Source organism: Mesorhizobium sp. B2-4-1, assembly GCF_006442185.1.
In the GTDB taxonomy this organism is placed as follows: Bacteria; Pseudomonadota; Alphaproteobacteria; order Rhizobiales; family Rhizobiaceae; genus Mesorhizobium.
Genome location: NZ_VFVN01000004.1, coordinates 1 through 54,047 on the forward strand (window position 1 = coordinate 1; position 54,047 = coordinate 54,047).

The 54,047-nt window shown below is 63.8% G+C and carries 56 protein-coding genes, 1 tRNA gene and 5 pseudogenes (1 of these 62 running past the window's edge); 29 read left to right on the forward strand and 33 right to left on the reverse strand.

The genetic code is table 11. The features are described from left to right. Window positions 1–264 precede the first annotated feature (264 nt). A pseudogene (locus FJ949_RS30635) lies at window positions 265–451 on the reverse strand (serine/threonine protein kinase); the annotation flags it as partial. Window positions 452–672: 221 nt separating this feature from the next. Here FJ949_RS30635 and FJ949_RS11615 point away from each other — a divergent pair. Continuing rightward, entirely contained in the window at window positions 673–1,197 is a 525-nt protein-coding gene (locus FJ949_RS11615; protein WP_140495889.1) for an EF-hand domain-containing protein, read from the forward strand. Between the two features lie 329 nt (window positions 1,198–1,526). Here the strand turns inward: FJ949_RS11615 and FJ949_RS30640 are convergent. Continuing rightward, a pseudogene (locus FJ949_RS30640) lies at window positions 1,527–1,631 on the reverse strand (DUF488 family protein); the annotation flags it as partial. Window positions 1,632–1,656: 25 nt separating this feature from the next. Here FJ949_RS30640 and FJ949_RS11625 point away from each other — a divergent pair. The 5 genes and pseudogenes from FJ949_RS11625 to FJ949_RS11635 form a co-directional block, all read left to right on the forward strand. After that, a complete protein-coding gene (locus tag FJ949_RS11625; protein WP_140495891.1) occupies window positions 1,657–1,878 on the forward strand; it encodes a DUF2188 domain-containing protein in 222 nt (73 codons plus the stop codon). A gap of 26 nt (window positions 1,879–1,904) precedes the next feature. Then, window positions 1,905–2,066: a multiubiquitin domain-containing protein gene (locus FJ949_RS31065; RefSeq protein WP_246679088.1), complete on the forward strand. Its 162-nt coding sequence runs from the start codon at window positions 1,905–1,907 to the stop codon at window positions 2,064–2,066. Window positions 2,067–2,101: 35 nt separating this feature from the next. Next, the gene (locus FJ949_RS31070; protein WP_347439606.1) at window positions 2,102–2,176 is read left to right on the forward strand and encodes a hypothetical protein; all 75 of its coding nucleotides are present in this window, start codon (window positions 2,102–2,104) and stop codon (window positions 2,174–2,176) included. Further along, window positions 2,151–2,252, forward strand: a pseudogene (locus FJ949_RS31075) (hypothetical protein); the annotation flags it as partial. The gene FJ949_RS31070 and the pseudogene FJ949_RS31075, both read left to right, overlap by 26 nt. Before the next feature lie 3 nt (window positions 2,253–2,255). Then, a pseudogene (locus FJ949_RS11635) lies at window positions 2,256–2,525 on the forward strand (tyrosine-type recombinase/integrase); the annotation flags it as partial. A 20-nt stretch (window positions 2,526–2,545) separates the two neighbouring features. Here FJ949_RS11635 and FJ949_RS11640 read toward each other — a convergent pair. Continuing rightward, window positions 2,546–2,621 (reverse strand) — tRNA-Ile (locus FJ949_RS11640). Between the two features lie 145 nt (window positions 2,622–2,766). Between FJ949_RS11640 and FJ949_RS11645 the strand changes: the two genes are divergently transcribed. Beyond that, the gene (locus FJ949_RS11645) at window positions 2,767–3,477 is read left to right on the forward strand and encodes an SIMPL domain-containing protein (RefSeq protein ID WP_140495892.1); all 711 of its coding nucleotides are present in this window, start codon (window positions 2,767–2,769) and stop codon (window positions 3,475–3,477) included. 279 nt (window positions 3,478–3,756) lie between these two features. On the opposite strand, the gene FJ949_RS11650 is transcribed toward FJ949_RS11645, so the two are convergent. Next, window positions 3,757–4,113 carry a hypothetical protein gene (locus tag FJ949_RS11650; protein ID WP_140495893.1) on the reverse strand — a complete coding sequence of 119 codons (357 nt, stop codon included), beginning with the start codon at window positions 4,111–4,113 and terminating at the stop codon, window positions 3,757–3,759. A gap of 281 nt (window positions 4,114–4,394) precedes the next feature. Next, on the reverse strand, window positions 4,395–4,841 hold the full coding sequence (locus FJ949_RS11655) for a YcgN family cysteine cluster protein (RefSeq protein ID WP_140496402.1): 447 nt from the start codon (window positions 4,839–4,841) through the stop codon (window positions 4,395–4,397). Window positions 4,842–5,038: 197 nt separating this feature from the next. Here FJ949_RS11655 and FJ949_RS11660 point away from each other — a divergent pair, with 197 nt between their 5' ends. Further along, on the forward strand, window positions 5,039–7,246 hold the full coding sequence (locus tag FJ949_RS11660) for an OmpA family protein (RefSeq protein ID WP_140495894.1): 2,208 nt from the start codon (window positions 5,039–5,041) through the stop codon (window positions 7,244–7,246). Window positions 7,247–7,611: 365 nt separating this feature from the next. Here FJ949_RS11660 and FJ949_RS11665 read toward each other — a convergent pair whose 3' ends face one another. From FJ949_RS11665 to FJ949_RS11675, 3 genes are all read right to left on the reverse strand, one after another. After that, a complete protein-coding gene (locus FJ949_RS11665; protein ID WP_140495895.1) occupies window positions 7,612–8,478 on the reverse strand; it encodes an NAD(P)-dependent oxidoreductase in 867 nt (288 codons plus the stop codon). 143 nt (window positions 8,479–8,621) lie between these two features. Beyond that, window positions 8,622–9,302, reverse strand: a complete 681-nt coding sequence (locus FJ949_RS11670) for a helix-turn-helix transcriptional regulator (RefSeq protein ID WP_140495896.1) — start codon at window positions 9,300–9,302, stop codon at window positions 8,622–8,624. A gap of 8 nt (window positions 9,303–9,310) precedes the next feature. Then, window positions 9,311–10,183, reverse strand: coding sequence for a S1C family serine protease (locus FJ949_RS11675; protein ID WP_140495897.1), 873 nt, complete (start codon window positions 10,181–10,183; stop codon window positions 9,311–9,313). A 168-nt stretch (window positions 10,184–10,351) separates the two neighbouring features. Between FJ949_RS11675 and FJ949_RS11680 the strand changes: the two genes are divergently transcribed. After that, window positions 10,352–11,302, forward strand: coding sequence for a trypsin-like peptidase domain-containing protein (locus FJ949_RS11680; protein ID WP_140495898.1), 951 nt, complete (start codon window positions 10,352–10,354; stop codon window positions 11,300–11,302). A 10-nt stretch (window positions 11,303–11,312) separates the two neighbouring features. On the opposite strand, the gene FJ949_RS11685 is transcribed toward FJ949_RS11680, so the two are convergent. After that, a complete protein-coding gene (locus FJ949_RS11685; protein ID WP_140495899.1) occupies window positions 11,313–11,738 on the reverse strand; it encodes a VOC family protein in 426 nt (141 codons plus the stop codon). Window positions 11,739–11,804: 66 nt separating this feature from the next. On the opposite strand from FJ949_RS11685, the gene FJ949_RS11690 reads away from it, so the two are divergent. Further along, window positions 11,805–12,398, forward strand: coding sequence for a TetR/AcrR family transcriptional regulator (locus FJ949_RS11690; RefSeq protein ID WP_140495900.1), 594 nt, complete (start codon window positions 11,805–11,807; stop codon window positions 12,396–12,398). 42 nt (window positions 12,399–12,440) lie between these two features. Here FJ949_RS11690 and FJ949_RS11695 read toward each other — a convergent pair whose 3' ends face one another. After that, entirely contained in the window at window positions 12,441–13,394 is a 954-nt protein-coding gene (locus tag FJ949_RS11695; protein WP_140495901.1) for a LysR family transcriptional regulator, read from the reverse strand. A gap of 108 nt (window positions 13,395–13,502) precedes the next feature. Here FJ949_RS11695 and FJ949_RS11700 point away from each other — a divergent pair, with 108 nt between their 5' ends. Continuing rightward, window positions 13,503–14,138 carry an FMN-dependent NADH-azoreductase gene (locus FJ949_RS11700; protein WP_140495902.1) on the forward strand — a complete coding sequence of 212 codons (636 nt, stop codon included), beginning with the start codon at window positions 13,503–13,505 and terminating at the stop codon, window positions 14,136–14,138. Window positions 14,139–14,193: 55 nt separating this feature from the next. Here FJ949_RS11700 and FJ949_RS11705 read toward each other — a convergent pair whose 3' ends face one another. Next, the gene (locus tag FJ949_RS11705) at window positions 14,194–14,493 is read right to left on the reverse strand and encodes an AzlD family protein (protein WP_140495903.1); all 300 of its coding nucleotides are present in this window, start codon (window positions 14,491–14,493) and stop codon (window positions 14,194–14,196) included. Further along, complete coding sequence (locus tag FJ949_RS11710; protein WP_140495904.1) at window positions 14,490–15,221, reverse strand: AzlC family ABC transporter permease; 732 nt, start codon at window positions 15,219–15,221, stop codon at window positions 14,490–14,492. The genes FJ949_RS11705 and FJ949_RS11710 overlap by 4 nt, the downstream gene beginning before the upstream one ends. A 171-nt stretch (window positions 15,222–15,392) precedes the next feature. On the opposite strand from FJ949_RS11710, the gene FJ949_RS11715 reads away from it, so the two are divergent. Beyond that, complete coding sequence (locus FJ949_RS11715) at window positions 15,393–15,851, forward strand: Lrp/AsnC family transcriptional regulator (protein ID WP_140495905.1); 459 nt, start codon at window positions 15,393–15,395, stop codon at window positions 15,849–15,851. Window positions 15,852–15,998: 147 nt separating this feature from the next. Next, on the forward strand, window positions 15,999–17,201 hold the full coding sequence (locus FJ949_RS11720) for an MFS transporter (protein ID WP_140495906.1): 1,203 nt from the start codon (window positions 15,999–16,001) through the stop codon (window positions 17,199–17,201). Between the two features lie 77 nt (window positions 17,202–17,278). On the opposite strand, the gene FJ949_RS11725 is transcribed toward FJ949_RS11720, so the two are convergent. From FJ949_RS11725 to FJ949_RS11760, 8 genes are all read right to left on the reverse strand, one after another. Continuing rightward, entirely contained in the window at window positions 17,279–17,572 is a 294-nt protein-coding gene (locus FJ949_RS11725; protein WP_140495907.1) for an HlyU family transcriptional regulator, read from the reverse strand. 112 nt (window positions 17,573–17,684) lie between these two features. Then, entirely contained in the window at window positions 17,685–18,359 is a 675-nt protein-coding gene (locus FJ949_RS11730) for a PadR family transcriptional regulator (protein WP_140495908.1), read from the reverse strand. A gap of 168 nt (window positions 18,360–18,527) precedes the next feature. After that, window positions 18,528–18,896 (reverse strand): DCC1-like thiol-disulfide oxidoreductase family protein, encoded by a 369-nt coding sequence (locus tag FJ949_RS11735; RefSeq protein WP_140496404.1) that lies wholly within the window; start codon window positions 18,894–18,896, stop codon window positions 18,528–18,530. A 20-nt stretch (window positions 18,897–18,916) separates the two neighbouring features. Next, the gene (locus tag FJ949_RS11740) at window positions 18,917–19,186 is read right to left on the reverse strand and encodes a DUF333 domain-containing protein (protein WP_140495909.1); all 270 of its coding nucleotides are present in this window, start codon (window positions 19,184–19,186) and stop codon (window positions 18,917–18,919) included. Window positions 19,187–19,292: 106 nt separating this feature from the next. Then, the gene (locus tag FJ949_RS11745; protein WP_140495910.1) at window positions 19,293–19,586 is read right to left on the reverse strand and encodes a GYD domain-containing protein; all 294 of its coding nucleotides are present in this window, start codon (window positions 19,584–19,586) and stop codon (window positions 19,293–19,295) included. 209 nt (window positions 19,587–19,795) lie between these two features. After that, window positions 19,796–21,820 carry an RNA polymerase sigma factor RpoD gene (rpoD, locus tag FJ949_RS11750; protein WP_140495911.1) on the reverse strand — a complete coding sequence of 675 codons (2,025 nt, stop codon included), beginning with the start codon at window positions 21,818–21,820 and terminating at the stop codon, window positions 19,796–19,798. A 521-nt stretch (window positions 21,821–22,341) separates the two neighbouring features. Further along, a complete protein-coding gene (gene dnaG / locus FJ949_RS11755) occupies window positions 22,342–24,276 on the reverse strand; it encodes a DNA primase (protein WP_140495912.1) in 1,935 nt (644 codons plus the stop codon). Window positions 24,277–24,417: 141 nt separating this feature from the next. Further along, window positions 24,418–24,813, reverse strand: coding sequence for an RcnB family protein (locus FJ949_RS11760; protein ID WP_140495913.1), 396 nt, complete (start codon window positions 24,811–24,813; stop codon window positions 24,418–24,420). 247 nt (window positions 24,814–25,060) lie between these two features. On the opposite strand from FJ949_RS11760, the gene FJ949_RS30320 reads away from it, so the two are divergent. The 4 genes from FJ949_RS30320 to FJ949_RS11775 all read left to right on the forward strand — a co-directional run bounded on the left by FJ949_RS30320 (window position 25,061) and on the right by FJ949_RS11775 (window position 28,600). Next, a complete protein-coding gene (locus tag FJ949_RS30320) occupies window positions 25,061–25,207 on the forward strand; it encodes a hypothetical protein (RefSeq protein WP_181165210.1) in 147 nt (48 codons plus the stop codon). Next, a complete protein-coding gene (locus FJ949_RS11765) occupies window positions 25,204–26,865 on the forward strand; it encodes a Na/Pi cotransporter family protein (protein ID WP_140495914.1) in 1,662 nt (553 codons plus the stop codon). The genes FJ949_RS30320 and FJ949_RS11765 overlap by 4 nt, the downstream gene beginning before the upstream one ends. A gap of 218 nt (window positions 26,866–27,083) precedes the next feature. After that, on the forward strand, window positions 27,084–27,293 hold the full coding sequence (locus tag FJ949_RS11770; protein WP_140495915.1) for a DUF2061 domain-containing protein: 210 nt from the start codon (window positions 27,084–27,086) through the stop codon (window positions 27,291–27,293). Window positions 27,294–27,415: 122 nt separating this feature from the next. Beyond that, the gene (locus FJ949_RS11775; protein WP_140495916.1) at window positions 27,416–28,600 is read left to right on the forward strand and encodes an MFS transporter; all 1,185 of its coding nucleotides are present in this window, start codon (window positions 27,416–27,418) and stop codon (window positions 28,598–28,600) included. A gap of 114 nt (window positions 28,601–28,714) precedes the next feature. On the opposite strand, the gene FJ949_RS11780 is transcribed toward FJ949_RS11775, so the two are convergent. Continuing rightward, on the reverse strand, window positions 28,715–29,272 hold the full coding sequence (locus FJ949_RS11780) for a GNAT family N-acetyltransferase (RefSeq protein WP_140495917.1): 558 nt from the start codon (window positions 29,270–29,272) through the stop codon (window positions 28,715–28,717). A gap of 51 nt (window positions 29,273–29,323) precedes the next feature. Next, entirely contained in the window at window positions 29,324–30,028 is a 705-nt protein-coding gene (locus FJ949_RS11785) for a DNA helicase (protein WP_140495918.1), read from the reverse strand. 289 nt (window positions 30,029–30,317) lie between these two features. On the opposite strand from FJ949_RS11785, the gene FJ949_RS11790 reads away from it, so the two are divergent. Beyond that, window positions 30,318–31,307, forward strand: coding sequence for a hypothetical protein (locus FJ949_RS11790; protein WP_140495919.1), 990 nt, complete (start codon window positions 30,318–30,320; stop codon window positions 31,305–31,307). 46 nt (window positions 31,308–31,353) lie between these two features. On the opposite strand, the gene FJ949_RS11795 is transcribed toward FJ949_RS11790, so the two are convergent. Continuing rightward, window positions 31,354–32,145 carry an alpha/beta fold hydrolase gene (locus FJ949_RS11795; RefSeq protein WP_140495920.1) on the reverse strand — a complete coding sequence of 264 codons (792 nt, stop codon included), beginning with the start codon at window positions 32,143–32,145 and terminating at the stop codon, window positions 31,354–31,356. A 102-nt stretch (window positions 32,146–32,247) separates the two neighbouring features. On the opposite strand from FJ949_RS11795, the gene FJ949_RS11800 reads away from it, so the two are divergent. Next, window positions 32,248–33,174 (forward strand): LysR family transcriptional regulator, encoded by a 927-nt coding sequence (locus tag FJ949_RS11800; RefSeq protein WP_140495921.1) that lies wholly within the window; start codon window positions 32,248–32,250, stop codon window positions 33,172–33,174. 28 nt (window positions 33,175–33,202) lie between these two features. Here FJ949_RS11800 and FJ949_RS11805 read toward each other — a convergent pair whose 3' ends face one another. Beyond that, window positions 33,203–33,652 (reverse strand): GatB/YqeY domain-containing protein, encoded by a 450-nt coding sequence (locus FJ949_RS11805; protein WP_140495922.1) that lies wholly within the window; start codon window positions 33,650–33,652, stop codon window positions 33,203–33,205. Between the two features lie 278 nt (window positions 33,653–33,930). Between FJ949_RS11805 and carA the strand changes: the two genes are divergently transcribed. Then, entirely contained in the window at window positions 33,931–35,142 is a 1,212-nt protein-coding gene (gene carA, locus FJ949_RS11810; RefSeq protein WP_140495923.1) for a glutamine-hydrolyzing carbamoyl-phosphate synthase small subunit, read from the forward strand. Window positions 35,143–35,155: 13 nt separating this feature from the next. Here carA and FJ949_RS11815 read toward each other — a convergent pair. The 3 genes and pseudogenes from FJ949_RS11815 to mntR all read right to left on the reverse strand — a co-directional run bounded on the left by FJ949_RS11815 (window position 35,156) and on the right by mntR (window position 38,149). Continuing rightward, window positions 35,156–36,405, reverse strand: a pseudogene (locus FJ949_RS11815) (TCR/Tet family MFS transporter). A 157-nt stretch (window positions 36,406–36,562) separates the two neighbouring features. Beyond that, window positions 36,563–37,495 carry a neutral zinc metallopeptidase gene (locus tag FJ949_RS11820; RefSeq protein WP_140495924.1) on the reverse strand — a complete coding sequence of 311 codons (933 nt, stop codon included), beginning with the start codon at window positions 37,493–37,495 and terminating at the stop codon, window positions 36,563–36,565. Between the two features lie 204 nt (window positions 37,496–37,699). After that, on the reverse strand, window positions 37,700–38,149 hold the full coding sequence (mntR, locus tag FJ949_RS11825) for a manganese-binding transcriptional regulator MntR (protein ID WP_181165236.1): 450 nt from the start codon (window positions 38,147–38,149) through the stop codon (window positions 37,700–37,702). A gap of 232 nt (window positions 38,150–38,381) precedes the next feature. On the opposite strand from mntR, the gene FJ949_RS11830 reads away from it, so the two are divergent. The 3 genes from FJ949_RS11830 (at window position 38,382) to FJ949_RS11840 (ending at window position 41,388) form a co-directional block, all read left to right on the forward strand. Further along, window positions 38,382–39,746 carry an Nramp family divalent metal transporter gene (locus FJ949_RS11830; RefSeq protein ID WP_140495926.1) on the forward strand — a complete coding sequence of 455 codons (1,365 nt, stop codon included), beginning with the start codon at window positions 38,382–38,384 and terminating at the stop codon, window positions 39,744–39,746. 46 nt (window positions 39,747–39,792) lie between these two features. Next, a complete protein-coding gene (locus tag FJ949_RS11835) occupies window positions 39,793–40,635 on the forward strand; it encodes a protein-L-isoaspartate O-methyltransferase (protein WP_181169820.1) in 843 nt (280 codons plus the stop codon). Between the two features lie 102 nt (window positions 40,636–40,737). Further along, window positions 40,738–41,388: a dihydrofolate reductase family protein gene (locus tag FJ949_RS11840; protein ID WP_140495927.1), complete on the forward strand. Its 651-nt coding sequence runs from the start codon at window positions 40,738–40,740 to the stop codon at window positions 41,386–41,388. Window positions 41,389–41,448: 60 nt separating this feature from the next. Here FJ949_RS11840 and FJ949_RS11845 read toward each other — a convergent pair whose 3' ends face one another. Then, window positions 41,449–42,327 carry a LysR substrate-binding domain-containing protein gene (locus FJ949_RS11845; protein ID WP_281405509.1) on the reverse strand — a complete coding sequence of 293 codons (879 nt, stop codon included), beginning with the start codon at window positions 42,325–42,327 and terminating at the stop codon, window positions 41,449–41,451. A gap of 87 nt (window positions 42,328–42,414) precedes the next feature. Between FJ949_RS11845 and FJ949_RS11850 the strand changes: the two genes are divergently transcribed. Further along, on the forward strand, window positions 42,415–43,014 hold the full coding sequence (locus tag FJ949_RS11850) for a LysE family translocator (RefSeq protein ID WP_140495928.1): 600 nt from the start codon (window positions 42,415–42,417) through the stop codon (window positions 43,012–43,014). A gap of 62 nt (window positions 43,015–43,076) precedes the next feature. Here FJ949_RS11850 and FJ949_RS11855 read toward each other — a convergent pair whose 3' ends face one another. Next, window positions 43,077–43,871 carry an SDR family oxidoreductase gene (locus tag FJ949_RS11855; RefSeq protein WP_140495929.1) on the reverse strand — a complete coding sequence of 265 codons (795 nt, stop codon included), beginning with the start codon at window positions 43,869–43,871 and terminating at the stop codon, window positions 43,077–43,079. A gap of 192 nt (window positions 43,872–44,063) precedes the next feature. On the opposite strand from FJ949_RS11855, the gene FJ949_RS11860 reads away from it, so the two are divergent. Next, window positions 44,064–44,528, forward strand: a complete 465-nt coding sequence (locus FJ949_RS11860; RefSeq protein WP_140495930.1) for a MarR family winged helix-turn-helix transcriptional regulator — start codon at window positions 44,064–44,066, stop codon at window positions 44,526–44,528. A gap of 41 nt (window positions 44,529–44,569) precedes the next feature. Here the strand turns inward: FJ949_RS11860 and FJ949_RS11865 are convergent, their stop codons facing one another. After that, on the reverse strand, window positions 44,570–45,748 hold the full coding sequence (locus FJ949_RS11865) for an MFS transporter (RefSeq protein ID WP_140495931.1): 1,179 nt from the start codon (window positions 45,746–45,748) through the stop codon (window positions 44,570–44,572). A gap of 194 nt (window positions 45,749–45,942) precedes the next feature. Between FJ949_RS11865 and FJ949_RS11870 the strand changes: the two genes are divergently transcribed. The 4 genes from FJ949_RS11870 to carB all read left to right on the forward strand — a co-directional run bounded on the left by FJ949_RS11870 (window position 45,943) and on the right by carB (window position 51,925). Further along, window positions 45,943–46,299, forward strand: coding sequence for a helix-turn-helix transcriptional regulator (locus tag FJ949_RS11870; RefSeq protein WP_140495932.1), 357 nt, complete (start codon window positions 45,943–45,945; stop codon window positions 46,297–46,299). Window positions 46,300–46,370: 71 nt separating this feature from the next. Further along, window positions 46,371–47,129 (forward strand): metallophosphoesterase family protein, encoded by a 759-nt coding sequence (locus tag FJ949_RS11875; RefSeq protein ID WP_140495933.1) that lies wholly within the window; start codon window positions 46,371–46,373, stop codon window positions 47,127–47,129. Window positions 47,130–47,347: 218 nt separating this feature from the next. Next, window positions 47,348–48,181 carry an SH3 domain-containing protein gene (locus tag FJ949_RS11880; protein ID WP_140496410.1) on the forward strand — a complete coding sequence of 278 codons (834 nt, stop codon included), beginning with the start codon at window positions 47,348–47,350 and terminating at the stop codon, window positions 48,179–48,181. Between the two features lie 240 nt (window positions 48,182–48,421). Next, window positions 48,422–51,925 carry a carbamoyl-phosphate synthase large subunit gene (gene carB, locus FJ949_RS11885; protein ID WP_140495934.1) on the forward strand — a complete coding sequence of 1,168 codons (3,504 nt, stop codon included), beginning with the start codon at window positions 48,422–48,424 and terminating at the stop codon, window positions 51,923–51,925. A gap of 292 nt (window positions 51,926–52,217) precedes the next feature. Here the strand turns inward: carB and FJ949_RS11890 are convergent, their stop codons facing one another. The 3 genes from FJ949_RS11890 to FJ949_RS11905 form a co-directional block, all read right to left on the reverse strand. Continuing rightward, window positions 52,218–52,610 (reverse strand): RidA family protein, encoded by a 393-nt coding sequence (locus FJ949_RS11890; RefSeq protein WP_140495935.1) that lies wholly within the window; start codon window positions 52,608–52,610, stop codon window positions 52,218–52,220. Window positions 52,611–52,903: 293 nt separating this feature from the next. Continuing rightward, window positions 52,904–53,368 carry a cupin domain-containing protein gene (locus FJ949_RS11895; protein ID WP_140495936.1) on the reverse strand — a complete coding sequence of 155 codons (465 nt, stop codon included), beginning with the start codon at window positions 53,366–53,368 and terminating at the stop codon, window positions 52,904–52,906. A gap of 294 nt (window positions 53,369–53,662) precedes the next feature. Then, on the reverse strand, window positions 53,663–54,047 hold the 3' portion of the coding sequence (locus FJ949_RS11905; protein WP_140495937.1) for a DUF4142 domain-containing protein. The gene runs 167 nt beyond the window's last position; 385 of the gene's 552 nt are visible here — the last part of the coding sequence; its start codon lies off the right edge, out of view — the gene reads right to left on this strand; it ends in the stop codon at window positions 53,663–53,665.

Below are 54,047 nucleotides of genomic sequence, written 5' to 3' on the forward strand. Positions count from 1 at the left end.
AAGCCAGCAGCACCAGGAATGCTGCCGGCCGAGAGGTCAACGTGCCAATTGAGGTGAGCACGCTCGTGATCGGGCGAGTTGCCATCATCAAGAACTTTCGACTGCAACGCAGGTTCCCGTTGTGCCAAGCTCTACAATGCATGCCGGCGGAGCGCCAAGCAGTGGTGGGAGCGCATGTTCCATTCCAAGCGGCGTTCGATCATCTTTTTTAGGAGCAGCCTGCGAGCATTCTCTATCTCACCATTTCGGCAGCAACGATCACCGTGGTTTGTGTTCCTCGATTGCGCGTTCGATAGCCTTTACGCGTCTCACCCAAGCGAAGGTCGGCAGTCTGGAAATCGTCTGATGGCCGCGCCACTGACAGTCTCCGAAGCCGACAGTTCCTCAACACGGGTTCGGGCGTCCAGCCGTGTGAAGATGCAATCGCTTCCAGTTCGGCGGCGGTTTGCGTCGTCGGCGCCCGCCAAACGGTGAGTACCCCGCAGCCGTGAGCGAGGCGGCCCATCAAATGACCGAAGATGTTGTCGCTCGACATCGCTGCATCGTACTTCAGCTGCCGAACCTCACGATTTGAGCTTCTATTGTGCAGCTTGCATCCGGAACCAAAGTCTGAGGAGCAAGTTTGGCCGTGATGCCGAAGTTTGGCATGGCCATTCAAGGAAGGAAAATCCGATGAAAGTACAATGTGGGACGACGGCAGCTGCCGCTGCTTTGGTCATGTTAAGCTTGCCGGCGCTGGCCCAGACGAGTGGGACACCGGAGCTTAAGCCGCCGCCGCAGCAGTCTGGATCCACACCACTGCCAGGCCCTAACAAACAGACAGAAGACCAGACGCGTGAGATGATGCGGCAGATGATGGACGAGATGTTACAGGACAAGCTGCAGGGAGATCGCGGCCCCGAAGAAAGGCTTCCGCATCGGCAAGATTGGCACCGGGACATAGGGCAAGGGCCGCACGATGGGGACAGGATAGCTCGAAAGCCTGATCGCATGGGGCCTCGCATGATGCACGCGGCCAGGATGAAAATAATGTTTGCGATAATGGACGCCGACGGCGATGGAGCACTTTCGCAGAGCGAGATCCAGGATGTGATCGGGAGGATATTTGACGTCGTCGACGAGAACGGCGATGGCAGGATTGACTTGGAGGAGATTGAATCCTTCTCACATAGTCGCGGAAGTGGAGAGATGCAGTAGCACTTCGAACTTAGGCGCTTTTTTGGACGCTATCCCTAGCACCGGTTGGTAGTATGCCCGGCTGGTCGATCGGACCTCCATACCGATGCGAGCATGCTCGTGCAGTGACCCGAAGCAGGCAAGCGTCTCTCAATTCGTGGAACGTGCCAGAGGCCGAAGTGCCTCGGCGCTTCCAGCAAGGTTTCATGAATTGGCTCAGTTCCGCACCCTGATGGGCGGCTGGTGCAGGCAAAGCACGTATTCAAATGCAGGACTGCACAAAACCCGGCGCAAGCCGAACATCCGCCTCACACACCCGACCTTGCGCGTCTCCGATGCCGCGGCGGCGCGGACTCGCCACGACTGATCAGATAATTCGCGACGATTCTCCTGTGGCAGCGCCACCAAAGCGTTTCCGAGCACATGATGGCGCACCGCTGCTGCCTGCCGACGGACAAACGAACCTTAACGGAGACTTTCATGGGCAAAAATCAGCATGTCGTACCTCGCGACGGTCAGTGGGCGGTGCTCGGCGCCGGCAATAACCGCGCCACTTCGCTTCATCCGACCCAAGCCGGTGCGGTCGCCTCGGCAAGAGACATCGCCATCAACCAGCACAGCGAGGTGGTGATCCATCGCCCCAACGGGCAGATCCGCGACTCGAACTCTTACGGCAACGATCCCTTCCCGCCGCGCGGTTAGCGGCTTCAACACAAGGATATCCTAAAATGCAGACCCAGGAGAACGAAAAGGGCAAGGACAAGACCGTCACCATCATTGTTGACGGCAGCCCCTACGAGGTCCCGAAGAAGGACACCATCACCTACGCCGAGGTGGTGACACTAGCTTATCCCGATTATCCGCAGCACCCGAGATCACCTACTCGGTAACTTACACCCGCGGCGACGGTCACAAGCCGGAAGGCATCCTGGCTCCGGGTGGCAGCGTGAAGGTCAAGGAAGGAATGGTCTTCAGTGTTAATCGAACTGGCCAGTCATAACGACGACATCCGCCGACTGCTTGAAAAGGGCTACGCCCTGAGGATCGACACATTGCACCTCGTGGTCCGGGACGTTCCGTACCTCGCTCTCGCCGGATTGCCGAAGGGCCTTACACTGCACGGTTTGAGGAAGTCACTCGGGGTTTATCTCGCCGAGGCGGAAGCATCCACCAGGCAGATGATGGACGTTCTCGGCCATGACGATATCGACCATGCCGAACTCTATTCCCGGGAAGCGTCGCAGGTGCGTTTGGCTGTGCAGGGCATGGACCGAGTCGTAAGGCTGGTAACGCGCAAACCATTGCTTGGCGAAACCTGTTGGCCAACCTCGTGGCGAGCCACCATTTAACGCACTATAAATAACGATAATGGTGGGCCCGGAGGGACTCGAACCCCCAACCAAGCGGTTATGAGCCGCCGGCTCTAACCATTGAGCTACAGGCCCCACGCGGGCTGGATTAATGTTTTTCGCATCGCGGCACAAGGCTTTCCGGGACCGCTGGTCACAATCGTCCAAATCAGCCCATAATCGCGCCATAAGGAGCCGCGTGCGCCCGCTGGGCGTGGATATGCTTACCCGAGGAGATTTCATGACCAGACCTCTTTTGCCCCTCGCACTCGCCGCCGCCATCGCCTTTCCGACGCTGGCCGCGGCCGCTGAGTCGCCGACACCGCCCCGTATCGTGGTTTCGGGCGAAGGGGCGGCGACCGTAGCGCCCGACCTGGCGGTCCTGACGCTCAGCGTCATGCGCGAAGCCAAGACGGCGCGCGCCGCACTGGATGCCAACAACGACGCCATGGCGGCCGTGATCGCCGCGATGAAGTCGGCCGGCATCAAGGACCGCGACCTCCAGACCGCGGGCATCCAGATCAATCCGCGCTATAACTACACAAACAAGCCCGACGGCGGCCAGGAGGCCGAATTGATTGCTTACCAGGTAACCAACACACTGTCGGTGCGCGTGCGCGACGTCGACAAGACCGGTGAGATCCTCGACAAGGCGGTGTCGCTGGGCGTCAACCAGGGCGGCGGCATCGTCTTCACCAACGACAATCCGGCTGCCACCGTCACCGAAGCGCGCAAAAAGGCGGTGGCCGATGCCATGGCCAAGGCCAAGACGCTGGCGGAAGCAGCCGGCGTCAGTATAGGCCGGGTGATCGAAATCACTGACCAGAACATCGCGCCGCCACCGATGCCGATCAACGCCAAGGCCTTCGACGCGGCCGTCGGTGCTGCTCCGGTGCAGGCCGGCGAGAACGCCTACAATGTCCAGGTCACCGTTACCTTCGAACTGAAATAAGCGTCTTCGATGGTCCATGGCCGAGCCCGACCCTGAACCGTCCGCCGTGGTGCATGAAAAACCCGCGGGATCGCTCCCGCGGGTTTTTTGAGCCGCATTCTTCCCGAAGGAAAGCGGCTCCACTACTCCAGACCGACCTTCGCAGAAGGTCGTGTCTCCAGACTGATCCTGAAAGGATCATGTCTCCAGACGGATCTTCGCAGAGGGTGGTGTCTGCGACTGATCCCGCAGAGGATCATGTCGCTACCAACCCTCGCAGAAGGTCGCGCCTTAAGAGGCTCAGCGGTTGATGATAGGGCAACCACGCTCGTTGGCGAACACGATGACGACGCGGTCGCCATACTGGCGGCCCATCACCTTGACCGTGCGGCGGCTGACGTCGACGATGCGGGCACGGTGCAGCCCCATGCGTTCGGCCTTGTTCAGGGCCCAGTCGGGCGAACAGCCGCGGCGCCAGTCGTCGCGGCGTTCATCACGGCGGTGGCGATAGCCGTCATCCCCGGCATAGACGCCGAAGCGCGGATCGTTGTTGTTGCCGAAGCCCAGGTAAAGGCTGTCGGCATGGGCGGGAACGGCCGCCAGCGTACCGAGGCCGACGAGGGCCGAAAGGGCTGCCGTTTTCACCGTGTTGAACATGGTCTTCTCTCCTTGTTGCGGGCTCTCGCCCGTCCTCTTGAAATCGATGATGGGAGAATGCACCCGCCTGTCTGAACTATTTACGAACCCGCCGTTCATCCGCGGTTCATGTGGCGGAAAAAGGAAGCTTCTGCCGGTTTTCCAACAATGTGCCCCAAACGTCTCGCATGGTTCCTGGTTCCTGCGCGCCCTTGCGGACACCGGCCTCAGGGCTCGTCATCCCGATGCGAGCTATGGCTCGTCATCCCGATGCGCGCTATGGCTCGTCATCCCGATGCGAGCTATGGCTCGTCATCGAGCATATAGTCGAAATAATCCTCCGGCTCGGCCAGGTCCGTCTCGCTGGCCTTGACCCGGCCGCGCATCGACATGCCGGCTTCATGCACCGTCTCGGCACTGCCCGACACCAGACGGTGCCACCAGTAGAGATCGCGCCCCTCCGCGACCAGCCGGTAGGCGCAGGTGCTGGGCAGCCAACTGATGGTGCGTACATTTTGCGGCGTCAGCCCGACGCAATCGGGAACGCGCGCCAGCCGGTTGTGATAGTCCGAACAGCGGCATGTCTGCGCGTCGAACAGGCGGCAGCCGACGCTGGTCCAGTAGATGTCGCCAGTATCCTCGTCCTCGAGCTTCGACAGGCAGCATTTGCCGCAGCCGTCGCAGAGCGATTCCCACTCGGCCGGGCTCATTGCTTCCAGCGTCTTTGTTTTCCAGAACGGCGTTTCCATCTCCGGCATGTGGCCCCAGCCGCCGCGAAGGTCAAGCAGGGCAAAGGCTGGAATGGGGCGGCACCCCCGTCGAAAGACATGAAGTTGCCTTCAAAAGGCCGGCCAATCGCCCCGTACGGTCCCTAACCATGAGCCGCCGGAACCAATTTCGTTAAAATCGGTTTCGGCAAGGATGGGACCCCACAAGGAGAATTTCGATGAAACGCCAACCACGGATTCTGGCAGGCACCGCACTCGGCCTGCTGATGGCATCCGCGCCGTTGGGCGCATCCCCGCTTCAGGGAAGTGCCGCGTTCGGCCCCATGCGAGACAGCGCAATGCCGCTGGTCCTGGCCCAGGACACCCAGACTGACGATGCACAGCAGAGCGATCAGGAACTGCTACGCAAGAAGAAGCGCGATCAGCAACAACAGCAGACCGAACAGGCACCCGCACAGCAGCCCGCGCCAGCCGCCGAGGAACAACAGCCACGCAGGAAGAAGCGCGATCAGCAGCAGGTCGAGCAGGCGCCCGCTGGTGAAGCCGCGCCCGCCGTCGAGGAACAACAACCGCGCAGGAAGAAGCGCGATCAGCAACAGCAGACCGAACAAGCCCCCGCGCAGCAGGCCGCACCAGCTGCCGAGGAACAACAGCCACGCAGGAAGAAGCGCGACCAGCAGCAGGTCGAGCAGGCGCCCGCCGGTGAAGCCGCGCCCGCTGTCGAGGAACAGCAGCCGCGCAGGAAGAAGCGCGACCAGCAGCAGCAGACCGAGCAGGCGCCAGCCGGTGAGGCAGCACCCGCCACCGAGGAACAGCAGCCGCGCAGGAAGAAGCGCGACCAACAACAGCAGACCGAACAGGCACCGGCGGGCCAAACGGAACCTGCCAACGACAACCAGCGCAAGAAGCGCAAACAGGAGCAGCAGGCCGAGCCCAGCGCCGTGCCGACACCGAAGGAAGCACCTGCCGCAGAAGCACCCAAGGCAGAACCGGCACCCTCAGGCGAGAGGCCGGCAGCCCAGGGCGAACAACCCCAAGACAAGAGGAAAAAGAACGCCAGACAACCGGCTAGCGAGCAGCCGGCCAATGGCGAACAGCAGCCGGCCAATGGCGAACAACAGCAAACCGGCAGGCAGCCTGCAACGGGCGAGCAGCCGGCCACGGGTGAACAGCCCAGTGCCGGCAAGGCCGCGCCTGTCCAGGGGCAAAACCCCGAGCAGGCCGAGACGTCCGCCGACAAGAACGCTGCCCCCATTCTCGACAGCCAGAAGGATGCCAGACGCCGCGGCCGCGGCGAGAACGGCCAGGCCAGCAGGAACCCCGCCAACCAGAATGGCGAGCAGCAAAACGGCGAGCAGCAGAATGGTGGGCAAAACGCCCGGCAGGGCGGTGCTCAGGGCCGCCAACCCGCGGTCGCTCCCGTCGACCAGGGTCCGCCCCCGACCGACGATAGAGCTGCTCAGCAGGAGATCAAACCGGAAAAAATCGTCCCGGTTACCGAGGAGAAGGGCAAACGCCTCGAGCGCGCACCGGACGAGAACATCCGCGACCGCCGCCGCCCGAAGGGTGTCGACGTGCTCAAGGAGATCGGCGATCGCGTCATCATTCAGCTCAACGATCAGACATACGTTCAGAGCAGTGACCGGCCGCGCCTGACCCGCGGCGCCAAGGATGTCTACTATGAGGATCTGTCGCAAGGCCGCACGCGCGAGACAGTCGAGCGCGACAACGGCGTGCAGATCGTCACCATCCGCAACCGCTACGGCGACATCATCCAGCGGTCGCGCATCATGCCCGACGGTCATGAGTATGTGTTGAGCTATGTCGACGAACGAAGCTACGACGACGATAACGATTGGCGCGATCCGGGCGACGACCTACCACCGATGCGGCTGACCATTCCGCGCCGGGACTACATCCTTGACTCCGAAGAGGTCGAAAGCCCGGACGACTACTACACCTTCCTCGAGCAACCGCCGGTGGAGAAGGTGCAGCGCCTCTATTCGATCAACGAGGTCAAGCGTTCCGCACGGGTGCGCGACATTGCCCGGCGCATCGATCTTGACACGCTGAACTTCGAATTCGGCTCTTCCTCGATCTCCGATGCCGAGGTGCAGAAGCTCGAGGGTGTCGCCACGGCCATGGAGAAGCTGTTGAAGAAAAACCCGGCCGAGACTTTCCTGATCGAAGGCCACACCGACGCTGTCGGCACACCGGAGGCGAACCTCGCTCTGTCGGACCGCCGCGCCGAAGCGGTGGCCGAAGCGCTGACCAACGCCTTCGGCATACCGCCTGAAAACCTGACCACGCAGGGCTATGGCGAGGAATATCTGAAGGTCGACACCTCAGGCCCCAACCGCGAGAACCGGCGTGTCGCCATCCGCCGCATCACCTCGCTGGTGGCGCCGGTGGCGAGCAACAACTGACCATGGTCGGGAAAGCTGGAAACCGGCTTTCGGAAAAGATCATGATCCATCAAATGTCTGCATTTCCAGACGCTTGAGCAGGCTTCTGGAATCGGATCGGTAAAAGGCCCATCCCGGCTAAACCGGGATGGGCGAGATCGCGGGCAACGGCCCCAAGTTCAACAAGAATTGTCCTGGCGTTAGATCCCGCTCATTGAATCGCGAGGTGGCCTACCCCAGATTCAGGATCGGGCGTTCCCTGCCCCGTCCCGACTCCAGCGGGACGCACTGAGCCCCGCCGGCCCTCTCCGGCGGGGCTTTTTGCTCAGAGCAACTCCAGGAAAATCTGAAACCGAGTTTCATCCGGAATTGCGCCTCGAGACAGCTTAGAAAGCCGTCCTGATCTTCGTGTCGGAATTGGCAAACACCTCGTCCGGGACAAAAAAGTCGCCGGCCAGCGGCCCGGCCGCACCCGGCGCATACACCGAAAAATCGCTGATCCCCTCGGCGCGCAGCACTTCCTCGTCGATGTAGAAATTGCCGGTCGCTTCGCGTGATGGCCGCATGAAGATGGCATGCGCGGCATCGGCCATGATTTCGGGCGAACGGCTCATCGCGGCCACCGTCGCGCCGCCCAGAAGATTGCGCACCGCCGCGGTATCGATGGTCGAGATCGGCCACAGCGAATTGACCGCGATGCCGTCCTTGGCGAACTCCGCGCTCATGCCCAGCGTGCACATGGACATGCCGAACTTGGCCATGGTGTAGGCGACATGGTTCTTGAACCACTTGGCCTTCATGTCGAGCGGCGGCGCCAGATTCAGGATATGAGGATTCCCGGCCAACTTCAGGTGCGGAATGCACATTTTGGAAACGAGAAACGTGCCGCGCGTGTTGATCTGGTGCATCAGGTCGTAACGCTTCATGTCGGTTTCCAGGGTCCCGGTGAGCTGGATGGCGCTGGCATTGTTGACACAGATATCGATGCCGCCGAATTTTTCGACCGTCTTCGACACCGCTTCGGCCACTTGCGCCTCCTCGCGAATGTCGCACAGGACCGGCAGCGCCTTGCCGCCGGCTTGCTCGATCTCTTCAGCGGCGGTGTAGATCGTGCCCGGCAGTTTCGGATGTGGCTCGGCGGTCTTGGCCGCGATCGTCACATTGGCGCCGTCGCGCGCGGCGCGCAAGGCGATCGCCAGCCCGATGCCGCGCGACCCGCCGGAGATGAACAGCGTCTTTCCCTTGAGCGACATTTTTCCTCCGCTTGCATTGTCCGGTGGCGCGATCCTTGCCTGTGGCGGTCCCGGATACAAGAGCTTGCGGCGGCAGGCCATGCTGACGCTGCGGAGGGTCCATTCGTTGGCGATGATCGTCAAATTCCGGCTGAGACGTCACCTCAGACCAACACCAGCCCCTGCCGCATGGCAATGGCGATGGCATCCGTTCGGTTGGCGGCGCCGAGCTTGATCAGGATCGCTGCGACGTGGAACTTCGCCGTATGCACGGAAATGTCGAGCCGCCGCGCGATTACCTTGTTGGGGGCGCCCTCGGCCAGCAGCGCCAGCACTTCCGCTTCTCGCGGCGACAGCGCCGGGCGGGCGGCATGCTCGTCGGGATGCTCCTCGTCGAAAAGGCCGTCGCCGCCAATATCGCCGCCGTGGAAATCATCGCGGCGGCCAGGAACGGATCCGCTGTCGCCAAAGACGCGGTAGCCGGCCGCCGCCAGCCTGGCGGCGGCCGCAATCAGCATTGCATCCGCCGCCGTCGGCAGCACGGCGAACACCTGCCCCTGCGGCCGTGCCAGGCCGGCCTGCGAAGACAACAGCACCCGCGCGGTCGCGGCGGGAACGGCGTCGCCCTTCCCTGTTCCCGCACCCGTGGGGCCGGCGGTCTCGTCGACGATGGCGACATCAACCGCTTCGCTGCTGCCCGGCGTCACCGGCAGCAGATCGTCGGTCGCGGCAAGCGACGCGGACAGCCGCTCGGCGCGCGCGGCATCACCGAGCGCGACCAGCACGACCAGCTGCCGCTCGCCGGTGCCGCTTTGCGTCATCTCGCCTGTCGCGATCGCGTCCATCAATCCTCTCAGCTGAGCGGCTTTTCGCCGACCGTCAGCGCCACGTCGCGCTGTTCTCCGCCGCGCACGACACCGAGCGTAACCGAAGCTCCGGCGCTGTCGGGCCCGAGCCTGCGGATCAGCTCGCGCGGGCCGCTCACCGCCTCGCCGTTCCAGGCGACGATGATGTCGCCGAGGGAAAGGCCGGCGGCCTTGGCCGGACCGTTGTCATCAAGGCTCATGACGATGGCGCCGCGGGCCTCGCCGTCGCGGATCGGATGCAAGCCGGCGCCGAGATAGCCGCGGGCGACATGGCCTTTTTCGCGCAGCGTCGCGACCGCCCGCTCGATCGTCTCGTAAGGCATGACCAGCGCGCGGCCGCGCGGCCCGAACAACAGCATGCCGATCAGCGCGCCCTTGGCATCGAGCACCGGGCCGCCCTCGAAACGGCCGCCGGCGCCCACCGCCAGGTTGATGCGCCGGTCGATGGTGCCGCCGCGCATTGAGCGCCAGGCCGGGCCGACTTCGCCGACCGAGCCTGAAACTGCCAACGCCGAACCCCGGCTGTTGCCGATGGCGACGGCAATGTTGCCGGGCCGCACCGCATCCGCCCTGGCCAACGGCTCGGCATTGGTAGCACCGGCCGGCTTGAGCAGGGCGACGCCGGTCGAGGGATCGCGGCCGACAAGATCGGCCTTCACCGTCTCGCCCGAAGCCAGCGTCAGCTCGATCTCCTCGCCGGCCTCGACGGCTTCCTCGGCGGCAACGAAGTAGCCGTCGCGCCAATGGAAAGCGCTCGCTGTGCGATGATTGTGGGTGGTGAAGCTCGCGGTCGCCGGTGCCGCCTTGGCTGCCAGATCGGCAATGGCTTCCGAAAAGGCACTTAGATTGAATTCGCTCATAACAGTCTCCTGGGTTCATCCATGCCCCAGATATCGCGCGGCAGCGCGCTTGGAGATACTCGCCTGACGGCTAGTCGGCCGGGCGACTGGCCATCTGGTCAGGTCGCGGCGGATGAAGCCGCTCCGCACATATAGTCATCGTTGCGCCTGAAAACATGGAGCCTGCCAATGGCCGTTGCTGCCGCCAAATTCCAATCCGACGCCGCGCTGCTCGACGCCTACTCGACGACGGTGGCCGATGCTGTCGACCGCATCGGCCCGGCCGTCTGCCGCATCGAGCGCATCGGTGGCCAGGGCGGGCATGGGTCGGGCTTCGTCATTGCGCATGATGGGCTCGTCGTCACCAACTTCCACGTCGTCGGCGATGCCAGAACGGTGCGCGTATCGATGCCCGACGGCGCCTCCAGCGAAGGCCGCGTGCTCGGCCGCGACGCCGACACCGACATCGCGCTGGTGCGCGCCGACGGCAGCTTTGCCGATGTCGCGCCGCTGGGCGATTCCAAGCGCCTGCGGCGCGGCCAGATCGCCATAGCCATCGGCAACCCGCTCGGCTTCGAATGGACCGTCACCTCGGGCGTCGTCTCGGCGCTCGGCCGCTCGATGCGCGCTTCCACCGGGCGGCTGATCGACGACGTCATCCAGACCGACGCCGCGCTCAACCCCGGCAATTCCGGCGGACCGTTGGTATCCTCGGCGGGCGAGGTGATCGGCGTCAACACCGCCATGATCCATGGTGCGCAAGGCATTGCCTTTGCCGTCGCCTCCAACACCGCCAATTTCGTCATTTCGGAGATCATCCGTTTCGGCCGCGTCCGTCGCGCCTTCATCGGGGTGTCGGCCGACACCGTCAACCTGCCCCGTCGCGCAGCCCTTCTGTCACAAGTATCGAGCAAGACCGCGGTTCGGCTGCGCGGCGTCGAGAAGGAGGGCCCTGCGGCCAAGGCCGGCCTCAGGGAAGGCGATATCGTCGCCGCGATAGACGGCCGACCGGTCACCGGCGTCGACGACCTGGTGCGTTTGCTCGACGCCGAGCGGATCGGCCGCGAGACGCGGTGCACGGTGGTGCGCCGCACCGGCGTCAGCCAGGTGACAGTGACGCCAGTGGCAAGGGCTGGTTGAGGGTTTCCACTCAGGCGCTCACTGCACCCTGCGCATACTGTGCCAGGAATTCCTCGCTTGGCGGGATCGGCTTGATGACATCGATCAGGACGCCGTTGGGATCCCTGGTGATGAAATGGCGCTGGCCAAAAGGCTCGTCGCGCAGGGACCGAAGGATGGGCAGGCCGGCGGCTGTGATCCGCTCATAGACCGCATCGGGATCACGGACTTCGAAGTTGATCAGCAGGCCCGAGCTCCGACCCCGTCCCTCTTCCGGGATCGTCTCATGGTCGCCTTGCACGATACCGAGATTGACGCGCTTGCTCTCCACCGATTGCAGATGCACGTACCAGTCGCTCGTAAACAGCGGCCGGAAGGCGAAATGTTCGACATAGAACGCCGCTGTGCCGGCAACGTCCCCGGTCATCAGCACCGGATAATAGCTGGTCGTCTTCATCTTTCCTTCTCCCGTCAAGCAACATACAGTCTGCATGTAAATTGAATTAACATACAGGCTGCATGTATGCAACAGAGATCAGCGCGCCGTTCGAACCGTGACCGCACCGAGGCGACACGCGCCGATCTGATCGCCGCGGCGCGAAAACTGTTCATCGAAAAATCCTACGCCGAGACCGGCACACCAGAGATCGTCGCCGCGGCCGGCGTGACGCGCGGCGCGCTCTACCACCACTTCTCCGACAAGCAGGCGCTGTTCGGCGCCGTCGTCGAGCAGGAGGCTCAGGCGGTGGCGCGGGAGATCGAGGGCGCAGCGCCGCCTTCGCTCAATGCCCGCGACGCGCTCATTGCCGGCTCCGACGCCTATCTTGCCGCCATGCGCGCGCCCGGCCGCACGCGGCTCCTGCTGCTCGACGGCCCGGCCGTGCTCGGCCGCGCCGAAATGGACGCCATCGACAACCGCCATGGCAATCGCTCGCTGCGCGAAGGGCTGGTCGCGGCGATGCGGGCGCGGACCATAAAGAAGCTTCCGGCCGAAGCGACGACCGCCCTGCTCGCCGCCGCCTTCGACCGCGCGGCACTTGCCATTGAGGCGGGCGGTTCGGCCGAAGACTACCGCACCGTTCTCACGGCACTGATCGATGGGTTGTCCCGCGCGTGATCCGAGGCTTCCCGCCGATGAGATCCAGGGCAAAGGTTGGAATCAAATCTGTGCGCTGGAAATTTCCGGCTCTTCGTCGGGCGCCTCGCCCGGCTCGAACTCGTTGAAGCAGCCAAGTTGGCGCTTGAACTGGTCGATCAGCCAGGCCGCCGCCGGCTTCGGGCTGCGGTCGGCGCGGTGCATGGCATAAAGCGGCGAACGCACCTCCCTGAAAGGCTCGAGGTCGAGTTCCACGAGACGGCCGGTAGCCAGATCGTCAGCGATCAGCCAACGCGGCAGCCCGCCCCAGCCCAGCCCCTCACGCATCAACATATGTTTGGTGCGCAGGTCCGTCAGTCGCCAGGTTCGGTAGGCGAAGACGCCAAAATCGCGCCCCTTGGTACGCTCGGACTGGTCGGTGACGACGAGTTGTGTGTGTTCGCGCGCGTCCTCGATCGCGACCGGTTTGGGCAGCAGCGCCAGCGGGTGGGTGGGCGCGGCCGCCAGCACTATCGACATGAAGCCTATGCCCACCAGGTGGACGTCGACATCGCCCAGCAGGCCGCCAATGCCGAGATCGGCCTGGCCACCGACAACATGGTCGGGGATTACGCCGAGTGTGCCGATGTGCAGGCGCAGCATCACGGTCGGAAATTGCGCCTCGAACGCCTTGAGCACCCGCACCAGCACTGGCGAAGGCAGCGCCGCATCCACCGACAGCGCGACTTCCGCCTCCAGCCCCCGATGGTGACCATCGACGCGCGAGCGTATGCGGTGCAGCACGCTGATCATCCGCCGCGCGTCTTCCAGCATCGCCCGACCGATCTCGGTCAGCTGCGGCTCTCGCGTGCCCTCGCGCTCGAACAGCTTCAGCCCGAGTTGCGCCTCGAGATTGGCGATGCCGTAGCTGATGACGGATTGCGCCCGGTTGAGCTTGCGGCCGGCGGCGGAAAAACTGCCGGTGTCGGCAACGGCCACGAGGATCTGAAGCTGGTCGAGTGTCGGGTTGGGTTGCATTATTGTATCTAATTAATGGATGGATCGTATAGAAAATATACCAGTTTATCTGATGGATCGAAAGCCCATATGTAGCGGGACAATCCAATTCCACTGGAGAGACCCACCATGTCCATTCTTCTCGTCACGTCGAGCCCGCGCGGCGCGGCCTCGCACTCGACCCGTATCGCCACCGAATTCGCTCAGAAGCTGCTCGCCGCCGACCCGTCGAACACGCTTGTCGTGCGCGACCTCGTCGCCAACCCGCTGCCGCATATCGATACCGACTATGCGACCGGCATATACACCCCTGCCGAAGCCCGCACGCCGCGTCAGGCCGAAGTGGTCGGGGTCTCGGATGCCGTGCTCGACGAACTGTTTGCCGCCGACACGGTGATCCTGGCCACCGGCTTCATCAACTTCAACATCTCCTCGACGCTGAAGTCCTGGGTCGACCATGTCGCCCGATCCGGCAAAACCTTTGCTTACGGCGAAAATGGCCCCAAAGGCCTCGTCACCGGCAAGAAGGTCTATATCGTGCTGGCATCCGGCGGCATCTACTCGGAAGGCGCGGCTGTGCAGTTCGATCACGCCGTTCCTTATTTGCGCTCGGTGCTCGGCTTCATCGGCATGACCGACGTCGACGTCATCCGCATCGAAGGCGTCGCCAAGGGTCCTGACGCAGTCAGCGAAGCGCTCGCCAAGGCAACCGCCAAGGTCGACGCCGTGGTGGCTGCCAGCCGGGATGTCGCGGCAGCCGCGTAAAAGCTCTGATTGCCAACCAGATCGAAGGCAGGCGCCCGCGCCTGCCTTTTTTGGCCTATCCAATGATGTGCCGCAGCAGTCCCGCCGAAGCGACCCCGATCAGCACGGTCGGCAGCATCGAAAATCGCGTGGCGGCAATCAGCGTGACGGCCAGAGCCAGAAGATCGGCCGGGTTTTTCGAGACGAAGGCAGGCGCGATCACCGAGATCAGCACGCAGCCGGGCGCCGCCTCCATCACGGCCGTTGCCCGCGCGCTGAGCACCCGATTGCGCAGCACGACATAGCCGCCGACGCGGCTGAGGTACGTGACACCGGCCATCAGCACGATGGTGAGAAGCGTCTGCGCGTCGATCATGCCTCATCCCTCCACAACAGCCAGGCCGAGACCAGCCCCGCCAGCGCGCCCGCCGCTACATACCAGGCGCCGGGAACGAAAAGGTAGGTCAGCGCCGCGATGATCAGACTGACCAGCCACGGCCGCGCAGCGGCAACATCCTTCCACATGCCGCGCAGCAGTACCAGGAAGACGGCCGCGAACGCCATGTCGAAGCCGTAGGTCTCGGCGTCGCCCAGCACCGGGCCGAGCAAGGCGCCAATTATGGTGAAGGCCACCCAGGTCAGGTACATCGCCAGTGCCGCGCCCATATAGTAGCGCCGGCTGAAGGCCGGCGCGACGCCGTCGGCGGCGCGCCGTTTGGCGTCGGCCAGGCCGAGCGCCCAGCTTTCGTCGCACATGAAGAACAGCGCGGAAAACGCCTTGCGCCGCGGCAGGTCGCGCAGGAACGGCGCCAGTGCCGCCCCCATCAGGAGATGGCGGCTGTTGACCAGGAAGGTGATGGCGACGATGAGCAGGACATGCGGCGGCGACGTCCACAGCTGGATCGCCGCGAATTCCGAGCCGCCAGCGAAGTTCAGTCCCGTCAGCAGCGACAGTTCTGCGGTGCTGAGCCCTCTCTGTGTGGCCTGTGCACCAAGCACCAGCGCATAAGGGATGGTGCCGAACAGCACGGGCGCGCAGGAGGCCACGCCCCGCCGGAACTCGGAGTTCAATCCGCCGCCCGCCGCCGATCTCGCAATGCTCATGATCTTCCTCCGGCCGCGCCGCGCGGCCGCCTCTGCCGGTTCCGTTGGATGTCGCTGATGTCAGGGCGACCATAGCCGCCAGGCCTCGCAATTTGGTTGCGAAGATTGTTGTCTTTCATCAAATTTTGGCATCTTGTACCATTAATCACCAGAGAAACGGAATTTAGAGCCATGAAACTTGACGAGATCGACAGGCGCATCCTGCGGGCGCTGCAGCGCGATGGGCGCATGGCCAACAATGAGCTGGCCGCTGAAGTCGGCCTGTCGCCGTCCCCGTGCCTGCGCCGCGTCAAGCTCCTGGAGGAGGCCGGCGTCATCGACCGCTACGTCGCAGTGCTCAATCCGGCCCGCATCGGCAAGGGCCTGACCTTCTTCACCCGCATCTGGCTGAAAGCGCAGGACGAAGACACGATCGAGCATTTCGCCACCGAAGTGGCCAAGCTGCCGCAGGTGATGGAATGTTATCTGATGCTCGGCGACTGCGACGCCATGGTGCGCGTGGTGGCGGCCGGCATCGACGACTACCGCCGCTTCCAGTCGGAACATCTCAGCCGCATCAAGGGCGTGCAGAACGTCAAGACCGACGTTCCCAGCCAGACCATCAAATACACATCGGAACTGCCGATCTAGGCGCCGGGAAATGGCCTCATCTCAGACTGGATAAAAAATGCAACCGGATTGTAGGATTGGTGCCGGCGCCGGCGTCCTTCGGACGCAAGCGGCAGGCCAAGTCAGGCCGTGCCGCACAACAAATGCCTTACGGCATGGGAGAAAACCATGAACCTTTCCTATCGTTGGGTCATTGTCGCGGCCGGCGCGCTGATGTCCTGTGTCGCCATCGGCACGATGTTTTCGCTGGCGATCTTCCTCGAGCCGATGGCGCTCGATACCGGTTGGTCACGCGCCGGCATATCGAGCGCGATGACGCTCAATTTCCTGGTCATGGGCCTTGGCGGCTTCGCCTGGGGCGCGCTGTCGGACCGCTTCGGCGCCCGCATCGTCGTCACGGTCGGCGCGGTGCTCCTCGGCCTGGCGTTGGTGCTGGCCAGCCGTGCGGGCTCGCTTGTCACCTTCCAGATCACCTTTGGCGTGCTCGTCGGGCTCGCGGCCAGCGCCTTCTTCGCACCGATGATCGCGCTTACAACAGGCTGGTTCGACACCAATCGCGGCCTTGCCGTGTCGCTGGTCTCGGCCGGCATGGGCGTCGCGCCGATGACGATCTCGCCCTTCGCCCGCTGGCTGATCTCGGCCTATGAATGGCGCACCGCCATGTTCGACATCGGCATCATGGCTTGGGTGCTGCTCCTGCCGGCGGTGCTTCTGGTGCGCCAGCCACCGAAGCCTGTCGTGACCGACACTGGCTCCTCGCCGGTTGCCGAGGGCGCCGGCCTGAGCGTCGGCCAAGCGCTGCGCTCGCCGCAATTCATCGTGCTGGGGCTGACCTTCTTCGCCTGTTGCGCGGCGCATTCGGGGCCGATTTTCCACATGGTCAGCTATGCCATGCTGTGCGGCGTGGCACCCATGGCCGCCGTCTCGATCTACAGCGTCGAGGGCCTTGCCGGGCTTGGCGGGCGTCTGCTCTATGGCGTGCTCGCCGACAGGCTTGGCGTCAAGCCGGTGCTGATCGCCGGCTTGTTGATCCAGGCCGTGGTGATCGCCGCCTATCTCTCGATCAGTCAGCTCGGCCAGTTCTACATGCTGGCCGTCGTCTTCGGCGCCACCTATGGCGGCGTCATGCCCCTCTACGCAGTGCTGGCGCGCGAATATTTCGGCCAGCGCATCCTGGGCACCGTGTTCGGCGCCGCCACCATGCTGTCCAGCCTCGGCATGGCGCTCGGCCCGCTCGCCGGCGGCATGGTGTTCGACGCCTACGCCAACTACCATTGGCTGTTCATCGGTTCGGCCCTCATCGGGCTGGGTGCGGCGGGCATCGCCATCGCCTTCCCGCCACTGCCGCGCAGAGCGTTGCAGCCGGCATAGCGGAGCAAACGAAAGGGCCGGCCCATATCTGGACCGGCCCTCGGATCTCTGGAATTCTTGAGCCGTTCGTCGGCGGTCTACCCGAACATCCGCTCGCCCTGCTCGTCGACGAGCTGGATGCCCTTCTTGATCGAGATGTCGACGGCGTCGTCCAACCCGGCGAAGCGATCGGCGCGGATGAATCTGTGTTCCTTCAGGACGCCGTCGACGTCCTTGGAGACGACGCCGCAGGTCTGGTACTGGCCATCGGCCTTGTAGGGCGTGGCGCTGATCGTGAAACCCTTGTGCTCCACCTGCTTGGCCGGTGCGGCGCTCTTTGGCTCGGCCGCTTCATCACCGCCACCGCCGAAAAGACGCTTCAGAAAAGACATCGGGCTTCCTCCAACAGCATTCATCCCGCACCACATAATGTGGCGCAGGATGAATTTCACTATCGCTCCTTGCTTGAACGGGCAAGGGCCGTGCCGGTTGGACCGAAGCCGGCTATTTGCGCGACAGCGCTTCGAGCGCGGCGGCGGCGTCTTCGAGGATGCTCATCGCCGCGGCCTGCTTGTCCGCCGGCGCATCGACGATGTCGCTCAGCGCGGCGCGCAGCCGGTGGCGCAGCGCACGGAATTCGTCGCGCTTTTCCGAACGGCCGCCTCGGCCGCCGCGCCGGTCCTCGCTATCGTCATTCCAGCCGAACCAGTCGCGCGCCTTGGCCATCTTGCGGCCGAAGCGCTCGAGATGGTCTAGCACGCCCTCGATCATCTCACGGTTGTCGGCAAGATGCGCCTGCCCGGCCTCGGTGATGGAAAACACCTTCTTGTTGCCTTCGCTCGAGGACACGGCATAGCCTGCCTCTTCCAGGAAGGTCAGCGTCGGGTAGACCACGCCCGGGCTCGGGCTGTAGATGCCGCTGGTGCGCTCCTCCAAGGCCTTGATGATGTCATAACCATGGCGTGGCGCCTCGGCCAGCAGCGACAGCGTGATCAGCTTGAGGTCTCCGTCGGCCAGCATGCGCCCGGCGCGGAACATGTCGCCCGGGCCGCCGCGTCCGCCGCCCCTGCCATGGCCGAACGGGCCAAAGCCGCCGCCCCCGCCTCTGCCGCCAAATTTGCCGGCCATGTGCATGAAGACGCGCTCGGCGCGATCGCCAAAATGATTGTGTCCGTGCATTGATTGCTCCTTGAGTTATATCTTACGACATATCTTAGCTAGGCACACGCCAGCGTGGAGTCAAGATATATCTTACGATGTATCGGGCCGGAAGCGAACAGCATCTGTCGGACGCCGACCCGTCGGTCGCGCGCGAACATGCGTTCATCATGATTGGAGTAGCCGGCGCTACCAGCGGCCGTTGCGCCGGTTCCAGGCATAGAGCAGGTCGGCGAAGCGGTCGTAGCCGAAGCGAGCGAGCGGTAGCGTAAGGGCGTTGCCGAGCAGCTTTGCCAGCCAGCCCTCGCCCGGCGTCAGCGCCCACACGGCGATGGCGACATCGGCGCCGACCAGCAGCCTGCCCTGAGCATCGGTCGCGTGCAGCCGGCGGCGGATGTCTTCCAGCGAAGCGCCAAATCCGGCCAAGGCTTCCGGTTCATGATTGATGTCGCGAAATTCGATCCGCCCGGCCTTGATCGCCTCGATCAGCCGCCGCTTCTGCCTGGCAATTCCGGCATCACAGACCGGGCAGCGCGTGTTGTACCAGACGGTCAGCAAGGGCCTGGTTCTGCTGTCGATCACTTCAGGCCCATCACCGTCTTCGGCCCGACGCATTTGTTGTCGCGAAACAGCTCCCACTCTTCGCACAGCCGCCGATTGGGCAAGCGGCAAAATCCATATTCATTGCCAGCCTTGTCCTTCTTGATCACCAGGCGCCCGCCGATCTCTCCGCAATGGACCGATGCGGGATTGGACATGCCGACCGGTTTTTGCGGGGCAGTGTGGGCATCGATCGGCATCGACGACCACGCGGCAAGGCTGATAGCCAATATCGAAACTTTCTTCATCGCGATCTCCGCTGGCTGCACTCTATCACGATGGAGCGCACCGTCTTGCCGCAAGGCGCCGTCGAGCCGGCACCTGCTCATCGGCTCCGGAACGTCCCGATTTGCATCATCCAAGCGACGAGATGATCTCGCGGTAAGCAAGCTCCGGGAAAGCCTTCAGGGTCCGTGACTTGACGTTGCCGCCCGCGGCCAGCATCAGCGCGAAACGCGCCAGCACCGCATCGTCGGGCGCTTCGACCACCGCCACCATGTCGAATTCGCCCATGGTCAGGTAGAACGACTTGAACGATCCCCCCATCTCGCCCAGCTGCGTCTTGGCGGCATCGAGGCGCTTGGGGGATTCGCGCACGTTCTTCGCGCCCTGCTCGGTCCAGTTCATCAGCATGATGTAAGTCGTCATGGCACGCCTCCTCCGGGGCCACGGAGCACGGTGCTCAGGCCATGGCGATGTCGACACGGCCTCGACCGGGGCGGGCTTCCCGGGCTGTCGCCCAGAAAAATGCATCCGACACGAAATTATCCTCCCTAAGGGCGCGTGCCGCAATGGCGAGCGCCAAAGAAAAAGGGCGCCACGATGGGCGCCCTTGATCTCTTCACAATCGGTAGGCCTCAGCTATCCAGGAAGCTTCTAAGCTTGCGCGAGCGGCTCGGGTGCTTGAGCTTGCGCAACGCCTTGGCTTCGATCTGGCGGATACGCTCGCGGGTGACCGAGAACTGCTGGCCGACTTCCTCGAGCGTATGGTCGGTGTTCATGCCGATGCCGAAGCGCATGCGCAGCACACGCTCCTCGCGCGGCGTCAGCGAGGCGAGCACGCGCGTGGTGGTCTCGCGCAGATTGGCCTGGATCGCCGCGTCGATCGGCAGGATCGCCATCTTGTCCTCGATGAAGTCGCCCAGATGCGAATCCTCCTCGTCGCCGACCGGCGTTTCGAGCGAGATCGGCTCCTTGGCGATCTTCAGCACCTTGCGCACTTTTTCGAGCGGCATTGCGAGCTTCTCGGCCAGTTCCTCCGGCGTCGGCTCGCGGCCGATCTCGTGCAGCATCTGGCGCGAGGTGCGCACGATCTTGTTGATCGTCTCGATCATGTGCACCGGAATGCGGATGGTGCGCGCCTGGTCGGCGATCGAACGCGTGATCGCCTGCCTGATCCACCATGTCGCGTAGGTCGAGAACTTGTAGCCGCGGCGATACTCGAATTTGTCGACGGCCTTCATAAGGCCGATATTGCCTTCCTGGATCAGGTCAAGGAACTGCAGGCCGCGATTGGTGTATTTCTTGGCGATGGAGATTACGAGGCGCAGATTGGCCTCGACCATTTCCTTCTTGGCGATAGCCGCTTCGCGCTCGCCCTTCTGCACCTGGTTGACGATCTTGCGGAATTCCAGGATCGAGATGGCCGTTTCCGTGGCCAGATTCTGGATCTCGGCGCGCAGGTCCCTGATCGCGTCCTTCTCGTTCTTGGTGAACTCCTTCCAGCCGCGCGAGGTCAGATTGGCAATTGAGCGCGTCCAGTTCGGGTCGAGCTCGGAGCCCTGATATTCCTTCAGGAACTCCTCGCGGCGCACGCCATAGCTTTCGGCGAGACGCAGAAGCTTGCCCTCGTTCTGCACCAGGCGCTTGTTGATGTCGTAGAGCTGCTCGACGAGCGCCTCGATGCGCGCCGTGTTGAGCGACAGCGACTTCACCGCCTTGATGAGCTGATCCTTCAGCTCCTTCAAGCGGCGGTCCTGACTGGGCGACAGCGTGCCGGCCGCGGCCAGCCGGTTCTCGACCTGCTGATCCTGCAGCTTGCGCAGCTTCTTGTAGGTGTCGGCGATGACGTCGAGCGTTTCCATGACCTGCGGGCGCAGCTCGGCTTCCATTGCCGCCAGCGACAGGCTGGCCTCGTCCTCGTCCTCCTCGTCGTCATCTCCGATGCCGCGCGTGTCGGCGCCGACATTGGTGATGTCGTCTTCATCGTCGCGTCCGCGGCGCGGCTTTTCCTCGACCTTGGGCGCTTCCTCGACGCGCTCCACCACCGGCGCCTGCTTGGCCTCGGGGCCGGCATAGGTGGCTTCGAGGTCGATGATCTCACGCAGCAGGATCTTGGATTCGTTGAGCTCGTCGCGCCAGATGATGATGGCCTGGAAGGTCAGCGGGCTTTCGCACAGGCCCGCGATCATCGTCTCGCGGCCGGCCTCGATGCGCTTGGCGATGGCGATTTCGCCCTCGCGCGACAACAACTCGACCGAACCCATTTCGCGCAGGTACATGCGCACCGGATCGTCGGTGCGGTCGGTCGGCTCTTTCTTCGTGGTTGTGGCGGCGACGGCGGTGCCGGTCTGCTCGGCCAGCTCGTTGGCGTCTTCCTCGGCATCCGCCGCGGTGTCGCCGGCCTCGGCCTCTTCGCCCTGCTCGTCGTCCTCGACGACGTTGATGCCCATGTCGGACAGCATCGCCATCGTGTCCTCGATCTGCTCGGAGGTCACTTCCTCGGAGGGCAGCACCGAATTCAGCTCGTCCATGGTGACATAGCCGCGCTTCTTGGCGGCCTTGATCATCTTCTTGACAGCATCATCGGAAAGGTCGAGCAGAGGGCCATCGGTGGCGCCTTCGCGTTCGGTCTCGACCTCTTCCTTTTCCTTTGTCGCCATAGTCTTTATCTTCTCCTAGCGGCCCGACATCGAGGCCGCGCAAGCTGTCGGACCGGTCAAATCGGCTGGGCTCGCTTTTGCAACGCGCTTCACCGGGCCAATAACTGCATCATCTCTTTGTTGGTGCCCTGTCGTCGCCCAAAACCGGTTTCCATTTTTGGGCGACATGCATTAAGTCCAGATTAACCCTGATATCTGTGGCAGGCTGGCTGCCTGTCCAGTGACCAAGACCTCACATCGCTGCTTTTCCCGTCGACGCGGGTGCGGGTTAACGTTTCGAATCGTCCTGATTCCGCCATTCTGCCGGAAGGTCAAGCGCCTCTCGCATGATTCGCATGAAAAAAGCGAATCAATTACCCGACTTAGCGCGGTCCGGCTCTAGAAGATCCATGACAACGCCGTCATTCCTGCACTTGCTGGCATGAGCCCGTCCCAACCCTCGGGCCGAAATGAGCTCCGCCTTTCTTCTGCTGGAGTATGATCGTTCCCGAAAACCGGGTCCCGCTTTTCGGAACCATGCTTCAGGCCCGACCAGCCCTGCCCGACGAAACACCGAAACCTTCGATCAGCGCTTCCGTCGCTTGAACATCCCGAAATTGCGCTTGAATTTCGATCAGATGGCGGAAATTCTCGTCCGAAGGATCCGCATCCATCGCCGCTTCCGCCTGTTTCAGCTCCTTATGTAAGGTGCGCGCGCTACGCTGCAAGTGCAGCGCCTGGTTCAGAGCGTCGCGGGCATCCTCGAGCGCTGCCGTCTCCAGCGCCGGCCACTGCCGCGCCCGCCTGATCAGGCCGACGGCACGCTCCCAGATCTCGGCGCAGCCGGCGCGCTCGATCGTCGCCACCACGGCGTGGCGGTCATTGGCCATGTCATGTGCCATCGCGTCGAGGATGGCACCGTGCAGCCGCCTCAGCTCGGGGTTGGCGAGATCAAGGAACTCGACATGGGCGAAATTCTCGTCGATCAGCGCCGGGTGGTTGACCAGTGCCACGATGATCGTCGCTTCGCGCACCGACATTCCTTCGTTGCCGCGCTTGACCAGTGCCGACTGGCCGAGACTTTCCGTGATGGCGATGCGACCACCGCCGGCTTTAGCGAATTGTCCGCCGGGAGCGGGCGCCTTGCCCTGCCCCGGTTTCCAGTCCGGACGACCTTGCCGCGTTGCGCGCTGAGAACCGAAGAAGCTCAGCACGCGCTCGCGCATCTCCTGCTGGTAGTGATATCGCAGGCTTTCATCACGGATGCGGCTGGTCAGTTCGCGCAGCCGCTTCTCCAGTTCGGCCCGCCGCTCCGGCGTGTCGAAGACGCCGCCCGCCGTCTCGCGCATCCATAACAGATCGGCAAGAGGACGCGCTTCCGCCAGCACGGCGCGGAAGGCATCCGGCCCCTCCGCCTTGACCAGGTCGTCGGGATCCTTGCCTTCCGGCAGCAGCGCGAAACGCGCCGTGCGCCCGGCTTGGACTACGGGCAGCACCATGTCGGCGGCCCGCCATGCGGCCTTCAGCCCGGCCTTGTCGCCGTCGAAGCACAGCACCGGCTCGGCGGCCATACGCCACAACAGTTCGAGCTGGTTTTCGGTAAGCGCCGTGCCGAGTGGCGCGACGACATTCTCGAAGCCGGCCTGCGCCAATGCGATGACATCCATATAGCCTTCGACGGCGATGACCGTGCCGCCCTTGGCCAGCGCTTTTCGCGCGCGGGCGAAATTGTAGAGCACGTTGCCCTTGTGGAAGAGCTCGGTATCGGGCGAGTTCATGTATTTGGCGAGCGCATCCGGCGCCAGCGCTCGCCCACCGAAAGCGATGATCTTGCCACGCGAATCCGGAATCGGGAACATGATGCGGTCGCGGAACCAGTCATAGGAGACCGGAATGTCGTCGCCATGGCGCACCAGCCCACAGGCCTCGATATCAGCCTTCGGCACGCCCTTTGCGGCCAGATGCTCCTTCAGCGCATTGCGGCTGTCGGGCGCATAGCCCAGCCGGAAAGCATGCTGCGTCGCGGGCGTCAGTCCGCGGTCGCGCAGATACGCACGGGCCTTGGCGCCCTCCGCGCCCTGTAGCCGCTCCTGGAAAAAGGCAGTCGCCATTTCCATGACGTCGGTAAGGCTGGCGCGTTCCTTCTCGCGCCGCTCCTCCTGCATGTCGCGAACCGGCATCGGCACGCCGGCCATGTCTGCGATCTTCTCGACCGCCTCGGGAAAGCTCAGTCCGTCAAGTTCGGTCAGGAACTTGAAGTGATCGCCCGAGACCGAGCAGCCGAAACAATGATAGCGGCCCTTCTTGTCCTCGCAATGGAAGGACGGGCTCTTCTCGCCATGAAACGGGCAGCAGGCCCAATAGTCGCCGCGCGACGCATTGGTCTTCTTGCGATCCCAGGCGACGCGCTGGCCGATGACCTGCGAAATCGGCACGCGGTCGCGTATCTCGTCGAGGAAGGCGGGCGGAAAGCGCATCGGGGAACTCGTTTATCCCCCATATAATCATGCCCGCGAAGTCCGGCGACCCCTAATGCTGACGATGCCCGGTTTCCACAGGGCAAAAGGAAAGGCGGCCGTTGCGGGCCGCCCTTCCTCCAGTCTGGCACTATCGGGACTTTACTGCGCGGCGATGGCGCCAAAGATGATGCCGGAGAGGGCGCCGACCAGCACATAGTCGTTGCCGACGCGGATCCATTCCTGGCCACGGCCAGGACGATGCAGGCCGTAGCGACCATAATCGCGGACCGGCTGATGCTGCCGCCAGCCGGAATATTTCTGGCCATTGCGCCAGTTGTTCCGCTTCACGACGACCTTCTTTTGAATGATACGCTTCTGGATAACGCGCTTCTGGATGACGCGCTTCCTGACATCCCGGTTGGTGGGCTTCTGCCAATCGACATTGGTATAGTTCGACTGCGGCGCGACCGGCGCATTGAGCGGTGCGGCCTGGCCCGTCAGGGACGTGGCGGCCAGCATCGAGAAAGCAAGACCGGAAAGAACAATGCGCTTCATGAAGGAATCTCCTTGGTTGTCGATGCCGCAGAAATAGCCGTCGAAGAATGAACCGAAACTGAACATGAGCATTACAATTCCGTAATGAATCCGAAGCTTTAGGCCGATTGGTTGAACATCCTCGCAAATTCCGGGCGAAGGGCGGGCGGCAGCACCGGCCGATCCGCCGCGTCAAGGCGGCGAGGCTCATGCAACCATTTCGGCATCCGTCCATTCTCCGACACGCCCCGTCGCGCGCGGAGAGCCCTTGAAATCGACAAATTTTTATTATCCGGCTAAAATATTCGAGCTATTATCGGCCAACGTCATGATCATGATTCGCACCCCTCCTCTTTCTCCCGACCGCCGCGCTGCCCGTGTCGCCGGCCTTGTCCGTATCGGTGCGCCGCAATGAGCGGCTCCGTGGTTCTCCTGCATCTGGCCGGCGCCGTGGCGCTGATGCTGTTTGCCACGCGCATGGTGAAGACCGGCGTCGAGCGCGCCTATGGCGACGTGCTGCGCCACAAGCTGCGCGCCACCATGCGCAATCCTGTCATGGCGGTGCTGGCCGGCACCGGCCTCGCTATAGCGCTGCAGAGCTCCACCGCCGTCACGCTGCTGGTCGGCTCCTTCGCCGGCTCCGGCATTGTCTCGGGCGCGGCCGGGCAACTGGCCGTCCGCGGCGCCGAGATCGGTTCGGCTCTCGTGGTCAAGCTGCTCACCTTCGATCTCACGCTGCTGGTGCCGCTTTGCCTGATCACCGGCACGGTCATGTTCATGGCCACCGAGCGGCGCGACTGGCGCCAGACCGGTCGCATCCTGGTCGGCATCGGCCTTTTGATCCTGTCGCTGGAAATGATCGGTCAGGCATCCGAGCCGCTGCGCAACAGCCAGTTGATGCCGGTCATCATCAATTACTTCTCCGGCGATTCCATCACCGCCTATCTACTGGCGGCGCTGATCACCTGGCTGTTCCAGTCGAGCATCGCCGCGGTCCTGTTGATGGCGACGCTGGCGGGCCGCGGCCTGATCACGCCCGAACTCGGCGTCGTCCTCATCCTGGGCGTCAATCTCGGTTCGTCGATCATCGCGCCCATGCTGACCCGCTCCTCCGGCCCCGAAGTGCGCGTCGTGCCGATCGGCAACCTCTTGATGCGCGGGCTTGGCTCGCTGGTCATGCTGATCCTGGTCATGATCTTCAGGCCGCATTTCGCGTTCCTTGGCGCGACGGCAGCGGACCAGATCGTCAATGCCCACATCCTGTTCAACGTGCTGATCCTGCTCGCCGGCCTGCCGCTGGCGGGTCTCGTCTACCGAGCCTCGGAGAAGATCGTGGCGCTCGGCACCAAGACGCCAGCCGCCACGCTCGACGTCGTCGAACTCTCGGCGCTCAACGAAAGCGCGCTCGACGTGCCGAGCCAGGCGCTGGCCAATGCCACCCGCGAGGTGGTGCGGGTCTGCGAGACGGTCGAGATCATGCTCAAGCGCATCATCGAGCTCTACGAGAGCGCCGATGCCGACAAGATCAAGGCGCTGGCCGCCCTTGACGACCGCGTCGACCGCAAGCACGCGGCGATCAAGCTCTACCTCGCCAAGGTCACCAAGAACCCGCTGACCGAGGACGAGGCGTTGCGCTGCCAGGAACTGATCGGCGCCTGCGTCAAGCTGGAGCAGGTCGGCGACATCATCGTGCGCAACATGCTGGTACATGTGAAGAAGAAGTTCGACCGTGGACTGGAATTCACCGACGAGGGTTGGAGCGAGCTGTGCGCCTTCCACGCTTCGGTGCTCGCCAATGCGCGGCTTGCCTTCAACGTGCTGGTGTCGCGCGATGCCGAGACGGCTCGCCAATTGGTGCTGGAGAAGGAACGGCTGCGCGACGCCGAAAAAGAGACCAGCGCCAGCCATTTCCTGCGGCTGCGCGAAGGCACTGCCAAAAGCGTCGAGACCAGTTCGATCCACCTCGACACCATCCGCGATCTCAAACAGATCAACTCGCTGCTGGCATCTATGGCCTATCCCGTGCTGGAAGAACGCGGCCTCCTCGGCGGATCCAGGTTGAAGGCGAGCTGATCAACGACATCTCTCCCTTCTTTGAGACACCTCATCCCACCTCGCTTTGCGACGCCACCTCCCAACAAACAAGGGCAGAAGGAAGAGCGCCGCACTCTGTCGAAAAAATTGTATTGCGGCAGAATTGCATGGCGTCGGTCCTTCGGCGGCAAAATTGCCATTGCCGCGTTTCCATCGCTCGGGCTAGGCATATCAGCCAAAGCTTTCGGAGGAGATCGATGGACACCCATTCGCGCAGTTTCGCCAAGGCGCTTTCGTGGCGCGTGACCGGCACCATCGATACGATGATCATCTCGCTGGTGGTGACCGGAAGCGTCAAGCTGGCGGCCGCCATCGGCGTGACAGAAGTCTTCACCAAGTCGCTGCTCTATTATTTTCATGAGCGGGCATGGCTGAAGGTTCCTTATGGACGCAAGACCCCGTTCTGAACCCGGGGTCAAGATTTTGAACCCGGAGATCAAGAAAAGCTAAAGCGGCGACAAAAATTTCTGGATTGCCGGCAGCGCGCATCCGTGGTTTGAGGCCTGCATTCGAGGATTTAATTCCCGCCATGTCGCTTCCGCTCATCGCCCTGTTCATCGCTGCCTTCGCTTTCGGCACCACCGAATTCGTCATCGCCGGCGTGCTGCCGCAGGTGGCGCAAGGGCTTGGCGTTTCGGTTCCGACATCGGGCTATCTCGTCTCCGGCTATGCCTGCGGCATCGCCATCGGCGGTCCGCTTCTGGCACTTGCCACCAAGTCCTTGCCGCGCAAAACCTTGCTGCTCGGCCTCGCGGTCGCCTTCACCATCGGTCAGGCGGCCTGCGCGCTGGCGCCCGACTTCACCTCGATGCTGCTTCTGCGCATTGCCGTCGCAGTCGCGCATGGCGCTTATTTCGGCGTCGCCATGGTGGTTGCGGTCGGGCTGGTGCGCGGGGACCAGCGCGGCATGGCGGTGGCCGTCATCCTGTCGGGCCTCACTGTCTCCAACGTGATCGGCGTGCCAGCGGGCACTGCCATCGGCAACATCTGGGGCTGGCGCGCGACCTTCTGGGTTATGTGCGCATTGGGCGTGGCGGCCACGCTTGCCATGGCAGCCCTTTTGCCGCGCACCGCAGGCTATCAGGCCAAACCCGCCGGCCTCGCCCGCGAGGTCCGCGTGCTTGCCCGCCAGCAGGTCTGGACCTCGCTGATCCTGATGCTGATGCTGATGATCGGCCAGTTCGGCCTGTTCACCTACATCACCCCGACATTGCTTGAGATCACCGGCCTCGACGAGAACCTGGTGCCCTGGGTGCTCTTGCTCAATGGCGTCGGCGCCACGCTTGGCGTCTTCCTCGGCGGCAGGCTAGCCGACTGGAAGCTGATGCCCTCGCTGATCACCATGCTGGCCCTGCAGGCGGTGACGCTTGCGGTGATCTATGCCGTCAGCCCCTATCCCGTGCCGATGGTCGTGGCGATCGTCATCTGGGGCGGCCTCAACTTTGCCATCGGTACGCCGATCCAGACCCGCATCCTGTCCTGGACTGCGGATGCCTCGAACCTGGCCTCCTCGCTGATCCCATCCGGCTTCAATATCGGTATAGCGCTCGCGGCATCGCTCGGTGCCGCCATGCTCAATGGCGGTTACGGTTATCGCAGCCTGCCGCTGCTTGGCGCTGTGGCGATGCTCGTCGCAGTCGCGGTGGCGCTCGCCTCGCACATCTGGGAGTGGCGCAGCAACGCCACGCCACCGCTGACGGCAGCGGCTGAGTAGATTATCCGCGTCAGGACATCCACCACCGATCATGCCTGATCCGGGCGTCCACCGGCGCAAGCACGACGCGATGAACAGTCATGTCTCGCCCAGCGGCTGCGCAGCTCCAACGCATTACAGATCGATGCGGAACCGCAGGCTCTCCGCTCCGCCATAGGCGGCATCTTCGAGGAAACGTTCGACCAGTCTGCCGCCGTTGGCCAGGATCACTTTGTGCGAGGCCGGATTGCCAGGTTTTGCGGTGATGTCGACATGAGCCAGGCCGACCGCCCTCGCCTCATCCAGCATAAGCCGCAGCGCTTCCGTCGCGTAGCCGCGTCGCTGTTTCCACGGCACCACGGCGTAGCCGATATGGCCAAGCACGTGCGGCGGCAGCGCCGACGTGCCCTTCTGCCAGCGCAGGCCGATCGAGCCTGACGTCTCGCCGTCCCACATCCAGCGCCTGAAGCCCGGCAGGCGCGGGACCTGTCTGCCGTCAGGCAAGGTGATCGGCGGCCCCTTGGCCTCGGGATCATCGAGGCTGGCCAGGAACGCCGCCGGATCCTCCTCGATTGCGGCAAGCTGCTCGCGAGCTGCCTCCATGAGCCGTACATTGTCGGGCGACCAGCCGCGCTCGAGCGCAGCCTTGTAGGACGCCAGATGCTTGAGCCCGGGCTTGATGATTTCGATCATGATCCATGCTTCCTTGCAAGCAAGCAGGCATAGCGATGGCCACTGGAACGCTCAAGCGGGCTGGAACCGGATCGCGCCCCTGTTGAGGAAACATGCCTTGCTGAACAGCGACAGATCCAACGGGTTCGGCAGCCGAACGTCATTCAGATCGGGAAGCGGCTTCGTCGACGGATCGTAGGAGCGGTCGATCTGCGAGATGAAGACCAGGATCACGCCCGTGTCACGCGCAAAAGCTTTCAGCGTGCGGACCTGATCCATCAGCTCCGGATTGTCCCGTTTCTGGTCGAGCAGTTGCAGATAGTCGATGACAGCGAGCGTCCCGCGCGCCGCCGATCCCAACACCTCGACGATGTAGTCGGCGCTGATGCCATCGGAAGTGTCGAACGCGAACAATCGGTCGAACTGGGCGGGGTCCGCCCCGATGGCGCGAAACCGGTCCAGCACATCGCGATGCGTGTATTCCAACGAGAAGAACACGCCGCGATGGCCACGCTTCATGGCTTCGACCGCGAGTTCGAGGCTCATCAGCGTCTTGCCGTGGCCTGGTCGCGCACCGACCAGAACCAGGTCGCCGGGCATCAGCCGCGAGAACAGCCTGCCGGCGGCCGTCGTCTCGGCTGCCTTGGCCGCAAGCAGACTCCAACTCGCAAAACCTTCGCGGGCTGCAATACGGTCAAGCGCCTGATGGAGCGGAATCTTCTCCTCGCGGGACAACAGCCTGGCTTGACGCTTCAGATTGTAAATGGGCGCAATCATCGCAAACCTCCTGGTGCGAGCAGTCTTCGCAACCCCTCCTTATGCCTGGTGCTCGAACAGTCGGTTCGATGATCGGATTGCCCCGCATGAATGATGCTTTCCCGACGGAGGGAGGAGGCGTGGGCGCGCCGGAATCAGACAATACCCTAATGCTGGCGGGTCGAAAACGCGCATACGTGCCGGGAATGCTGAACAAGATGTGTTTCGCCGGCCGGCGTAAGCCGATTTATGATCGTGCCGGGGTGATTCACCGCCAAAACACAAACGCTTCGACAGGAGAACGGGTCTGGTGCGGTTGAGATCTATCCCGCTGGGTGTCGTCGCCAGCCTCTTCCTCGTTGTCGTCGCTTTGACGGCACGGTCCTTTGCCGCGCCCTCGGCCATTCCGGCCTGGCTGCAGGCCCATGTCGGCGAAGGTGATGGCCAGATCTCAACTGTGGTCCTGGAGCGGGCCCGAGCGCTTTACCTGAAGAAAGTCGGCGCAGGAGCCGTTAACAATCCCTGCTACTTCGCCATGGATGCGACGCGCCCTAGCGATCTGGGCAACAACAAACTGGGTCACCGTTATTACATCATCTGCGAGGCCAGCCAGGCGTTTCGCGCCGTTTCGGCGGGCCACGGCAGCGGCCGGAATCTGAAGGGCGTCGCAGATTTCGCCAATGGCAAGCGCTGCGCGAAGAACTTCGGCAATGCGCTGGATTCGTCACTGACCGCCGGCGGCGCCTATATGACCGGCGAGGCGAAAACCTCGTTCAAGGGCTACTATCGCACCGCAGCGAAGCAGGACGTGGCTTTCATGCGTACCTTCGTGCAGTTCGATGGCGAGGGCGAGGCCGCGAACGCCAGGCAGCGCGTGATCGGCGGGCATCCGGCGGAAGTGCTGAAGGGAATGTGTCTTCGCAAAGACCCGGCCAGCTCGCATGCCGACCATGACGGCTACGTGCCGTTCGGCAAACTGGTGGATTATGCCGGCGGCCGCAGCAATGGCTGCACCAGTTGGTCGGCGGCGGATGCGCGGCAGATCATCCCGATGGTGAAGGACAATCCGACTACGCTCTACATCTACCCTGAATCGCGCGACATCGCCGCCGTTGCGCAAATCGTGGCGGCGGGCCGTTCGCTGTCGGACGCTGGCCCCTATTGGAACGCATCCTGCCTGAAGGAAATCGGCACGCCGAAATTCTGGCCGCGAAAGACGCTCGAGCCGATCATTGCCCAATACAGGAAGGACCACCCGGCACCGCCGCCGCAGCCGGTGCCGATCTGCAAGGAGCCGTGAGGTCCGTCCCGGCTCCGGGGATGCGGGGTCTACGGGATCGCATCCCTCAGCGCAGAAAATCGAACACCGCCTGCATGAAACCGGATGGATATTCGACATTCGACAGGTGAACCGCCGGCAGGACGACCAGCTTCGCGCCGGGCACCGCCGCGGCGATCAGTTCGCTGTGGCTGGCCGCCGTCACCGTGTCGTGCTCGCCGGCGATCACCAGCGTCGGCCGCGAGATCAGCGCCACGGTGCGGCGAAGGTCGGCGTCGCGCACCGCCGCAAAGAGGCCCGCCAGGCCTTGTCGGTCGATGGTGAGCAGCATGGCGCGAAATTCCTCGATGAAGGGCTCGTTGGCCGCCACCATTTTTGCCGGGAACCAGTTGTTGAGGAACGTTTCGGCGGTATCTGCCATATCGGACGCCTGCCGGACGGCGGCAATGCGATCGTCGAAATAGCTTGCCGGTCCGAGATGCGACGAGGTGTTGCTCAGGATCAGCCGGTCGATCCGCTCCGGCGCGTGGATGCCGAGCCATTGCCCGACGAAGCCGCCCAGCGACAGGCCGAGGAAATGCACGCGGCCAAGGCCGAGCGCGTCGAGCAGCTCGATCACGTCGCCGCCGAGCCGATCGAGCGAATAGGCGCCGGCCGGCACGCTCGATCCGCCATGGCCGCGAAAATCATAGCGCAGAAGATGGAAATGCCTGGACAGCTCGCCGACCTGTCCATCCCACATATGCAGTGTGGTGCCGATGGAGTTCGACAGCATCAGCACCGGGTTTGCCGCATCGCCGTCGAAGCGGTAGGCGATGCGCGTGCCATCGCCAACAGTTACGAAATTCGCCTCATTCATGATGAAAGATCCTTCTGGAAGGGTTGAATGAGACAGAGCGTAGCCATGTCGTTGTTTTGTTGATATTACAAAGTCAGGACAATCTCTGTAATCAAAGCTGACATGGCTGACTTCACCTTGCACGACCTGCAGTGCTTCGACGCCGTGATCCGCACCGGCGGCTTTCAGCCGGCGGCGGCCCTGTTGCATCGTTCACACCCGGCTGTATTCGCCGCTGTCGCCAAGCTGGAACGGCAGCTCGACCTCGTTCTCCTGGACCGCAGCGGCTATCGCGTGCGCCCGACCGAGGCCGGGCTGTCGTTCCACCGCCGGGCGCAATCGCTGCTGCGCGAACTGGAAGGCCTGCGCGTGCATGCCGCCCAGCTCTCGATGGGCGAAGAAAGCGAAATTCATGTGGTGATCGGCGACCTCTGCCCACGACCGCAGGTGCTGGGCCTGCTCGGGCGGTTCTTCGCGCAATGTCCCGGCACGCGTCTGCACCTGCACTTCGAGGCCGTCGGCGGCCCTTGGGAGCGTCTTTTCGACGACGAGGCCGATCTGGTCCTGCACTGGATCGACAAGGGCGATGCGCGGGTGGAATGGATCGACTTGTGCAAGGTGCCGTTCATTCCCGTGGTGGCACCGGGCTTTCTGCCGGAGCGCATCGAGCCGCCGATCACACCCGACCAGATGCAGGCGCTCACCCAATGCGTGATGCGCGACACTGCCCGCCATTCACCGCAACAAGATTACTTCATGGTCGAAGGCGCGCCGCAATGCCTGGTCGCCGACCAGGGCATGAAGAAGGAGATCATCCTGCAGGGCCTCGGCTGGGGCCACCTGCCACGCTTCCTGATCGATGAGGAGCTGCGTGATGGACGCCTGCGGTCCATCGCCGGCCCTCATATGCCGGGCCGCACCGACGAACTGGTGGTGGCGCGCCGCCGCGACCGTCCCCACGGGCCGGTCGCCAACCGTTTGTGGGATCATATCCAGCAGGAGGCGCCGGCATTGCGCCACGCGTTGGAGCCCCAGAAGGTTGTTCCATAGGGCAGGCAAGCACCGACGGTCGCGCCGGCTACTGCAGCAGTCCCTTGACGATGCCGCTTGCCTTGCCGAAATCCATCTGGCCGGCATATTTCTGCTTAAGCGCCGCGATCACCTTGCCCATGTCTTTCTGGCTGGCGGCACCGGTCGCCGCGATCGCCTCGCGCGCCGCGGCGGTGATGGCGGCATCGTCGAGCTGCGTCGGCAGGAAATCGCGGATGATCTCCATCTCGCTGCGCTCCTGCGCGGCCAGTTCCGGACGCTTGCCGTCTTCGAAGGCCTTGGCCGATTCTTCGCGCTGCTTCACCATCTTGGCCAGGATCTGCAGGATCTCCTCGTCGCTGGCCGGTTCCTTGCCGGCACCGCGATTGGCGATATCGCGATCGTGGATGGCGGCTTGGATCAGCCGCAATGTCGGCAGCCGGTGCTTGTCCTGCGCCTTCATCGCGCTCTTCAGGGATTCGGCGATTTTTGCGCGCATCGTGCTCTCTCCTTCGGTCGGCGCGGACAATAGCGCCCGGTGCGGACCAACGCAAACCCTGATATGTCGAGGCAAGCCTATGATATTGCTCAATGAAATAAATCGTAGCGGCATTTCCCATCATCATTGACCGACCTGCCCCCTTCCCCTATGTACTGGGCCTTGCATGAACTGAAGCTTGAGTGCGTGGAGGCAGCGAATTCGCCGCTCCGCGCCGTTTGCCGCGCAAATAGCCCGCCGGGCCTGTTTGAAGCGCGCGGCCTGATAGGAGTGCCGCCATGGCCGACACCGCGTCCACCCCCGCTTGGGCCACCGAGAAACCGACGGCATTGCTGGTGCTGGCCGACGGCACCGTCATTGAGGGTCGCGGTCTCGGCGCAACGGGTTCGGCGGTCGCCGAGGTCTGCTTCAACACCGCGCTTACCGGCTATCAGGAGATCCTGACCGATCCGTCCTATGCCGGCCAGATCGTCACCTTCACCTTCCCGCATGTCGGTAATATCGGCACCAACGGCGAAGACGTCGAGGACCTCAATCCGGCTGCTCGCGCCGGTGCCGTCGGCGCCGTGTTCAAGGCCGATGTCACCAATCCCTCCAACTACCGCGCTGCCGGCCATCTCGATCAATGGCTGAAGAAGCGCGGCATCGTCGCCCTCTCGGGCATCGACACCCGCGCGTTGACCGCGTTGATCCGCGAAAAGGGCATGCCCAACGCCGTTATCGCGCATGCGACCGACGGCGTCTTCGAACTCGACGACCTGAAACGCCGCGCCGCCGCGTGGTCCGGCCTGATCGGCCTCGACCTCGCCAAGGAGGTCACGTCAGGCCAGTCCTCGGTGTGGCGCGAGACGCCTTGGGTGTGGGACGAGGGCTTTGGCGAACAGGACGAGCCCTCCATGCATGTCGTCGCCATCGACTATGGCGTCAAGCGCAACATCCTGCGCCTGCTTGCGGGGCTTGGTGCCAAGGTGACCGTGGTTCCGGCCAAGACCGGCGCCGAGGAAATCCTCGCCATGCAGCCGGACGGCATCTTCCTGTCCAACGGCCCCGGCGACCCTGAAGCCACCGGCGCCTACGCCGTGCCGGTCATCCAGGACCTGCTCAGGACCGAGATTCCGGTGTTCGGTATCTGCCTCGGCCACCAGATGCTGGCGCTGGCGCTGGGCGGCAAGACCGCCAAGATGCATCAGGGCCATCACGGCGCCAACCATCCGGTCAAGGACCACACTACAGGCAAGGTCGAGATCGTCTCGATGAACCACGGCTTTGCCGTCGACGCCGACTCGCTGCCGTCAGGCGTCGAGGAAACCCATGTCTCGCTGTTCGACGGCTCGAATTGCGGCATCGCGCTGACAGGCCGGCCGGTATTCTCGGTCCAGCACCACCCCGAGGCCTCGCCCGGCCCGCAGGATTCGCATTATCTGTTCCGCCGCTTCGTCAACCTGATCCGCGAAAAGCGCGGCGAGGAACTGCTGGCCGAACGGGCTTAGTTCCGACAGATCCTCATATTCGTGCCCCATCTTCCGCGACGCCTTTGGTGACGGTTCCGAGTGCCGCAGGCCTCGCCACTTTCGTAACGAAGACAACGAGCGCCAGCACTAGGAAAACCGCGCCAACCAGGTAAGGCGCACCGCCGAAGGTCACTGGCGCGCTTGGCCCGGTGAACCAGGAAAAAATCGCGGTATAGAGCAGCGGCGTGACGATCGATGTGATCGAGAAGATCGACGTCATCGCGCCTTGTAATTCACCCTGCGCCGAAGGCGGCACCTTGGCGGCGGCGAGGCTCCTGAGCGGCGGGTCGGCCAGCGCTTCCAGGCAGCCGACGACGATCACCGCAGCGTCGCGAAGGCGTAGCCGAAAGCACTGAGCGCCGTGAACGCCAGACCGATCACCGCCGTCCTCCACTCGCCAAGCCTGGGAATGATGCGTGGCAGCACCGTTGCCATGACGATGGCTCCGCACAGGCCGAAAGCGCCGAGCGAAAAACCGATCTGCTGCTCGTTCCAGCCATAGCGATAGTTGGAGACGAACGACCAGACCGCCGGATACATCATGTGGCCGAGCGTCATCAGGAAGAAGACGAGCCCGATCCAGCCAATGCCTTGATATTGGCGCATCTGCAGAAGCGTGCCGACTGGGTTGGCGCGCTTCCACTCGAAGCGCCGGCGGTGCTTTTCATCGAGCGTTTCGGGCAGCAGGAACAGCGCGATCAGGAAGTTCACAAAGGCAAGTCCGGCGGCGAAATAAAACGGCACGCGCGGCCCGAAGGTGCCGAGCAGCCCGCCAAGGACCGGCCCGATGACGAAGCCGACGCCGAAGGCGATGCCGAGCAGGCCGAAATTCTTGGCCCGGTTCTCATCGTTCGAGATGTCGGCGATGAAGGCTGATGTGGTCGAATAGCTGGCGCCTGAAATGCCGGCCAGCACGCGCCCGATGAACAGCATCGGGTAGGACCAGGCTATGGCGCAGATCAGATTGTCGATGGAAAACGCCAGCACGGAGGCGAGAAGGATCGGCCGCCGGCCGAACCGGTCGCTCAACCCGCCCATGATGGGCGCGAAGAAGAACTGCATGGCCGCATAGACGAAGAACAGCCATCCGCCCTCGATCGCCGCCTCCGAGACGCCGACGCCGGTCAATTCTTGCAGATAGGCCGGCAGCACCGGCATGATGATGCCGAATCCGATGATGTCGAGGAGCAGCGTCGTGAAGACGAGCGCAAGCCCCCGCTTGGCGGTTTTGGGATCGATCATGGTTTCGTCTGCTCCTTCCCGGCGCCTGGCGCGCAGGCGGAGGCACTTATAGGCGAGCCCGCCATCAGGAACAATGAGGGAACAAGCAGGACGTTCGCATCCTGACACCCCCTGACGACATCCTTGCCGTCAGGTCACCCGTGAAAGAACCGGATGCTCAGATCGGGTTGTTGAACGTATCGCAGTCGGAAAGCTTGCCGCTCTTGTAGCCGCGCGCCAGCCAGGTCTGCCGCTGCGCCGACGTGCCGTGGTTGAAGCTTTCCGGCACTACATAGCCCTGCATTTTCTTCTGCAGCGTATCGTCGCCGATCTGCCTGGCGGCATTGAGCGCGCTTTCCATATCGCCTTGCTCCAATATGCCCTTCTGCGCCGTATAATGCGCCCAGACGCCGGCGAAGCAGTCGGCCTGAAGCTCGACGCGCACCGACATCTGGTTGGCTTCGGCCTCGCCCATGCTTTGCCGCATCTGGTTGAATTTGGACATGATGCCGGTCAGATTCTGCACGTGATGGCCGACCTCATGCGCGATCACATAGGCCCGCGCGAACTCGCCCGAGGCGCCGAACTGCTGGTCCAGCTGCTGGAAGAATGTCATGTCGAGATAGACCTTGTGGTCGCCGGGGCAATAGAACGGTCCGGCCGCCGACAAGGCGAAGCCGCAGGCCGAGCGGATCTGCCCGCTGAACAGCACCAGCTTAGGGTCCTCATAGGTCAGTCCGTTGGCCTTGAAAATGCCGGTCCATGTGTCCTCGGTCTCGGCCAGCACGGTTGCCACGAACTGCTTCATCTCGTCGGAAGCCGGCGCACCGGTGCCGCCGTCCTGGCTGCCGCTGTTGTCCGTTATCTCGCCGCCGCCAGGCAGCAGGCCTCCACCGCCGCCGCTCAGCACCTGGATCGGATCGATGCCGAAGGCTTTCAGGCCGAAATAGAGCACGACGAGGATGATGATGGTCGAGATCGACATGCCGCCGCCGCTTCTGCCGCCGATCGGAATGCGGAACTGGCCGGGTCCGCCACCACCAAATCCGCCGCCGCCGCTGCTGCGCTGGTCCTCGACATTGTCACTCTGACGACGGCCTCTCCAGAGCATGGCAACTCCCCGCGCTGCGAATTTACTGGTCGATCCGGCGCGAGGCCGGCTCCACCTCATGAACAATTATCTCAATGGTTGCGCCAAGTCACAGCATTTTTCGCGGCCGTGGCCGTGCTGGCATGATGGCTCGCTGCTCTGGCCGCGACTGTGGAATGTCTATGGTATCGCCGGCGAAACGGGGCCGGCGTCTTGGCAAAGTCCCTAGCCCGCCGTCATCGCCTTGCGGAACGCTTCCAGTGTCTCGGCGCTGACATGGTGCTCTATGCCCTCGGCATCGATGCGCGCCGTCTCGGCGCTGACGCCGAGCGAACGCAAAAAAGCCTCCACCGTCTGGTGGCGAATGCGGCTCTCTTCCGCGACCTTGCGACCGGCTTCGGTGAGGAACACGCCGCGATAGGGCTTTCTGGAGACCAGCCCGTCGGCACACAGCCTGGTCAGCATCTTGGCCACTGTCGGTTGAGCGACCCCCAGCCTGGCTGCGATGTCGACCTGGCGGGCCTCGTTGCCGTCCTCGATCAGGTCGGCGATCAACTCGACATAGTCCTCGACCAGCGCGCTGCGGCGCGCTTCGCGCGTCTGCCGGAACCCTTCCGAATGGACATCGGCATCGGGCAGCGGCTCACGCGGGACCGGTCTGTTCTTCAGCGCCAATATGCGCTCCTCCTTGGCTGCCCGAAGATTGAATCGGCCCGCATTCATAGCACGGGCCCCGACAATCCTGGCGTTTATTTGCATTCGGGCCCAGGCGCAACCGCATCGCCGCCGCGTCGGAGCACGATCGATCGCATCACAAAAGCATGATCAATGAAATATAGCATATTGCATAATGTTGAGCTGTGGCATAGATAGGAGGCATCATCCATTGCATCAAGCGGAATTCGCCATGTCCGAGACCGACGCCACCGCCATAGCCAGAGCAACGTGGCGGTTCGACAGGCCAGGCGATGAGCAGCCAAGCCTGCGCGAGGTCAATTCCTCGATCGCCGTACCGAATTCGGGCGTCTGGTTCCGTCGCCTGTTTGCCTTCATGGGGCCGGGCTACATGGTCTCGGTCGGCTATATGGACCCGGGCAACTGGGCGACCGACCTCGCCGGCGGCGCCCAGTTCGGCTACACGCTGCTGTTCATCATCATGCTGTCCAACCTGATGGCGATCCTGCTGCAGGCGCTGGCCGCGCGTCTCGGCATCGCCACCGGCCGCGACCTCGCCCAGGCCTGCCGCGCCTACTACCCGCGTCCGGTCAACTTCGTGCTGTGGATCGCCTGCGAGCTCGCCATCATCGCCTGCGACCTCGCCGAAGTGATCGGCACCGCGATCGCGCTGCAGCTCCTGTTCGGCATTCCGCTGATCGGCGGCGCCATGCTCACCGCGCTCGACGCCTTCCTGGTGCTTTTGTTGATGAACAAGGGCTTCCGCTATCTCGAAGCCTTCGTCATCGCGCTTCTGATCATCATCTTCAGCTGCTTTGCCATCCAGATCTTCGTCGCCGCGCCACCAGCCGGCACGATCCTGCATTCGATGTTCGTGCCGTCATCCGAAATCGTCACCAATCCGGCGATGCTCTACATCGCCATCGGCATCATCGGCGCCACCGTCATGCCGCACAATCTCTATCTGCACTCCTCAATCGTGCAGACCCGCGCCTATGAACGCACCGACGAGGGCAAGCGCGACGCCATCAAATGGGCAACGACGGACTCGACCATCGCCCTGATGCTGGCCCTGTTCGTCAACGCCTCGATCCTGATCGTGTCGGCGGTCGCCTTCCACAACACCGGCCACCAGGACGTCGCCGAGATTGGCCAGGCTTTCGAACTGCTGTCGCCGCTGCTCGGCCTGAGCATCGCCTCGATCCTGTTTGCCGTGGCGCTGCTCGCCTCCGGCCTGAACTCGACGGTGACCGCCACGCTTGCCGGCCAGATCGTCATGGAAGGCTTCCTGCGCCTGCGCATTCCGCAATGGGCGCGGCGCCTGCTGACGCGCGGCCTCGCCATCATCCCCGTGGTGGTCGTCACCGCGCTCTACGGCGAAAAGGGCACCGGCCAGTTGCTGGTGTTCAGCCAGGTGATCCTGTCGATGCAACTGCCCTTCGCGGTAATCCCGCTGGTCCAGTTCGTCTCTGACAGGAAGAAGATGGGCAGCCTTGCCATCCCGCGCGGCGTTGCGGCGCTCGCCTGGGTGGTCGCCGCCATCATCCTGGTGCTCAACTTCAAGCTGCTCTACGACACGCTATTCGGGATCGGCTGAGATCGGCCGCGACAAAGACGCGACCCGCGCTATTTTTCGGTCTGTCATGACGACGATAGCCCAATCCCGAAGCTTCTATGCCAAGCTGATGGCTGCCCAGGCGCATTCCGCCGATCCGCGTCTTGAAGAGGTGTTCGCGGCCGTGCCGCGCGAGGCGTTTCTCGGTCCCGGCCCATGGACGATCGTCGCCGGCAAAGGCGTTATCGAGACGCCGAGCGCCGACCCGCGCTTCATCTACCAGAACGTGCTGGTGGTGCTCGATGCCGACAAGGGCATCAACAATGGCGAGCCGTTCCTGCACGCCATGTGGATCGGGAAACTCGCGCCCAGGCCCGGCGAGGCTGTCACTCACATCGGCGCCGGCACCGGCTACTACACCGCTTTGCTGGCCAGGTTGGTTTCACCTGGTGGCACCGTTGCCGCCTTCGAACTGGACGCCGATCTTGCCTCGCGGGCAAAGGCAAACCTTGCGGCCTACGAGAATGTCACTGTCATTCCTGGCGATGCCGTCACATCGGACTTGCCGCCATCGGATGCCATCTATGTCAATGCCGGCGTCGCGGCACCTCCACCCGGCTGGCTCAAGGCGCTGAAGCCGGACGGCCGCATGATCTTCCCGTGGCGCCCGGCCGAGCGCGTTCCCCTGGCCGTTCTGGTGACCCGCACCGAAAAAGGTTTTGCCTGCGACCCTTTCATGCGCTCCTGGTTCATCCCTTGCTCCGGCGCGTCGATTGCAAGCCCCGCGGCAAAAATCCCGACGCGCGACCAGGCCGCGCGCAGCCGCTCGATCTGGCTGACGGCGGACAAGTTGCCGGACCGCACCGCCACCGCGATCTTTGAGCATGTCTGGTTTTCGTCACGCAGCCTCGATGCGCGGCCTCGGGGCTGACGAACCGAAATTCGGCAGGGCCTGTCGGACGGCCAGCCAGTCATCCGTCCTTGGACTGAAGTCCGGCCCTGACGGCATGGATCGAAACAGGAGGAGCATCCCATGAGAAAGATCATAGCGGCGACATTCGTCAGCCTCGACGGCGTCATGCAAGCGCCGGGCGGCCCGGAGGAGGATCCCGTCGGCGGCTTCAAGTTCGGCGGCTGGACGTTCCACTATTTTGACGAAGTGGCGGGCGCGGCGATGGATGAACTATTCTCCAAGCCCTTCGCCCTCTTGCTCGGCCGCAGAACCTACGACATATTCGCCGCGTACTGGCCGTATCAGAAAGATCCGATCGCGGATGCCTTCAACCCTGCGAACAAATATGTGGCGACGCATCGTCCGGACTCGCTCACCTGGCAGAACACGCAATCGCTTGGGCCTGATATCGTCCCGGCGTTGCGCCGCCTCAAACAGGAAGATGGACCTGACCTGCTCATCCAGGGATCGGCCAATCTGATCCAGACCTTGCTCGCCAACGGGCTGATCGACGAGATTCGGCTGATGATCTTCCCGCTGTTGCTGGGCAAGGGCAAGCGGCTGTTCGGCGATGACGCGATGCCGGCTGCCTTCAAGCTGACCCGCTCGCAGACTTCCAGCACCGGCGTCATCATGGCGATCTACGAGCGCGCCGGCGAAATCAAGACCGGTTCCTTTGTCACGGGGGAGCCATCCGACGCCGAGCTCGAGCGGCGCAGGACCTGGAAGTAAACGCTTCTTTTCCTCTCCTCCACGTTCGTGGAGGAGAGAAACCAGGTTCTGAGAAGTCCCTCAAGCCGCCTGCGGCCGGCGCGCCAGCCCGTCGCGTATGTGCCGTGCGAACGCTTGCGCCGCCGGGCCGACGCCGTGCCTCGGCAGATGCAGGTTGATCGAGAAATTCGGCAGCGGCGGCAGGCCGGATTCGGACGGCAATATGTCGAGATCGGCCGGCACCGTGGAGGCCAGCCAGGTTGTGACGGCCAGATCGGAACGCACCGTTGCGGTCGTCGCGTCAATATTGCCGTTCTCGAACACGGTGCGCCATTCCAGCCCATGCTCGTGGAGCGCCGAAAGCACCACCGGCCGGAAGGCGCAGCTGTCGGCGACCATCGAGACCGGTAGGGGACGCTTGGCGCGCGCGAGACCGCCCTTGGCGCCGACCCACACCAGCCGATCGATGGCGAGGCACTCGCCATCCGACGCCCCCACCCGTTCCTCGATGACCGCCAGGTCGATGGTGCCGGCCGCGAGCGCCGCGGCCAGTTCCGGCGAGGAGGCGCAGACCAGCGATATCTCGACCTGCGGATAGGTTTGCGCATAGGCCTTCAGCACCGGCGCCAGCGTCGTGCCGACGAGGTCGTAAGGCACGCCGAACCGCACCTGGCCGGCCACGGCATTGGCAGCCATTTCGGCCCAGATCTCGTCGTTGAGGCTGAGCAGCCGCTTTGCCTTGCCGAACAGCCGCTCGCCGGCAGAGGTCAGCCGCAAGCCGCGCCGGTCGCGCTCGAACAGGCTGCGGCCGAGCGCCTCCTCCAGCCGCCGGACTTGCTGGCTGACGGCGCCTTGCGTCAGGTGCAGCGCATTGGCCGCCGCCGTCATGCTGGCCTTGTCGGCGACGGTGACGAAGGTGCGCATGAGCGTCGTATCGAGGTTGCGGATCATGTCCTGCATTATAGATGCTAATGCTTGTCATCGTAAACATTGCATTTACTGATATGCGGCTGCATCTAACATGAGGCCTCCGACAGAGGACGCCGCATGCTCCAACCCGTCATCCCGCTGATCCTGTTCGCCCTGGTGGCGACCAGCACGCCCGGCATCGCCACCACCTTGTCAACGGCGTCGGGCGCGCAGTTCGGCTTTCGCCGCTCCATCCCGCTGGTGGTTGGCAGCGCGGCCGGCCTGGCCACAGTCACCGGGGCGGCGGCCGCCGGACTGGCCGGCCTGCTTCTCGCCATGCCGTCCTTGCAGCTTGCCATGAAGATCGCCGGCTCACTCTACCTCGTCTGGCTGGCGCTCAAGATTGGCCGTGCGGGGGCGCCCAAGCTCGATGTGACGATGATCAAACCGAACAGTTTTCTCGGCGGTGCCGGCATTCAGTGGCTGAACCCCAAGGGCTGGGCGATGGGGCTTGGAGCCGCGGCATCCTTCGCCGCACTCGCCGACGGGCCGGCGCGGCTGGCCCTGCTGCTCGGCTCCACCTTCGGCCTCACCGCCGCCTTCTCGCTGTCGCTATGGTGTGTGGCCGGCATGCTGCTCGCCCGGCTGCTGAAGACCGAGCAGCAATGGCGCGCGCTCAATATCCTGCTCGGCCTGGTGCTGGCGGCATCGATCATTCCGATGTGGCGGCAGGCGTAAGATGGGCCTGCAGAACCTGGGTTCCTCGCCCCCGCAAGGCGAGGCGAGGAACCCGAATCCTGTCAAGCCGCGTAGCGTGCGGCTGGCTTGTCGGCGTGCAGGCTGCCGTAGAAGGTCTGCCGGGCGCCAAGGAAGGCGTCCAGCTTGGCCGTATCGGCAAGCGCGGGCACGGTGACGGCTTCGCCCCTGGCCAGGCCGACAAGGGCAGCATCGACCATATCGTCGGCGGTCATGATGATTTCCTTCGGAAGCTGGTCGATATCGCTTCCCGCGGCTTCCCAGAAATCGGTCCGGGTCGCCCCCGGCAGCACCACCTGCGCCTGGACGTCGGTGCCGGCGACCTCGCGCTGCAGGGCTTCGGTGAAGTTGACGACATAGGCCTTGGTGCCGCTGTAGATGCCGCCGAATGAGGTGTCGAAGGCCAGCACCGAGGCGATGTTGACGATAGCGCCGCGGTTGCGCGCGAGAAATCCCGGCAGCACAGCACGCGTCAACCGCGTCAGGGCGATCACATTGACCTTGATCATGCGTTCAGCCGCATCGGCGTCCGCCGTCGCAACCACCTGCGCACCGCCAAGCCCGGCATTGTTGACCAACAGCGTGACGCTGTCATCCGTCGATACCGCCCGCTCCACCCGCCGCACATCATCGTCGTCGGCCAGATCGGCACTGATCACGCTGACCTTGCGGCTATAGGCATAGCGCAGCCTTTCAGCCAATTCCTCGAGCCGGTCGGCGCGGCGCGCCACCAGCACCAGATCATATCCCTGCCCCGCCAGCCGGTCGGCATAGACAGCGCCGATGCCGGAGGAAGCGCCGGTGATGACGGCGGTGCCCTTCTTCTCATTCTTGCTCATTGTCCTGTTCCTTTCGCGCTCTTCGCTCTGGTTCGGCTTCGACGGATGCGCCGGCTGCCGAGCTTCTCGATCGTCAATTGGTGGCATATGCCACTTTCGGCGAAGTAGGTATATGCCACTATCTTGTCAACGGCGGCCGCGAAAACTATTTCTGCGGCAGGCTGGCACAGGCTTTGCCAGCGAGGAGTTGACATGACCGATCTTCAGCAACCGGGATTCAGCCGGTGCAACAATGCCACCTTGCGGCGCACCGCGCGCAGGCTCGGCCGCTTCTACGACGACGCGCTTGCGCCTTCCGGGCTGAAAGGCACGCAATTTGGCCTGCTCTTTCAGATCAGTGCCAGCAGCGAACCGGCGATGGGGACCGTTGCCGAGGCGCTGATCATGGATCTCTCGGCGCTCGGCCATACGCTGAAGCCGCTGGTCCGCGACGGCTATGTCGAAACCTTCCCCGATAAGGACGATCGCCGCGTCAAGCGCGTCCGGCTGACGCCGCACGGCCAGGCCAAGCTCGAAGAGGCGATCAGGCTGTGGAGTGTCGCCCAGCAGCGCTTCGAGGAGATGATCGGCGCGGAGCAAGCCGCGAAGCTGCGTGCGACGCTGGATGATGTGGCCTCTCTGGACCTCGAAACGCCGGCGGCCGCTCCCTCCAGTTGAAGCGGCCGCGTAAGAACCAGTGACGAAAAGCTCGGCGCCCTCTACTCCGCCGGCATGGCGACCGGCCGCGCCAGCATCCGGCCGGCCAGCACGATGCCGAGCCCGACGACGGGGAAGACGGCCGCGATGAGGCCCAGATCGGCCGGACCGCCATAGCGCAGCACGGCGCCGCCAACCACCGCGCCGAGCGCCACGCCGAGATAGAGCGCCGAGGCGTTGAGCGACAGCACGATCGGGGCAGCGTCGGGGGCGAGCTTGATGATGCGGCTCGCCTGCGCCGGCGGGAAGGCCCAGCCGACGATGCCCCATGGCACCATCATGCCCATCAGCGCCGGCCCGGCGAGATGATGTGGCAGGAAGGCCGGGATCAGCGAGAAGGTGACGAGCATGGCAGCGCTCAGCGCCAGCGACCAGCCGACGGTGCGCGTAGCGCCGAAGCGGTCCGCGGCCTGGCCGCCGGCGATGTTGCCGATGACGGCGCCAACGCCGAAAGCGAGCAGCATGCCGGGCAGCGCTATCGGGGAGAGCCCGCTGGCTTCGATGGCCAGCGGCGCGATGAAGCTGAACACGGTGAAGGCGCCAATGAGGGCAAGCGTGGTCGTCACCAGGATCGGCATCACGCCGGGACGCATTGCCGCCGCCAGCCGGCGCTTCAGCGGCAGCTTGGTGCCGATGATGCCGCGCGGCAGCCGATACCAGAGGATGACGCCGGCGAGCGCGCCGAGGCCTGCGATGGCATAGAACGTGCCGCGCCAGCCGGCTATCGCCGCGACCAGCGCACCGAGCGGGGCGCCCACCGCCACCGCCACCGTGGTGCCGCCGACGACGACGGCAATGGCGCGGGCCCGGTGATGGTCATCGACCAGCGCCACCGCCGTGCCTTGCGCGGTCGCCGCGAACAGGCCAGACGACAGCGCCATGATGATGCGCGCGGCGAGCAGCACTTCGAAGGAGGAGCTCAAGGCCGCGGCAACATTGCCGATGACGAAGAACACCAGCGTCCACAGGATGACGCGGCGCCGGTCCCATTCGCCGGTCAGCGTCGCCAGGATCGGCGTGCCGACCGCATAAGCGAGCGCGAAGGCGGTGATCAGCGTGCCGGCGAGCGGAACGGAGATGCCGGCATCCCAGGCGATGTCGGGCAGAAGGCTGGAGATGACGAAGCCTTCGGTCGAGATCGCAAACGATCCGAGCGCAAGCCAGAAGATCCGCTTGTCCATGGCGATGTGTCCTTAGTTCAAAAGTTATTGAACAATTGGACATAACCCGGCAGGATGTCAATGAAGCCAGGGAAAAATAGCACAACCATCCTGACAGCACTGTGTCAGCACGGTCGTGAAAGGGAGAGCGGTGTGCACGGCAGACGCGGAGCGGGTGCGTTGAAATCGGCCGGAACTGTGCTTAGGTTGCAGCCATGAGCCTGCCACATCCTAATACGGACCAGATCAGCCTGCCGATCGTGCTCGCCGTGCTCGGCGACCCGACGCGGCTGGCGATCGTGCGTTATCTCGCCAGCAAGGAAGGCGTGCCGCTGAACTGCAGCAAATTCCTCGATCTCGCCTCCAAGACCAATCTGAGCTACCACCTGGCAAAGCTGCGCGAGGCCGGCGTGACTCGCGCAGAAGTGGCCGGCACCAACCGCATGATCACGCTGCGCCGCGCCGATCTCGATGCCCGCTTCCCCGGCCTGCTCGACAGCATTATTGCCGCCGCAGGCGACGATCCGGCGCTGCCGGCGGTCGGCGGCCATGATATCGAAGTGACGGCCTGACTCGCGGGATCTGGGTTCTCGCCCCCACGGAAGTGGGGAGAGGAAACGCTGCCTCACAACCGGAGCTCCCCATGCGCATTGCTGTCCTCGCCGATATCCACGGCAATGTGCTGGCGCTTGACGCCGTGCTCGCCGACCTCGAGCGGCGCGGCGGCGCGGATATCACGGTCAATCTCGGCGACAGCGTTTCGGGTCCGCTCTGGCCGCGCGAGACGTTTGCGCGGCTGGAAGCGCTGGACCTGCCGACCGTGCGCGGCAATCATGACCGCCGCGTCGCCGCCGATCCGGCCGATGAGACCATGTGGGCCTCCGACATCTACGCGCAGGAACGGCTGACCGGGGCGCAGCGCGAGGTGCTGTTCGCCCAGCCTCTGACGCTGGAGATCGCGCCCGGCGTGATCGCTTTTCATGCCAGGCCCGATCACGACGAGAAATACCTGCTCGATGCGATCGCCGACGGCCGGCTGGTGCGTGCGCCGCTGGCGGCGATCCGGCGGCGGTTGAAGGCGCTCGATCCGGCCTGCCGCCTGGCCCTGTGCGGCCATAGCCACCGGGCCGAACTGATCCGCTTGCCCGGCGGTCCGGTGATCTTCAACCCGGGCAGCGTCGGCTGTCCCGCCTATGAAGACTCGACGCCGCCGGCGCATTCCTCCGAGCAGGGCGCGCCGCATGCGCGCTATGGCATCGTCACTTCAGGCGAGCCCGGCCGGCCCGACCGTTTCGAGGCCATCGCCGTCGATTACGATCACGAGGCGGCCGCTGGCCAGGCCGAACAGGCGGGACGGCCCGAATGGGCCCATGCGCTGCGAACCGGCTTCATGCCCGGCTGAATGCTTTTTGCATTCATGCCGCGAGCAAGCGCATGCCAGGCTGAGCTCTCTCCCCGCTCTCCGATCATCGCCCTCACGCAGCTCCGTCCCTGCCGGAAGAAAATCTCGCTTCTGGACATGGCGCAGCGTCGTCGCCTATAAAATCGGCTTCGCGTGTGGCGGCGTTTTCGTATCTGGCGGTGCCTTTGGTAATGCAATCTATCGGCCACGGCGAAGCGATGAAGCGCCGGTCTACGCTCCGAACGACGCTCTTCGCGCTGATCGCCGCTCCTGTGCTTCTGACGGTGGCCCATGCCGAGGATGGGCCGTTCATCTCCATCATCACCGGCCTCGCCCCCGACGATCTCCTCAACGTCCGCGCCCAGCCATCGCCGATCGGCAAGACCGAGGCGCGGCTGGCCAATGGCGCCAGCGTGAACAATCTCGGCTGCATCGACGTAGACGGCCGGCAATGGTGCAAGGTCGAGGCCGAGAACCCGAAAATCAGCGGCTGGACCCCTGCCCGCTACCTGAACCCCGTCAATCCGGCATCCCTGCCCAATCCGGATCAGGCGGATGGAGGCCAGGCGCTCGACGCAACGGCCGGCCCGACGGCCGCTCCGCCGCCCGCGTTGCCGCCCGACCTGACGGCGAGGCTGGGCGGAGCCGACAACGCGGCTGCAACCACGCCGAAATCCGCGGCGGCAGTTGCCATGCAGGATGCTTACGGCCTGGCGCTGGTGGCGAATGAACCGCCGCCCACTGGGGAGAATCCGCCTCAGGCGGAGGCCACCGCCGGAGGCGCCGCCATTGAAATTCCCTGCGCGCGCAATGTCGGCCAGCCGATGACCCTTTGCGCGGCAAGCGTCGAGCACAAGGGCAGCGACAAGGCCGACGTCACCGTGACCTGGCCCGATGGCGGCAGCCGCGTCATCTCCTTCTACGGCGGACTGCCCGCAGGTTCCGACGGCGACAGCGATTTCCGCTTCACCCGCGAAGGCAGCCTCAGCATGATCCGCGTCGGCATCTCGGAGCGATTCGAGATTACGGATGCCGTGGCGTTTGGGCATTAGTTTGGAAGGCAATAGGGCAGTAGGGCAGTATGTGAAGTGCCTGGAGTGACTGCCCTACCGCCCTACCGCCCTACCGCCCTACCGCCCTACCGCCCTACCGCCCTCATTTTCGGGGTTACATCCGGCAAAACTCTTCCCTATAAGGCCCTCCTAGCCTGATACCAGAATCGCAAGCACAACCGGCCGGGTCTCCCGTCCCGGTTTTTCGTGCAAGCCGCTCGCCGAACGGAATTCATAAAGATGCCAAGACGCACCGACATCAAGTCGATCCTGATCATCGGGGCCGGCCCCATCGTCATCGGCCAGGCCTGCGAATTCGACTATTCCGGCACGCAGGCCTGCAAGGCGCTGAAGGAAGAGGGTTTCCGCGTCATCCTGGTCAACTCCAATCCGGCCACCATCATGACCGACCCGGAACTGGCCGATGCCACCTATATCGAGCCGATCACCCCCGAGGTCGTGGCCAAGATCATCGCCAAGGAGCGACCCGATGCGCTGCTGCCGACCATGGGCGGCCAGACCGCGCTCAACACCGCCCTGTCGCTGCGCCGCATGGGCGTGCTGGAACGCTATAATGTCGAGATGATCGGCGCCGACGCCACGGCCATCGACAAGGCGGAGGACCGGGCGCTGTTCCGCGAGGCGATGAAGAAGATCGGCCTGGAAACGCCGAAGTCGATGCTGGCCAACGCCACCGACGTCAAGAATGCCGACCGCAAGATGCATGAGGCCGAACGCGCCTCGCTGAAGGCCGAAAAGCCCGACAATCTCGACGCCGCGCTCGATGCGCTGGAGACAAGCTGGAACCTCGGCGAAGGCGACCGCAAGCAGCGCTACATCAGCCACGCCATGGCGATCGCCGCCCAGGCGCTCGACCATGTCGGCCTGCCCGCCATCATCCGCCCCTCCTTCACCATGGGCGGCACCGGCGGCGGCATCGCCTACAACAGGGCCGAATTCTTCGACATCGTCCAGTCCGGCCTCGACGCCTCGCCGACCACCGAAGTGCTGATCGAGGAGAGCGTGCTCGGCTGGAAGGAATACGAGATGGAGGTCGTCCGCGACAGAGCGGACAATTGCATCATCGTCTGCTCCATCGAGAACATCGATCCGATGGGCGTGCACACGGGCGATTCGATCACCGTCGCGCCGGCGCTGACCTTGACCGACAAGGAATACCAGATGATGCGCAACGCCTCGATCGCGGTGCTGCGCGAGATCGGCGTCGAGACCGGCGGTTCCAACGTGCAGTTCGCCGTCAACCCGGCCGATGGCCGGTTGGTGGTGATCGAGATGAACCCGCGCGTCTCGCGCTCTTCTGCCTTGGCCTCCAAGGCGACCGGTTTCCCTATCGCCAAGATCGCGGCCAAGCTTGCCGTCGGCTACACGCTGGACGAGCTGGAGAACGATATCACCGGCGGCGCGACACCCGCCTCGTTCGAACCGTCTATCGACTACGTCGTCACCAAGATCCCGCGCTTTGCATTCGAGAAATTCCCCGGCGCGGAGCCGGTGCTGACCACCGCGATGAAGTCGGTCGGCGAAGTCATGGCTATCGGCCGCACCTTTCAGGAATCCTTGCAGAAGGCGCTGCGCGGGCTGGAGACGGGCCTCACCGGCCTCGACGAGATCGAGATTCCGGGCCTTGGCCATGGGACCACGCCCGCCAGCCATGTCGACGACCGCAACGCCATCCGCGCCGCCCTTGGCACCCCCACCCCCGACCGGCTGCGCATGGTGGCGCAGGCGATCCGCATGGGCACCTCGCTGGAAGACGTGCACGCCATGTGCAAGATCGACCCGTGGTTCCTCGAGCAGATCGCAGGCATCCTGGCCATGGAAGCCCGCATCCGGGAGCACGGCCTGCCTGAGGACGCCGCCAATCTGCGCATGCTGAAGGCCATGGGTTTTTCGGACGCCCGCCTCGCCTCATTGACGAAGAGCGACGTGGAAGTCGTTCAGAAGATTCGTGAAAAGCTCGACGTTCATCCGGTTTATAAGCGCATCGACACCTGCGCGGCCGAGTTCGCGTCGCCGACCGCCTACATGTACTCCACTTATGAAGTGCCCTTCGCCGGCGCGCTCGCCAACGAGGCGCAGGTGTCGTCGCGCAAGAAGGTGGTCATCCTCGGCGGCGGCCCGAACCGCATCGGCCAAGGCATCGAATTCGACTACTGCTGCTGCCACGCGGCCTTTGCGCTGCGCGACGCCGGCTATGAAGCGATCATGATCAACTGCAACCCCGAGACCGTGTCGACCGACTACGACACCTCGGACCGGCTCTATTTCGATCCGCTGACGGCGGAGGACGTGCTGGAGATCCTGCGCGCCGAGCAGGCGTCGGGCGAGCTGGTCGGCGTCATCGTCCAGTTCGGCGGCCAGACGCCGCTGAAGCTCGCCGATGCGCTGGAGAAGGCCGGCATCCCGATCCTCGGCACCTCGCCCGACATGATCGATCTGGCGGAGGACCGCGACCGCTTCCAGAAGCTGCTGCACAAGCTCAATCTCAGCCAGCCGAAGAACGGCATTGCCTATTCGGTCGAGCAGGCCCGCCTCGTCGCCGGCGAGCTCGGCTTCCCCCTGGTGGTGCGCCCCTCCTATGTGCTGGGCGGCCGCGCCATGCAGATCATCCATGACGAGGGCATGCTGCAATCCTATCTGCTCGACACCGTGCCCGGCCTGGTGCCGGAGGACATCAAGCAGAAATACCCCAACGACAAGACCGGCCAGATCAACACGCTGCTGGGCAAGAACCCGCTTTTGTTCGACACCTATCTCTCGGGCGCAATTGAGGTCGATGTCGACTGCCTCTGCGACGGCAAGGCGACCTTCGTCTCCGGCATTCTGGAGCACATCGAGGAGGCCGGCATCCATTCGGGCGACTCGGCCTGCTCGCTCCCCGTTCACTCGCTGCCTTCCGAGCTGGTCGACGAGCTGGAGCGCCAGACGGCAGCGCTTGCCCGCGCGCTCAATGTCGGCGGCCTGATGAACGTGCAATACGCGATCAAGGACGGCACGGTCTACGTGCTGGAGGTCAATCCGCGCGCGTCGCGCACCGTGCCTTTCGTCGCCAAGACCATCGGCCGCCCCATCGCCAAGATCGCCGCCCGCATCATGGCCGGTGAGAGCCTGGAAGACGCCTTCGCCCATTACGGCGCCATGCCCGACCCGCGCAATCCGGGCCACATCGCGGTCAAGGAAGCCGTCTTCCCCTTCGCCCGTTTCCCCGGTGTCGACATTCTGCTCGGCCCGGAAATGCGCTCGACCGGCGAGGTCATGGGCCTCGACCGCGACTTCGCGCTGGCCTTCGCCAAGAGCCAGTTGGGCGCCGGCGTCGACCTGCCCCGCTCCGGCACGCTGTTCGTCTCGGTGCGCGACGAGGACAAGAAGGGCATATTGCCGGCGGTCAAACGCCTCGCCGGGCTAGGCTTCAAGGTGATGGCCACCTCCGGCACCGCCCGCTTCCTCGCCGAAAACGGCGTCGTCGCCGAGAAGATAAACAAGGTGCTCGAAGGCCGCCCCCACATCGAGGACGCCATCCGCAACCGCCAGGTCCAGATCGTCTTCAACACGACGGATGGGCAGAAGGCGGTGTCGGACTCGAAGTCGTTGCGGCGAGCGACGCTGATGCAGAAGGTGCCGTATTACACGACTCTGTCGGGTGCGGCGGCAGTGGCCGAGGCGATCGCGGCGTTGAAGGCGGGGAGTTTGGAGGTCAGGCCGCTGCAGGAGTATTTTGCTTAAGGCGACAGCCAATCAGTAAAAAATTCCGAGACGATGACTCCCACGGGAAATCAAAGGTCACTTTCTCCTCGGATTCTTAAGCGCTATCAAATAGTCGGCAGACGAATCGACACTGTTCTTTGGAAACGTTAGGCTCTTTTTATTCCGGTTCGTTTTAGAAACACCTTCAATTTGCTTCGACCATTGACCGAACGTATCTAGAATATGCTGTATCTGCGACAGAGAAAACTTCTCCCCCTTGGCGAGAGGAGTGGGGTTACTCTTCACTTGGATGCAGGCCATTGGAGCCTGCTCACCCCACCGCCACACACTCAATCTCGATGTCAAACTCCATCGGCCAAGAAGCCACCGGCACAAAGCTCCGCGCCGGCGGGTTGGTCGAGAAGTACCTCGCATAAACCCGGTTGATCGCATTGTAGAAGCCGGAATTGACGGCGTAGATGCGCACCATCACGACATTGTCCAGCGAGGTGCCGGCCGCTTCCAGGCAATGTTTCAGCGCCTTCAGCGACGCCTCGGTCTGCACCTCGATGTCGCCGCGCACCATCTCGCCGGTCACCATGTCCACCGGCGGCGTCGCCGAGATGAACACGAATCCGTTGGCCTTCACCGCCGTCGAACAGGGCAGGCCGAGCGCCCGCACCTTGTCCGACATGACGGGCACTTCGATGATTTCTTTCTTCATGGTGGTGCTCCCTGGGTTTGGGGGAGCTTATAGTGCCGGCCGGGGAACGCCAGCGCCGACCCGCAGTCCAGAGCCGGAACTCGTCCTCGCCTGCGAAATCTCGTAGGGCGCTCCCCCTCTCCGTCCCGGCTTCGCCGGGCCACCTCTCCCCCACCTTGTGGGGGCGAGGAACCCAAGCGTTCCGGTGTCGCGACCTCAGTGATTGGCTTTTCCTCGCCCCCATGAAATGGGGGAGAGGTGGCCCGGCGAAGCCGGGACGGAGAGGGGGCTGGCGCCGACGCGTTGTCCAGCCTTCACCCTTGCCCCGGATAAGGCGTGCCGTCCTTGTGCAGGAAGCGGCCGTCCGAACTCGGGCTCATCATGTCGATGTCGGAGCAGGTGATGACATCGTCCGGGTTGCGCGAGCCGACCTCGAGATAGAGCGCCGGCGTGGACGAGCGGTTGATCAAATGGTGGCCATTGCCGCTGTTCTTGGCGAAGGTGGCGCAGTCGCCGGCGCTCAGCAGCGTCTCGCCGCCATCTTCGACCAACGTCAACTCGCCCTCCAGCACATAGACGAACTCGTCCTCGTGGCTGTGCCAATGGCGCTGGCTGGACCACCCGCCGGGCGGCAATGTCATCAGGTTGACGCCGAAATCGGTCAGTCCGCCGGCATCGCCAAGCCGGCGGCGCGTGCGGCCGGCGCAAGGGCCATCGAAGGGCGCGGGATAGCCCGAGCCCTTGCGGATGGGCAGGGATGCGAGGTCGAGTTTGGGCATGGGTGCTCTCGGGGTGGTGGTGCGGCAGTGTAGTCCCACGCAGGCATGGGAAGAACCCTGTTGCGAGATTTGAGCCGTCGCTCCCTACGGCGCCCCCCTCTGTCCTGCCGGACATCTCCCCCACGAGGGGGGAGATTGGCAGCTTCGGCGACGGCGCTCTTTCTTCCAGCGCTGAAGATTAGCGAAAGCATTCGCGACAGCCAATCTCCCCACCTGTGGGGGAGATGTCCGGCAGGATAGAGGGGGGCGCCGTAGAGTGCTATCGTCTGCGGTTCAGCTCCCTCTTGACCGCCCTCACCCCTGATGCGCGGCCCCCAGTTCCTTCACGTGCTTCTCGTGCATCTTCAGCGTCGGCAGCGTCTTCTTGGCGAATTCCTTCATCGCCGGATCGTCGCCCGATTGGGCGTAGGTGCTGAAGAGCGCGACGGCGTCCTTGTGAGCTGCTGTCTGCATCATGATGTATTTGGTGTCGAAGTCCTTGCCGCTGGCGGCCTTGAGTTCGTCGAGCTGGCCCTGTTCTTTCGGCTGAAGCGCCGGGCCGGCCGGCTTGGTCGAGGCGGTGGTCTGGCCCTGCGCGAGCGCCGCCTTGAAGTCCTCGCCGGCCTTGGTGTGGTCCTTGATCATCTGTTTGGCGAAGGCCTTGACGTCGGCCGACGCCGATTTCTGCTCGGCGAGCTTG

What these genes read in the sequence shown, in the direction of transcription:
- rpoD (WP_140495911.1), bottom strand. Translation starts at nt 21,820, where the DNA reads ATGGCGACAAAGGAAAAGGAAGAGGTCGAGACCGAACGCGAAGGCGCC.
- FJ949_RS11760 (WP_140495913.1), bottom strand. Translation starts at nt 24,813, where the DNA reads ATGAAGCGCATTGTTCTTTCCGGTCTTGCTTTCTCGATGCTGGCCGCC.
- FJ949_RS11880 (WP_140496410.1), top strand. Translation starts at nt 47,348, where the DNA reads ATGAAGCGCCGGTCTACGCTCCGAACGACGCTCTTCGCGCTGATCGCC.
- FJ949_RS11845 (WP_281405509.1), bottom strand. Translation starts at nt 42,327, where the DNA reads ATGCAGGACATGATCCGCAACCTCGATACGACGCTCATGCGCACCTTC.
- FJ949_RS11730 (WP_140495908.1), bottom strand. Translation starts at nt 18,359, where the DNA reads ATGCACGGACACAATCATTTTGGCGATCGCGCCGAGCGCGTCTTCATG.
- FJ949_RS11625 (WP_140495891.1), top strand. Translation starts at nt 1,657, where the DNA reads ATGGGCAAAAATCAGCATGTCGTACCTCGCGACGGTCAGTGGGCGGTG.
- FJ949_RS31065 (WP_246679088.1), top strand. Translation starts at nt 1,905, where the DNA reads ATGCAGACCCAGGAGAACGAAAAGGGCAAGGACAAGACCGTCACCATC.
- FJ949_RS11740 (WP_140495909.1), bottom strand. Translation starts at nt 19,186, where the DNA reads ATGAAGAAAGTTTCGATATTGGCTATCAGCCTTGCCGCGTGGTCGTCG.
- FJ949_RS11685 (WP_140495899.1), bottom strand. Translation starts at nt 11,738, where the DNA reads ATGAAGACGACCAGCTATTATCCGGTGCTGATGACCGGGGACGTTGCC.
- FJ949_RS11705 (WP_140495903.1), bottom strand. Translation starts at nt 14,493, where the DNA reads ATGATCGACGCGCAGACGCTTCTCACCATCGTGCTGATGGCCGGTGTC.
- FJ949_RS11675 (WP_140495897.1), bottom strand. Translation starts at nt 10,183, where the DNA reads ATGAGCGAATTCAATCTAAGTGCCTTTTCGGAAGCCATTGCCGATCTG.
- FJ949_RS11710 (WP_140495904.1), bottom strand. Translation starts at nt 15,221, where the DNA reads ATGAGCATTGCGAGATCGGCGGCGGGCGGCGGATTGAACTCCGAGTTC.
- FJ949_RS11800 (WP_140495921.1), top strand. Translation starts at nt 32,248, where the DNA reads ATGGCTGACTTCACCTTGCACGACCTGCAGTGCTTCGACGCCGTGATC.
- FJ949_RS11690 (WP_140495900.1), top strand. Translation starts at nt 11,805, where the DNA reads ATGCAACAGAGATCAGCGCGCCGTTCGAACCGTGACCGCACCGAGGCG.
- FJ949_RS11850 (WP_140495928.1), top strand. Translation starts at nt 42,415, where the DNA reads ATGCTCCAACCCGTCATCCCGCTGATCCTGTTCGCCCTGGTGGCGACC.
- FJ949_RS11660 (WP_140495894.1), top strand. Translation starts at nt 5,039, where the DNA reads ATGAAACGCCAACCACGGATTCTGGCAGGCACCGCACTCGGCCTGCTG.
- FJ949_RS11855 (WP_140495929.1), bottom strand. Translation starts at nt 43,871, where the DNA reads ATGAGCAAGAATGAGAAGAAGGGCACCGCCGTCATCACCGGCGCTTCC.
- FJ949_RS11875 (WP_140495933.1), top strand. Translation starts at nt 46,371, where the DNA reads ATGCGCATTGCTGTCCTCGCCGATATCCACGGCAATGTGCTGGCGCTT.
- FJ949_RS11780 (WP_140495917.1), bottom strand. Translation starts at nt 29,272, where the DNA reads ATGATCGAAATCATCAAGCCCGGGCTCAAGCATCTGGCGTCCTACAAG.
- FJ949_RS11745 (WP_140495910.1), bottom strand. Translation starts at nt 19,586, where the DNA reads ATGACGACTTACATCATGCTGATGAACTGGACCGAGCAGGGCGCGAAG.
- FJ949_RS11695 (WP_140495901.1), bottom strand. Translation starts at nt 13,394, where the DNA reads ATGCAACCCAACCCGACACTCGACCAGCTTCAGATCCTCGTGGCCGTT.
- FJ949_RS11770 (WP_140495915.1), top strand. Translation starts at nt 27,084, where the DNA reads ATGGACACCCATTCGCGCAGTTTCGCCAAGGCGCTTTCGTGGCGCGTG.
- FJ949_RS11655 (WP_140496402.1), bottom strand. Translation starts at nt 4,841, where the DNA reads ATGGAAACGCCGTTCTGGAAAACAAAGACGCTGGAAGCAATGAGCCCG.
- FJ949_RS11650 (WP_140495893.1), bottom strand. Translation starts at nt 4,113, where the DNA reads ATGTTCAACACGGTGAAAACGGCAGCCCTTTCGGCCCTCGTCGGCCTC.
- FJ949_RS11665 (WP_140495895.1), bottom strand. Translation starts at nt 8,478, where the DNA reads ATGTCGCTCAAGGGAAAGACGCTGTTCATCTCCGGCGGGTCGCGCGGC.
- FJ949_RS11860 (WP_140495930.1), top strand. Translation starts at nt 44,064, where the DNA reads ATGACCGATCTTCAGCAACCGGGATTCAGCCGGTGCAACAATGCCACC.
- FJ949_RS11775 (WP_140495916.1), top strand. Translation starts at nt 27,416, where the DNA reads ATGTCGCTTCCGCTCATCGCCCTGTTCATCGCTGCCTTCGCTTTCGGC.
- FJ949_RS11680 (WP_140495898.1), top strand. Translation starts at nt 10,352, where the DNA reads ATGGCCGTTGCTGCCGCCAAATTCCAATCCGACGCCGCGCTGCTCGAC.
- FJ949_RS11870 (WP_140495932.1), top strand. Translation starts at nt 45,943, where the DNA reads ATGAGCCTGCCACATCCTAATACGGACCAGATCAGCCTGCCGATCGTG.
- FJ949_RS11765 (WP_140495914.1), top strand. Translation starts at nt 25,204, where the DNA reads ATGAGCGGCTCCGTGGTTCTCCTGCATCTGGCCGGCGCCGTGGCGCTG.
- FJ949_RS11830 (WP_140495926.1), top strand. Translation starts at nt 38,382, where the DNA reads ATGTCCGAGACCGACGCCACCGCCATAGCCAGAGCAACGTGGCGGTTC.
- dnaG (WP_140495912.1), bottom strand. Translation starts at nt 24,276, where the DNA reads ATGCGCTTTCCGCCCGCCTTCCTCGACGAGATACGCGACCGCGTGCCG.
- FJ949_RS11895 (WP_140495936.1), bottom strand. Translation starts at nt 53,368, where the DNA reads ATGCCCAAACTCGACCTCGCATCCCTGCCCATCCGCAAGGGCTCGGGC.
- FJ949_RS11840 (WP_140495927.1), top strand. Translation starts at nt 40,738, where the DNA reads ATGAGAAAGATCATAGCGGCGACATTCGTCAGCCTCGACGGCGTCATG.
- FJ949_RS11700 (WP_140495902.1), top strand. Translation starts at nt 13,503, where the DNA reads ATGTCCATTCTTCTCGTCACGTCGAGCCCGCGCGGCGCGGCCTCGCAC.
- FJ949_RS11715 (WP_140495905.1), top strand. Translation starts at nt 15,393, where the DNA reads ATGAAACTTGACGAGATCGACAGGCGCATCCTGCGGGCGCTGCAGCGC.
- FJ949_RS11785 (WP_140495918.1), bottom strand. Translation starts at nt 30,028, where the DNA reads ATGATTGCGCCCATTTACAATCTGAAGCGTCAAGCCAGGCTGTTGTCC.
- FJ949_RS11645 (WP_140495892.1), top strand. Translation starts at nt 2,767, where the DNA reads ATGACCAGACCTCTTTTGCCCCTCGCACTCGCCGCCGCCATCGCCTTT.
- FJ949_RS11670 (WP_140495896.1), bottom strand. Translation starts at nt 9,302, where the DNA reads ATGGACGCGATCGCGACAGGCGAGATGACGCAAAGCGGCACCGGCGAG.
- FJ949_RS11890 (WP_140495935.1), bottom strand. Translation starts at nt 52,610, where the DNA reads ATGAAGAAAGAAATCATCGAAGTGCCCGTCATGTCGGACAAGGTGCGG.
- FJ949_RS11795 (WP_140495920.1), bottom strand. Translation starts at nt 32,145, where the DNA reads ATGAATGAGGCGAATTTCGTAACTGTTGGCGATGGCACGCGCATCGCC.
- FJ949_RS11720 (WP_140495906.1), top strand. Translation starts at nt 15,999, where the DNA reads ATGAACCTTTCCTATCGTTGGGTCATTGTCGCGGCCGGCGCGCTGATG.
- FJ949_RS11725 (WP_140495907.1), bottom strand. Translation starts at nt 17,572, where the DNA reads ATGTCTTTTCTGAAGCGTCTTTTCGGCGGTGGCGGTGATGAAGCGGCC.
- FJ949_RS11865 (WP_140495931.1), bottom strand. Translation starts at nt 45,748, where the DNA reads ATGGACAAGCGGATCTTCTGGCTTGCGCTCGGATCGTTTGCGATCTCG.
- carB (WP_140495934.1), top strand. Translation starts at nt 48,422, where the DNA reads ATGCCAAGACGCACCGACATCAAGTCGATCCTGATCATCGGGGCCGGC.
- FJ949_RS11820 (WP_140495924.1), bottom strand. Translation starts at nt 37,495, where the DNA reads ATGCTCTGGAGAGGCCGTCGTCAGAGTGACAATGTCGAGGACCAGCGC.
- FJ949_RS11805 (WP_140495922.1), bottom strand. Translation starts at nt 33,652, where the DNA reads ATGCGCGCAAAAATCGCCGAATCCCTGAAGAGCGCGATGAAGGCGCAG.
- FJ949_RS11615 (WP_140495889.1), top strand. Translation starts at nt 673, where the DNA reads ATGAAAGTACAATGTGGGACGACGGCAGCTGCCGCTGCTTTGGTCATG.
- FJ949_RS11835 (WP_181169820.1), top strand. Translation starts at nt 39,793, where the DNA reads ATGACGACGATAGCCCAATCCCGAAGCTTCTATGCCAAGCTGATGGCT.
- carA (WP_140495923.1), top strand. Translation starts at nt 33,931, where the DNA reads ATGGCCGACACCGCGTCCACCCCCGCTTGGGCCACCGAGAAACCGACG.